General features: G+C 63.3%; 51 protein-coding genes (1 of these 51 running past the window's edge). 15 read left to right on the top strand and 36 right to left on the bottom strand.

Features of this window, described 5'->3' with window-relative positions; translation table 11 throughout:
* Positions 1 to 1,136 precede the first annotated feature (1,136 nt).
* The gene (locus F6S08_RS20480) at positions 1,137 to 1,988 is read left to right on the top strand and encodes a GNAT family N-acetyltransferase (protein WP_065948057.1); all 852 of its coding nucleotides are present in this window, start codon (positions 1,137 to 1,139) and stop codon (positions 1,986 to 1,988) included.
* 22 nt (positions 1,989 to 2,010) lie between these two features.
* A complete protein-coding gene (locus F6S08_RS20485) occupies positions 2,011 to 2,724 on the top strand; it encodes a cupin domain-containing protein (protein WP_315872262.1) in 714 nt (237 codons plus the stop codon).
* 1 nt (position 2,725) lies between these two features.
* On the opposite strand, the gene F6S08_RS20490 is transcribed toward F6S08_RS20485, so the two are convergent.
* A complete protein-coding gene (locus tag F6S08_RS20490; RefSeq protein ID WP_065924334.1) occupies positions 2,726 to 3,610 on the bottom strand; it encodes a LysR family transcriptional regulator in 885 nt (294 codons plus the stop codon).
* 95 nt (positions 3,611 to 3,705) lie between these two features.
* Between F6S08_RS20490 and F6S08_RS20495 the strand changes: the two genes are divergently transcribed.
* The 4 genes from F6S08_RS20495 to F6S08_RS20510 all read left to right on the top strand — a co-directional run bounded on the left by F6S08_RS20495 (position 3,706) and on the right by F6S08_RS20510 (position 8,015).
* Positions 3,706 to 4,842, top strand: coding sequence for a DSD1 family PLP-dependent enzyme (locus tag F6S08_RS20495; RefSeq protein ID WP_315872263.1), 1,137 nt, complete (start codon positions 3,706 to 3,708; stop codon positions 4,840 to 4,842).
* Positions 4,832 to 5,239 (top strand): RidA family protein, encoded by a 408-nt coding sequence (locus F6S08_RS20500; RefSeq protein ID WP_065948053.1) that lies wholly within the window; start codon positions 4,832 to 4,834, stop codon positions 5,237 to 5,239. The genes F6S08_RS20495 and F6S08_RS20500 overlap by 11 nt, the downstream gene beginning before the upstream one ends.
* A complete protein-coding gene (locus F6S08_RS20505) occupies positions 5,236 to 6,408 on the top strand; it encodes an FAD-binding oxidoreductase (protein ID WP_315872264.1) in 1,173 nt (390 codons plus the stop codon). Before F6S08_RS20500 ends, F6S08_RS20505 begins: the two co-directional genes overlap by 4 nt.
* A gap of 143 nt (positions 6,409 to 6,551) precedes the next feature.
* Positions 6,552 to 8,015, top strand: coding sequence for an aldehyde dehydrogenase family protein (locus F6S08_RS20510; protein ID WP_315872265.1), 1,464 nt, complete (start codon positions 6,552 to 6,554; stop codon positions 8,013 to 8,015).
* 208 nt (positions 8,016 to 8,223) lie between these two features.
* Here the strand turns inward: F6S08_RS20510 and F6S08_RS20515 are convergent, their stop codons facing one another.
* Complete coding sequence (locus F6S08_RS20515) at positions 8,224 to 8,712, bottom strand: Hcp family type VI secretion system effector (protein WP_065924329.1); 489 nt, start codon at positions 8,710 to 8,712, stop codon at positions 8,224 to 8,226.
* A gap of 187 nt (positions 8,713 to 8,899) precedes the next feature.
* Between F6S08_RS20515 and F6S08_RS20520 the strand changes: the two genes are divergently transcribed.
* From F6S08_RS20520 to F6S08_RS20535, 3 genes are all read left to right on the top strand, one after another.
* Positions 8,900 to 9,814 carry an NAD synthetase gene (locus F6S08_RS20520; RefSeq protein WP_315872266.1) on the top strand — a complete coding sequence of 305 codons (915 nt, stop codon included), beginning with the start codon at positions 8,900 to 8,902 and terminating at the stop codon, positions 9,812 to 9,814.
* A complete protein-coding gene (locus tag F6S08_RS20525) occupies positions 9,811 to 10,383 on the top strand; it encodes a hypothetical protein (RefSeq protein ID WP_315872267.1) in 573 nt (190 codons plus the stop codon). The genes F6S08_RS20520 and F6S08_RS20525 overlap by 4 nt, the downstream gene beginning before the upstream one ends.
* Before the next feature lie 263 nt (positions 10,384 to 10,646).
* Complete coding sequence (locus tag F6S08_RS20535) at positions 10,647 to 11,375, top strand: class I SAM-dependent methyltransferase (RefSeq protein ID WP_315872268.1); 729 nt, start codon at positions 10,647 to 10,649, stop codon at positions 11,373 to 11,375.
* Between the two features lie 35 nt (positions 11,376 to 11,410).
* On the opposite strand, the gene ribD is transcribed toward F6S08_RS20535, so the two are convergent.
* The 7 genes from ribD to F6S08_RS20570 all read right to left on the bottom strand — a co-directional run bounded on the left by ribD (position 11,411) and on the right by F6S08_RS20570 (position 18,565).
* Entirely contained in the window at positions 11,411 to 12,514 is a 1,104-nt protein-coding gene (gene ribD, locus F6S08_RS20540; protein ID WP_315872269.1) for a bifunctional diaminohydroxyphosphoribosylaminopyrimidine deaminase/5-amino-6-(5-phosphoribosylamino)uracil reductase RibD, read from the bottom strand.
* Complete coding sequence (locus F6S08_RS20545) at positions 12,511 to 13,167, bottom strand: SAM-dependent methyltransferase (RefSeq protein ID WP_065948047.1); 657 nt, start codon at positions 13,165 to 13,167, stop codon at positions 12,511 to 12,513. The genes ribD and F6S08_RS20545 overlap by 4 nt, the downstream gene beginning before the upstream one ends.
* Positions 13,168 to 13,184: 17 nt before the next feature.
* On the bottom strand, positions 13,185 to 14,873 hold the full coding sequence (locus F6S08_RS20550) for a WD40 repeat domain-containing protein (RefSeq protein ID WP_065927310.1): 1,689 nt from the start codon (positions 14,871 to 14,873) through the stop codon (positions 13,185 to 13,187).
* Positions 14,874 to 14,901: 28 nt separating this feature from the next.
* Positions 14,902 to 15,498: a GTP cyclohydrolase II RibA gene (ribA, locus tag F6S08_RS20555; protein WP_027607438.1), complete on the bottom strand. Its 597-nt coding sequence runs from the start codon at positions 15,496 to 15,498 to the stop codon at positions 14,902 to 14,904.
* A 10-nt stretch (positions 15,499 to 15,508) separates the two neighbouring features.
* A complete protein-coding gene (locus F6S08_RS20560; RefSeq protein ID WP_027607437.1) occupies positions 15,509 to 16,540 on the bottom strand; it encodes a formylglycine-generating enzyme family protein in 1,032 nt (343 codons plus the stop codon).
* Between the two features lie 76 nt (positions 16,541 to 16,616).
* On the bottom strand, positions 16,617 to 17,510 hold the full coding sequence (locus F6S08_RS20565) for a VOC family protein (protein WP_065927308.1): 894 nt from the start codon (positions 17,508 to 17,510) through the stop codon (positions 16,617 to 16,619).
* On the bottom strand, positions 17,510 to 18,565 hold the full coding sequence (locus F6S08_RS20570; RefSeq protein ID WP_065927307.1) for a class I SAM-dependent methyltransferase: 1,056 nt from the start codon (positions 18,563 to 18,565) through the stop codon (positions 17,510 to 17,512). Before F6S08_RS20570 ends, F6S08_RS20565 begins: the two co-directional genes overlap by 1 nt.
* A 343-nt stretch (positions 18,566 to 18,908) precedes the next feature.
* On the opposite strand from F6S08_RS20570, the gene F6S08_RS20575 reads away from it, so the two are divergent.
* Together F6S08_RS20575 and F6S08_RS20580 are read left to right on the top strand one after the other, a co-directional pair.
* Positions 18,909 to 19,562 (top strand): metalloregulator ArsR/SmtB family transcription factor, encoded by a 654-nt coding sequence (locus tag F6S08_RS20575; RefSeq protein WP_315872270.1) that lies wholly within the window; start codon positions 18,909 to 18,911, stop codon positions 19,560 to 19,562.
* A 35-nt stretch (positions 19,563 to 19,597) separates the two neighbouring features.
* On the top strand, positions 19,598 to 20,335 hold the full coding sequence (locus F6S08_RS20580) for a nitroreductase family protein (protein WP_065927305.1): 738 nt from the start codon (positions 19,598 to 19,600) through the stop codon (positions 20,333 to 20,335).
* Here the strand turns inward: F6S08_RS20580 and F6S08_RS20585 are convergent.
* The 22 genes from F6S08_RS20585 to F6S08_RS20690 form a co-directional block, all read right to left on the bottom strand.
* Positions 20,302 to 21,744 carry an efflux transporter outer membrane subunit gene (locus F6S08_RS20585; RefSeq protein WP_065948044.1) on the bottom strand — a complete coding sequence of 481 codons (1,443 nt, stop codon included), beginning with the start codon at positions 21,742 to 21,744 and terminating at the stop codon, positions 20,302 to 20,304. The two genes, F6S08_RS20580 and F6S08_RS20585, sit on opposite strands and share 34 nt — an antisense overlap.
* Positions 21,741 to 24,824 (bottom strand): MexW/MexI family multidrug efflux RND transporter permease subunit, encoded by a 3,084-nt coding sequence (locus F6S08_RS20590; protein WP_315872271.1) that lies wholly within the window; start codon positions 24,822 to 24,824, stop codon positions 21,741 to 21,743. Before F6S08_RS20590 ends, F6S08_RS20585 begins: the two co-directional genes overlap by 4 nt.
* Positions 24,825 to 24,845: 21 nt before the next feature.
* A complete protein-coding gene (locus tag F6S08_RS20595; protein WP_065948042.1) occupies positions 24,846 to 25,952 on the bottom strand; it encodes an efflux RND transporter periplasmic adaptor subunit in 1,107 nt (368 codons plus the stop codon).
* Positions 25,953 to 25,988: 36 nt separating this feature from the next.
* Positions 25,989 to 26,489, bottom strand: a complete 501-nt coding sequence (locus F6S08_RS20600; protein WP_065927301.1) for a DUF2165 family protein — start codon at positions 26,487 to 26,489, stop codon at positions 25,989 to 25,991.
* Between the two features lie 225 nt (positions 26,490 to 26,714).
* Entirely contained in the window at positions 26,715 to 27,137 is a 423-nt protein-coding gene (locus F6S08_RS20605; protein ID WP_074847283.1) for a RidA family protein, read from the bottom strand.
* Positions 27,138 to 27,148: 11 nt separating this feature from the next.
* Positions 27,149 to 28,732 carry a flavin monoamine oxidase family protein gene (locus F6S08_RS20610; RefSeq protein ID WP_065948041.1) on the bottom strand — a complete coding sequence of 528 codons (1,584 nt, stop codon included), beginning with the start codon at positions 28,730 to 28,732 and terminating at the stop codon, positions 27,149 to 27,151.
* 12 nt (positions 28,733 to 28,744) lie between these two features.
* Positions 28,745 to 29,671 (bottom strand): ABC transporter substrate-binding protein, encoded by a 927-nt coding sequence (locus F6S08_RS20615; protein ID WP_065927299.1) that lies wholly within the window; start codon positions 29,669 to 29,671, stop codon positions 28,745 to 28,747.
* 18 nt (positions 29,672 to 29,689) lie between these two features.
* The gene (locus F6S08_RS20620) at positions 29,690 to 30,463 is read right to left on the bottom strand and encodes an amino acid ABC transporter ATP-binding protein (RefSeq protein ID WP_090406292.1); all 774 of its coding nucleotides are present in this window, start codon (positions 30,461 to 30,463) and stop codon (positions 29,690 to 29,692) included.
* Positions 30,456 to 31,421 (bottom strand): amino acid ABC transporter permease, encoded by a 966-nt coding sequence (locus tag F6S08_RS20625; RefSeq protein WP_315872272.1) that lies wholly within the window; start codon positions 31,419 to 31,421, stop codon positions 30,456 to 30,458. Before F6S08_RS20625 ends, F6S08_RS20620 begins: the two co-directional genes overlap by 8 nt.
* A gap of 15 nt (positions 31,422 to 31,436) precedes the next feature.
* Complete coding sequence (locus F6S08_RS20630) at positions 31,437 to 33,830, bottom strand: TonB-dependent receptor (protein WP_315872273.1); 2,394 nt, start codon at positions 33,828 to 33,830, stop codon at positions 31,437 to 31,439.
* Positions 33,831 to 34,418: 588 nt separating this feature from the next.
* Positions 34,419 to 36,641: a type II secretion system secretin GspD gene (gene gspD, locus F6S08_RS20635; RefSeq protein ID WP_065948038.1), complete on the bottom strand. Its 2,223-nt coding sequence runs from the start codon at positions 36,639 to 36,641 to the stop codon at positions 34,419 to 34,421.
* On the bottom strand, positions 36,638 to 37,162 hold the full coding sequence (locus F6S08_RS20640) for a DNA utilization family protein (protein ID WP_065927294.1): 525 nt from the start codon (positions 37,160 to 37,162) through the stop codon (positions 36,638 to 36,640). Before F6S08_RS20640 ends, gspD begins: the two co-directional genes overlap by 4 nt.
* Positions 37,159 to 37,770 carry a type II secretion system protein GspM gene (gspM, locus tag F6S08_RS20645; RefSeq protein ID WP_024076406.1) on the bottom strand — a complete coding sequence of 204 codons (612 nt, stop codon included), beginning with the start codon at positions 37,768 to 37,770 and terminating at the stop codon, positions 37,159 to 37,161. Before gspM ends, F6S08_RS20640 begins: the two co-directional genes overlap by 4 nt.
* Positions 37,745 to 38,788 carry a type II secretion system protein GspL gene (locus tag F6S08_RS20650; protein ID WP_315872274.1) on the bottom strand — a complete coding sequence of 348 codons (1,044 nt, stop codon included), beginning with the start codon at positions 38,786 to 38,788 and terminating at the stop codon, positions 37,745 to 37,747. Before F6S08_RS20650 ends, gspM begins: the two co-directional genes overlap by 26 nt.
* Complete coding sequence (locus F6S08_RS20655) at positions 38,785 to 39,510, bottom strand: general secretion pathway protein GspK (protein ID WP_065927292.1); 726 nt, start codon at positions 39,508 to 39,510, stop codon at positions 38,785 to 38,787. Before F6S08_RS20655 ends, F6S08_RS20650 begins: the two co-directional genes overlap by 4 nt.
* On the bottom strand, positions 39,507 to 40,136 hold the full coding sequence (locus F6S08_RS20660) for a prepilin-type N-terminal cleavage/methylation domain-containing protein (protein WP_065927291.1): 630 nt from the start codon (positions 40,134 to 40,136) through the stop codon (positions 39,507 to 39,509). The genes F6S08_RS20655 and F6S08_RS20660 overlap by 4 nt, the downstream gene beginning before the upstream one ends.
* On the bottom strand, positions 40,133 to 40,501 hold the full coding sequence (locus F6S08_RS20665) for a type II secretion system protein (protein WP_065948035.1): 369 nt from the start codon (positions 40,499 to 40,501) through the stop codon (positions 40,133 to 40,135). The genes F6S08_RS20660 and F6S08_RS20665 overlap by 4 nt, the downstream gene beginning before the upstream one ends.
* The gene (locus F6S08_RS20670; RefSeq protein WP_027607416.1) at positions 40,498 to 40,929 is read right to left on the bottom strand and encodes a type II secretion system protein; all 432 of its coding nucleotides are present in this window, start codon (positions 40,927 to 40,929) and stop codon (positions 40,498 to 40,500) included. The genes F6S08_RS20665 and F6S08_RS20670 overlap by 4 nt, the downstream gene beginning before the upstream one ends.
* A 9-nt stretch (positions 40,930 to 40,938) precedes the next feature.
* Positions 40,939 to 41,364, bottom strand: coding sequence for a type II secretion system major pseudopilin GspG (gene gspG / locus F6S08_RS20675; RefSeq protein WP_027607415.1), 426 nt, complete (start codon positions 41,362 to 41,364; stop codon positions 40,939 to 40,941).
* Positions 41,365 to 41,384: 20 nt separating this feature from the next.
* Positions 41,385 to 42,587, bottom strand: a complete 1,203-nt coding sequence (gspF, locus tag F6S08_RS20680; RefSeq protein ID WP_027607414.1) for a type II secretion system inner membrane protein GspF — start codon at positions 42,585 to 42,587, stop codon at positions 41,385 to 41,387.
* Positions 42,584 to 44,314: a type II secretion system ATPase GspE gene (gene gspE / locus F6S08_RS20685; RefSeq protein ID WP_065927289.1), complete on the bottom strand. Its 1,731-nt coding sequence runs from the start codon at positions 44,312 to 44,314 to the stop codon at positions 42,584 to 42,586. Before gspE ends, gspF begins: the two co-directional genes overlap by 4 nt.
* Before the next feature lie 128 nt (positions 44,315 to 44,442).
* A complete protein-coding gene (locus tag F6S08_RS20690; RefSeq protein ID WP_065927288.1) occupies positions 44,443 to 44,670 on the bottom strand; it encodes a hypothetical protein in 228 nt (75 codons plus the stop codon).
* Positions 44,671 to 45,177: 507 nt separating this feature from the next.
* Here F6S08_RS20690 and F6S08_RS20695 point away from each other — a divergent pair.
* Complete coding sequence (locus tag F6S08_RS20695) at positions 45,178 to 47,928, top strand: beta-glucosidase (RefSeq protein ID WP_169899962.1); 2,751 nt, start codon at positions 45,178 to 45,180, stop codon at positions 47,926 to 47,928.
* A 462-nt stretch (positions 47,929 to 48,390) separates the two neighbouring features.
* On the opposite strand, the gene F6S08_RS20700 is transcribed toward F6S08_RS20695, so the two are convergent.
* Positions 48,391 to 49,005 (bottom strand): TetR/AcrR family transcriptional regulator, encoded by a 615-nt coding sequence (locus F6S08_RS20700; protein WP_074847293.1) that lies wholly within the window; start codon positions 49,003 to 49,005, stop codon positions 48,391 to 48,393.
* A 29-nt stretch (positions 49,006 to 49,034) separates the two neighbouring features.
* A complete protein-coding gene (locus tag F6S08_RS20705; protein ID WP_315872275.1) occupies positions 49,035 to 50,057 on the bottom strand; it encodes a LacI family DNA-binding transcriptional regulator in 1,023 nt (340 codons plus the stop codon).
* A gap of 209 nt (positions 50,058 to 50,266) precedes the next feature.
* On the opposite strand from F6S08_RS20705, the gene F6S08_RS20710 reads away from it, so the two are divergent.
* From F6S08_RS20710 to F6S08_RS20720, 3 genes are read left to right on the top strand one after another with little or no spacing between them, the layout of a single operon-like run.
* Positions 50,267 to 52,450 carry a TonB-dependent receptor gene (locus F6S08_RS20710; RefSeq protein ID WP_315872276.1) on the top strand — a complete coding sequence of 728 codons (2,184 nt, stop codon included), beginning with the start codon at positions 50,267 to 50,269 and terminating at the stop codon, positions 52,448 to 52,450.
* On the top strand, positions 52,443 to 53,783 hold the full coding sequence (locus F6S08_RS20715; RefSeq protein WP_315872306.1) for an LLM class flavin-dependent oxidoreductase: 1,341 nt from the start codon (positions 52,443 to 52,445) through the stop codon (positions 53,781 to 53,783). Before F6S08_RS20710 ends, F6S08_RS20715 begins: the two co-directional genes overlap by 8 nt.
* On the top strand, positions 53,780 to 54,712 hold the full coding sequence (locus F6S08_RS20720) for a sulfonate ABC transporter substrate-binding protein (RefSeq protein ID WP_315872277.1): 933 nt from the start codon (positions 53,780 to 53,782) through the stop codon (positions 54,710 to 54,712). The genes F6S08_RS20715 and F6S08_RS20720 overlap by 4 nt, the downstream gene beginning before the upstream one ends.
* A gap of 111 nt (positions 54,713 to 54,823) precedes the next feature.
* On the opposite strand, the gene fecE is transcribed toward F6S08_RS20720, so the two are convergent.
* The 3 genes in view from fecE to fecC are tightly spaced (at most 4 nt apart) and all read right to left on the bottom strand, a layout consistent with a single transcriptional unit that may run on beyond the window.
* On the bottom strand, positions 54,824 to 55,615 hold the full coding sequence (gene fecE / locus F6S08_RS20725; RefSeq protein ID WP_315872278.1) for a Fe(3+) dicitrate ABC transporter ATP-binding protein FecE: 792 nt from the start codon (positions 55,613 to 55,615) through the stop codon (positions 54,824 to 54,826).
* Positions 55,616 to 55,619: 4 nt separating this feature from the next.
* Positions 55,620 to 56,588 carry an iron chelate uptake ABC transporter family permease subunit gene (locus F6S08_RS20730; RefSeq protein ID WP_065948028.1) on the bottom strand — a complete coding sequence of 323 codons (969 nt, stop codon included), beginning with the start codon at positions 56,586 to 56,588 and terminating at the stop codon, positions 55,620 to 55,622.
* Positions 56,585 to 56,696 carry the final stretch of an iron-dicitrate ABC transporter permease FecC gene (fecC, locus tag F6S08_RS20735; protein WP_223015333.1) on the bottom strand. It continues 878 nt past the right edge of the window, so 112 of the gene's 990 nt are visible here — the last part of the coding sequence; its start codon lies beyond the right edge, outside the window; it ends in the stop codon at positions 56,585 to 56,587. The genes F6S08_RS20730 and fecC overlap by 4 nt, the downstream gene beginning before the upstream one ends.

The following is a 56,696-nucleotide window of genomic DNA, read 5'->3' on the forward strand; positions in this document are numbered from 1 at the left end:
TTGGTTCCGTGGCGGCCTTCGGGCCGACCATGTCGTTGGCTTTGAGCGCGTACATATCCGTTGCTGCGGTCACGGCCGCTATGGGTTCCGCCCTTACGGCGGGTCACTTTGGAAAAGCCCCAAAGTAACCAAAGGGCTCTTGCCCCACCACTCGGTACCTCGCCTAGGCTCGGTATGCCCGAACGCAGGCTTGAATCCGTGGGCCGCCGTCATGGGCCATCCTTGGCCCAGGACGGCTAACCCGGCGTCCTGCCGGGTTACCCACGGATTCAAGCCTGCGTTCGGCCAGCGTGGTTAACGGGGCGACTGAGATCAAGATCAAAAGCCAGAGCCAGAGCCAGAGCCAGAGCCAGAGCCAGAGCCAGAGCCAGATCAAAAGATTGCTGACTTCGTCAGCGGTTAAGGAAGTAGAAGCCACACCGCGCACGCTTCAATGATCAGGTCGGCTTTAAGGCCGCCTCGCTTTGGCTTTTGATCTCAAATCGCCCCGTCAAACACGCTGGCCGAACGCAGGCTTTGGAGCGTGGGTAACCCGGCAGGACGCCGGGTTAGCCGCGCTGGGCCATGGATGGCCCATCGCGGCGGCCCACGCTCCAAAGCCGGAGTGAGGGCACACCGAGCCTAGGCGAGGTGCCGAGTGTTGGGGCGAAGACCTTTTGGTTACTTTTGGGTCTTTCCAAAAGTGACCCGCTGTAAGAGCGGAACCATAGGTGGCCGTGACCGCAGCAACGGATATGTACTCCACCCCAAAAAAAGCGGTCGGCCCAAAGGCCGCCACGGAACCAAGCGCCCTCGCCACAGACCGCTGAAAAAAATTGTGCAGATACTTATGCCCCCGATGGCAGCAGCTCAGCTACAGATGCATCCACTGACACTGCCTCATCGGGGGCAAGTCGAACCGTCGCACCGCCCCTCCCACATTTTTAACCGTGTACCCCCGCCCTACTCCAGTTGGCTCCAACGCCAACCCCATGGCATTTGCTGCTGCCCCCCAACCGCAATTAAGTAGTAACTGTGGTCTCGCCCCACACACCACGAGGAATCTACCGAATATTCCCGCCCCCCTTGCCAGCCCTCAACCCAGGTGGGATACAAGCACCCTGACGCCACAATTAACAACGCTCCGGAGGCTCGCCATGTCCGCCCTGCCACACCCCACTTATCTCTACCGCCCAATGACCGCAGCCGACCTCCCGGCCGCCCACGATTTGTCGGTGCAACTCAAATGGCCTCACCGCCTGGAAGACTGGGCAATGTTGCAACGGGTCAGCGACGGCTTCGTGGTCATGGATGGCGAGCGGCTGATCGGCAGCGCGTTCACCTGCCCCCAGGGCGACTACGCCACCATCGGCCTGGTGATCGTCAGCAATGACTACCAGGGCCAGGGCATCGGCCGGCGCTTGATGGAGAAGGCCATTGCCGCCTGCGATACGCGCACGCCGGTCCTCAACGCCACCCTCGCCGGCGCGCCGTTGTATGCCAGCCAGGGGTTCGTCGAGTTCGGCCGGGTGCAGCAGCATCAGGGCCAGGCCTTGGTGCCCGCCCTGCCGACGCTTGCCGACGGCGAAACCTGCCGGGCGCTTAACGCCGATGATCATGCCAGCCTGCTCGCGCTGGCCAAGGCCGCCAGCGGTATGGACCGTCGTGAAGTGCTGCGTGACCTGCAGGTGGAGCACGCCGTGGGTATCGAACGCGACGGCCGGCTACGCGGCTTCGCCCTGCTGCGGCCGTTTGGGCGTGGGCGTTGCATCGGCCCGGTGGTGGCGGAAAATATCGAGCAGGCCAAGTACCTGATCGCCACCTTGCTGGCCCAGGTGCCGGACACCTTTGTGCGCATCGACATTCCCGTCGCCTGTGGCCTCAGCGACTGGCTCGAACAGGCCGGCCTGAAGAACATCGACACAGTCGCGCAAATGGCCCTGGGTACGCCGCCCCAGGCCAGCCAAGGCGTACACCCCTTTGCCCTGATCACCCAGGCGATCGGCTGACTTTTCTCCCGGAGCACTCCCCATGTCATCTCCCCGTATCCTGCTGTTGGCACGCGCCGACGGCAGCCGCGTTGCCACGTCTTTCAACAAGGCCGCCTTGAGCGCGCTGGACCCGTTCGGCGACAGCCGCCAACTTGCCTGGATGGGCGACGATGGCGTGTCCGCAGGCGTGGTGTCCTTCAGTGGCGAAGCGGTGATCGAAGATTTCCCTCACAGCGAAACGCTGGTGGTACATGCAGGCCATGTCGTGCTCAGTGCCGCGGAACAGTCCTTGGAATTGGACGTCGGCGCCAGCGCCGTCATCGGCTTGGGCACACGCCTCACGGTGCAGGCCAGTGCAGGCAGCGAATGGGCGTTCTGCGCGGTCGAGCAGGCCGATGCCCCGGTGTGCCCCGGCCTGACCCTGCTCGATCCGCACACCCTGCTCAACCCCTCCGCCGCGCCGGAACCCCAGATACTGATCGGCCCCACCCCGCAGTGCCGCGCATTCAACCTGTTCGACGATGCCGTGACCGAGCTGCGCGTCGGCATCTGGGACTCGACGCCCTACGCCCGCCACGGCCGCCCGCACAAACTGCACGAACTGATGCACCTGCTCGAAGGCCGCGTCACCCTGCAGGGCAACGAAGGTGGCGAAGTCACGGTGAATACCGGCGATACCGTGTTCGTGGCCAAAGGCGCGCCCTGCGCCTGGACCAGTACGGTGTACGTGCGCAAGGTCTACGCGGTGAAGTGACTCAGGCCTTCAACGCCTCTTCCAGAAACGTCACCAACGCCTGTACGCGCGGGCTGCGCAGTTTGCGCGACGGCACCAGCAGCAGCACCGGTGCGCTGTCAAAGCTCCAGTCCGCCAACACACGTACCAGGCTGCCGCTGGCCACGGCGTCACTCACGTCCCACTGCGAACGCAGCACCAGCCCCAAGCCTTGCTCGGCCCAACGCCGGGCAACGCTGCCATCGTTGCTCAACAACGCAGGTTCCACGCGCAGGGTCTTGCGGCTCTGGCCTTTGCGCAGGTGCCACAGGGTCACGTCCTCATCATTTTCGCGAATGCAGATGCAGCGATGGGACGCCAGCTCATCCGGCGCAGACGGCACGCCGTGGGCGTGCAGGTAGGCCGGGCTGGCGCACAACCAGCGCTCGTTTGGTGTCAGTGGCCGCGCGGTCCACAGGCTGTCATTCAGATGGCCGATGTGAACCACCGCATCACTGTCATGGCGATCGGGCCAGGGCGTCTCGCGCAAATCCAGCTGCAAACACAGCTGCGGGTGCAGTTTGGCAAACCGCGCCAACAGCGGTGCGATGCGCTGGCGGCCATAGCCAAACGGCGCCGCCACCCTCAAGGTGCCCACCAGGGTTTCATCCTTGTGCCGGAACGACTCCGGCAGCGCCTCAAGCTGCTCCAGCAACAGCGCGCTCTCCCGCGAAAACCGCTCGCCATCCGCCGTCAGGCTGAGGCGCCGCGCATCGCGATTGGCCAGGCTCAGCCCGAGCAGCGTCTCCAACTTGCGCAGGCGCATGGACAACGCCGGCGGCGACACATTCAGGGTGCGGGCGGCGGCGCTCAGCGACTCCGAGCGGGCCAGGGTCACGGCAAGGCGAAGGTCTTCGATGGAAATCATTCAATTTTACTTAATGATTGATGAATACCGATTGAACCACAGGTTAACGACAGCTGAGTAGAGTGCAGCCTGTCCCCCGCCACACGAGTTCCGCCATGTCCACGCCGATTGCTTCCCTCGACACGCCCGCCGCGCTCGTCGACATCCCGCAGATGCAGCGCAATATCCAGCGCATGCAAGACCGCATGAACAGCCTGGGCGTGCGCTTGCGCCCGCATATCAAGACCAGCAAGTGCCTGCCGGTGATCCACGCCCAGATCGCCGCCGGGGCCAGCGGTGTGACGGTGTCCACCCTCAAGGAAGCCGAGCATTGTTTCGCCGCCGGTATCCGCGATGTGTTCTACGCCGTGGCGATGGCCCCGGGCAAACTGCCCCAAGCCCTGGCCCTGCGGCGCAAAGGCTGTAACCTCAGCCTGCTCACCGACAGCGTCCCGGGCGCCGAGGCCATCGTCGCTTTCGCACAGCAGCATGACGCACGCTTCGACGTGTGGATCGAAATCGATTGCGATGGCCATCGCTCCGGCCTGGCCGCTCACGACCCGGTACTGATCGACGTCGCCCGCATCCTCAGCGAGGGCGGCCTGCACCTGCGTGGCGTGATGACCCACGCCGGCTCGAGTTACGAGCTGGACAGCCTTGAACCCCTGCAAGCGCTGGCCGAACAGGAACGCGCACTTTGCGTACGCGCCGCAGACATCCTCCGCGCAGCCGGGCTGGCGTGCCCCGAGGTCAGCATCGGCTCCACCCCCACGGCCCTCTCGGCGCTGAACCTGGACGGCGTCACCGAAGTACGCGCAGGTGTGTATGTGTTCTTCGACCTGGTCATGCGCAACATCGGCGTGTGCCAGGCCGATGAGTTGGCGTTGAGCGTACTGACCACCGTGATCGGCCATCAGCCGGACAAAGGCTGGATTATCACCGACGCCGGTTGGATGGCCATGAGCCGCGACCGTGGCACCCAGCGCCAGCGCCAGGACTTCGGTTACGGCCAAGTGTGCAGCGAAGCGGGCGACTGGATCGACGGCGCGCGGGTCACCGCTGCCAACCAGGAACACGGCATCGTCACCCTGGGCGCTGCCCACAGTGACGCGCTTGTCACGCGCTTCCCCATCGGCAGTCGGCTGCGCATCCTGCCCAACCATGCCTGTGCCACCGGCGCGCAGTTCCCGGATTATCACGCCGTGGAGGCCGATGGCAGCGTGCACACCTGGAGTCGCCTGCATGGCTGGTAATCGCATCCACTCGATTCATAGCACCCACGCGGCACCGCCGGGCGGGCACTATTCCCAGGCAGTGGCACACGGCGGCGTGCTGTATGTATCGGGGCAACTGCCGGTACGCGCCAATGGCGAGCACAGCGCCGGGCAACCGTTCGCAGTGCAAGCCTCGATTGCCTTGGATAACCTGGTGGCGATCCTCGGTGAAGCGGGCCTGAGCCCCGGCGACCTGCTCAAAGTGACGGTGTACGTGGTCGGCATAGAACACTGGCCCGCCTTTGATCAAATTTACGCGCGCTACCTGGGTGAACATAAACCGGCCCGCGCCGTGGTGCCCGTGCCGGTGTTGCACCATGGCTACCTGATCGAAATCGACGCAGTGGCCCGTACCGCACAGGAGCAGCCTGCATGAACCCGCAAAAAAGCGCTGTGCTGATCATCGGCGGCGGCATCATGGGCGCCTCGTCGGCGTTTTTCCTGCGCCGCCACGGCTGCTCGGTCACGCTGCTGGAACGCGACCAGATCGGTCAGTACGCCAGCGGTGTGAACTTCGGCAATGTGCGCCGCCAGGGCCGCTACCTGGGGCAACTGGAACTGGCCAACCGTTCGTGGGCGCTGTGGAAACGCCTGCCGGAGTTGATCGACGACGACCTGGAATTCATCCCCAGCGGCCACATGCGCGTGAGCTATCGCGAAGATGAAATCGCTGAACTGGAGGCCTACGCCGCCGCGCCGGAAGCCGCGCAACTGGACCTGAAAATCTATCGCGGCGCCGAGTTGCACCAGCGTTTCGGTTTCCTCGGCCCCGAGGTGAAAGGCGGCTCCTACGCGCCCCACGACGGCCACGCCAATCCTCGCCTGGCGGCACCGGCATTTGCCCGCGCCGCACAGCGCCTCGGGGCGCGAATCGAGGAAAAAACCGAAGTCGCCGACGTGGAAAAGGTCAACGGCCTGTTCCACGTCACCACCACCGACGGTCAGTTGTTTGTTGCCGAGCAACTGTTGATTACCGCCGGCGCCTGGGCCGCGCGCCTGTCCGAGCGCTTCGGCGAGCCGGTGCCGCTGGAGCCCAACGGCCCGCAGATGTCGGTGACGGAACCGGTGCCCTACGCCTTGCCCACCGTGATCGGCGTGTTCACCAAGATCAAGGAAGAGGTGATCTACTTCCGCCAGATCCCGCGCGGCAACATCATCATTGGCGGCGGCGCCCGCTGCACGCCGGACATGCTCAACCGACGCGCGTTTTTCAAGTCCGAGAGCCTGCTCAACCAGATGCGCCAGATGAAACGGCTATTACCAGGCGCCGAGAAACTGAACATCATCCGAGTGTGGAGCGGCATCGAAAGCTACACCCCCGACTCCCTGCCGGTGATGGGCCCTAGCGGTAGCGTGGACGGGCTGTTTTATGCCTTCGGCTTCTGCGGCCACGGCTTCCAGCTCGGCCCGGGCGTGGGGGATGTGATGGCCGAACTGATCAGCACCGGCAGCACCAGCACCTTGATCAGCCCGTTCGATATCCGGCGCTTTACCCAACCTTCGACGGTGCCGGCAAACGCCCCCACCACAGGAAAACTCATATGAGCCTCACCCGCCTGCCGGATTCAGCAGATTATCCCTTGCAGCGTTGAATAACGGCATCTTTGCGCGGGAGCCTTTTGCTAGCTTATCCGGACACCGGGCCGTGCTGTTTGCAGCACCTATTACCGCTCCAGGGAGCCAGTTGGATGACCACTCAATCTTCAAACAGCTACAGCGTTGATGCGCAAACGGCTCACCAGTTTTACATCAACGGTCGTTGGACGTTCCCGGCGATCCCGGCGACGCTGCCGGTGGTCAACCCGGCCAATGAAGCCGTGGTTGCCGAGGTGGCACGCGGGTCTGCCGAGGATGTCGACCGGGCCGTTACGGCGGCACGCGGGGCGTTCGCCGGTTGGTCTGCGACCCCGGCTGCTGCGAGAGCCCAGGTGCTGGGGAAAATCCACGAACTGATCCTTGAGCGCAAAGAGCAGTTGGCACAGGCGCTGTCCCTGGAAATGGGCGCGGCCATTGGCTTCGCGCGGGCCATGCAAGTGCCGCTGGCGGCCGAGCACGTCCGAGTCGCCCGTGACCTGCTGTCCAGCTATCGCTTCCAGACCGTGGAAGGCGGCACCGCAATCGAGCGCGAGCCCATCGGCGTGTGCGGGCTTATCACGCCGTGGAACTGGCCGCTGTATCAAATCACCGCAAAAGTCGCCCCGGCCATCGCCGCCGGCTGCACCGTGGTGTTGAAACCCAGCGAACTGTCGCCATTGAGCGCCCTGCTGTTTGCGCAACTGGTGCATGACGCCGGCCTGCCGCCTGGGGTGTTCAACCTGGTGAACGGCAGCGGTGCCGAAGTCGGCGCGGCCATGGCGGCCCACGTGGACATCGACATGATCTCCATCACCGGCTCCAACCGCGCAGGCGCGTTGGTTGCCCAAGCGGCCGCGCCGACAGTCAAGCGGGTCACCCAGGAACTGGGGGGCAAGTCGCCGAATGTGCTGCTGCCCGACGCCGACTTCGCCAAGGCTGTGCCGCTGGGGGTGATGTCGGCGTTTCGCAACGTCGGCCAGTCGTGCAGCGCGCCGACCCGCATGATCGTGCCAAGAAGCCGCCTGGCCGAAGTCGAAGCCCTGGCGGCGGCTACCGCGAATGCACTGATCGTCGGCGACCCGCAATCGGAACAGACGCAGTTGGGTCCGATCGCCAACGAAGCCCAGTTCCATCGCGTCCAAAGCATGATCCAGGCCGGCCTCGATGAGGGGGCCAAACTGGTGTGCGGTGGGCCGGGACGGGCGGCGGGTTTTGACAAGGGCTTCTATACGCGGCCGACGGTGTTTTCCGAAGTGGACAACGCCATGCGCATTGCCCAGGAGGAAATATTCGGGCCGGTGCTGTGCATCATTGCCTATGAGACGGTGGATGAAGCCGTCGCCATCGCCAACGATACGGTCTATGGGCTGGGCGCCCACGTTCAGGGGCAGGACCTTGATCTTGCGCGGGCGGTGGCGTCGCGTATACGCGCGGGCCAGGTGCACCTGAACCATCCGGCGTGGAATCCGATGGCGCCGTTTGGGGGCTACAAGCGCTCGGGGAATGGGCGGGAGTATGGGGTGCAGGGGTTTGAGGAGTATCTGGAAACCAAGGCGATTATCGGGTTTGGCGAGTGAGTGATGGGCCTTTATCAAGCTTAAAATAACTTATTGATTTTAAAGGGTTAAATTTTCACTCTAAAATCTTGAGTCTTGCATAAACAAATTTCAGGCGACCGCATTCTTGTGGTGAGCGGGCTTGTCGAATCGTCGCACCGCCCGCTCACCACAGAGAGATGTGTCAGGGTTTGAAAGGCTGTGTGGATACCTATGCCCTCTCAGCGCATCACACCTTGACGTTCTGCCGGATATTCCAGCCAAACTTCACCGGCCCACCGTCCTTGGCGCCATCGGCCTTCTGCGGCTGATAGCTGACGTCGACGGTGGCGAAGTTCAAGGCGATGCTGTCGTACAACACATCTTCGGCCGTTTCAGCGCGGGTGCTGTAGGACACCACCATGACCTCCTTCAAGGTGATCACCAGATATTCCACCGGGCTGGCTCCGCCGGCCTTGCGCACCACCAATTTGGCTTCGGGGTAATGCTTGCCGGTGGCGCAGGCCATCATCAGGTTGGGGCTGGATTTATCCAGGGGTTTGGTCAGGTTCAGGTTGGCAAAGTCGGCCTTGCCCGAACCGCCTCCCGTGCCGGAATGCATCGAGCCCGTTTGCGATAAACCCCAGCCCCAGTTGGTAATGTCGATCTCGTCACGATGGGCCTGGTCCCGCGATTCACCCTTGATATCGCCCAGTTTCAAAAACATATCGACTGCCATGTTGGCTCCTTGTCCTGTTGTGCGTCGGGAGTGACATGGGGCGCACTGTTCCCGAATCGAGACGGTGCTCACAAGATGGCAAAGCGGGATCGGGAAGTGCCTGCCTTGAAATGGCGAAACGTCCGACATTAATTTGCGCCACTACGTCTTTACCCTCTCGACTCCCCAAAAACCCAGGAGTTAAGGAATGACGACCGCCTTGTTCAACGATGGATTCCCCTCGGCCCACCGCACCACCCGCCAACGCATTGAAAGCAGCATCGACCTGCATCGACTGTTCTTCGCCATCGACAGCGACCCGGTGCTGATTGGCGCGGGCGTGGTGTATATCGATGAGGACTTCAACGTGGTCACGCTGCGTGAGTTCCAGGCGATTTGCAGTGTGCGGCCGATTAAGGTGGTGTTGCGTGAGGCGCCCCGGTATGTGGGGGCGGTGGAGTTCAAGCGGATGTTGGAGCATGAGCCGCGGGAATCGCGGTTGGTGAGTGAAGCGTTAAATACGGCGGTGACGTGTGCGGGGGCGATACTGAGTTGGATGGTGGTCTGGAGCGGAGTTGCGTTTATGCCGTTCACTGCGGGGGCAAGTGTGGTGATTTCCTTCGTCGGCAAAGCAGCTGCTGTGGCCAGCTCTGCGCAATGTCTTATCGGATTAGGCAGAACCAGTGTTGAAGCATTCAGCCCGCAGACTATTGATCGTCTCGACAGCGAGGATTGGTATCAAGCTGCAGTCGCTGTACTGGACGGTATCGCATTGCTAGGAGTCGCTACATCTGCCTTAACGACAGTAAAAACTATCAATCTAAGTACGAAAGTAACGGGAAAACCCATTCAGCAAGTGTTGAGAGGGCTTACCCGGCAAGAAAGAGTAAAGCTGAATGATGCACTGCTCAGAATCCAGGACCCGCGACTGACAACGAAACTGCTCAAACTAAAAAAAGCCGCAGGAACCACCAGCAAGCGCATCAGTGCGGCACAAATAAAACAAGCCACCATCAATCACATAAGAGATTCATTGGCTGCGACCTCAGGGTTCATGAGCAGCGCGATGTCAGGCAATGTTCGTACGCTCACTGTCGGTCTCTATGAGGAGTTCGATCAATGAAAAAGCAAAGAGCGCTAAAGGCCCTGGAGAAGTTGGGCCATGACACCAGCGTTAGCTTGCCTGACTGGAAAACGATGAGTGGGAAGGATTTTTTCTACTCTATTTTTTATATAGAAGATCCACGACCGTGGCGCAAACGTTACATGCCAGTCATCGGAGGGTGGATGCTTGCCGGGTGTTTTAGCATTGCCCTGACTGGCGTCCTGATAATGGTTACCTATCTTTCAGGAGCCCCAGAAGCTTCTACGTTGCGTAATTGGTTTTTTGGCGGAGTAGCGATAAGCGCGGTGTTTTCCATTGCGCAAATTGAAGTGCTCTACGGCCGCATCCATTGGGTCTGGATAAACGTCGCGGTCTACCTCCTTTGCCTGCTGATATCCCTACCCGCCATCCTCTGGCGCCCCAACACCTATCTCTATGCACTGGCCCTGCTCTGCCCACTTGTCGGCCTGCTCATTCTCAACAGCAACCGCTGTCGCGAACTGCGGCAAAAGTCGGTGGAGTTACGCCACAAACGCCTAGCCATTATCGCGACCCTGAAACAACAGGGCCGCTGGAAATGGTGGTGACCCTCAGGCCGCCTCGCTCCTTGCAGCCGTATGCCGATTCACCGGCACCGGCAAGCCCAGATGCCCACGAAACGTGCTGTGGCTGTACTCACTGCGAAACAACCCGCGCTCGCGCAACAACGGCAGCCCCTGGTCGGTAAACCACCCACTAAGCCGTTTGTTAAATCGAGGCGTTTCGCCTAATATCGCAAGCAACACCTTGCATAAAAACCACCAAGGCTTGCTCATCACCCAGCCCGCATATTCGAAGGAGTGGCATGCAGATGAAAGAATCCAAAGAAGTGTACGAACGCATCAGTGAACAGTTCGAGGATTTCACCGCCAGGGCCTCTCAGCGCAAGGTCGAGGTCGACACCTTCCGTAGCATGGTCGGCAATGTCGAGGGCCTGCGTATCCTGGACCTGGCCTGTGGGCATGGTTTCTTCAGTCGCCAGTTGAAGGACTGGGGGGCGGCCAAGGTGCATGGCGTGGATATTTCCGAAAACATGATTTACCAGGCGCGGCAAGCCAACGACGGTATCGCCTACGAAGTGCGGGATGTGGCGAAGATGGGCCGTATCGGCGCCTACGACATGGTGACGGCGGCCTGGCTGTTCAACTATGCCAGCAGTGTCGACGAACTGAGCAAGATGTTTCAGTCGGCCGCCGACAACCTGAAGCCCGGCGGCCAATTGGTGGCCTACACCGCCAACCCGTCGTTCGAACTGCAAAAAGGCAATTTCACTCGCTATGGGATTGAGGTGTTCGATGAAACCCCGGTCGCCGGCGGGTTTCGCTGCAACGCGCAGTTCATGTCATCGCCCCCCGCACCGTTTACCTACTATCGCTGGGAGCATGGCGTGTACGAAGAAGCCGCACGAGTAGCCGGTTTCAACCAGCTCACCTGGGTCGCCCCGCTGATCAGTGAACACAGCCGCACCTCCATGGGTGCGGGGTACTGGCAACTGTTCGAGCGCAACAGCCTGCAGATCGGTTTGACCTGCCGCAAATAATCGCGCAGTGATCGTTTCCACGCGCGTGGGAACGATCACGCCAGGGCGCCGACCGGCCGCAATCGCACCCGGATGTCCGCCCCCACCAGGCATTGCTCGATGATCGACAACGGTTGCGCCTGCCCCAGATCGGTCAAGCCATCCAACGCCAGCAACGGCCGTGCATCACTGCCCAGGAACAGCGGGGCGATGTAGACCAGCCACTCATCCACCAGGCCTGCCGCCGCAAAGGCGCCACACAATACCGGGCCGGCCTCGACCTGGACCTCGTTGCACCCCTCCTCAGCCAGGACCGTCATGACCTCTCGCAGGTCAAGCCCTTCGCCGTCCACCCCGACCTGCCGGAAACGCACACCCGCAGGTGGTGGGTGCGCCGGCTGGACGCCGGGCCCATGAAACACCAGGGTCGGTGCCGCGCCATCCAGCACATGGGCCTGGGCATCGCCCTTGAGATGCCGGTCGAGCACCACCCGCAGCGGAACGGAAAACGCCGCGTGCGGGTCGGGCAGGCGCACCGTCAGGCGCGGGTTGTCCGCCAGCAGCGTGCCACTGCCGGTGAGCACCGCGCAGGCCCGGGCGCGCCACACTTGCACATCGTCCCGGGCCTCGGGCGAGGTGATCCATTTGGATTGCCCGTTACCCAGGGCCGTGCGACCGTCCAGGCTCATGGCCAGTTTGATCCGCAACCATGGCCGCTTGCGTTCGGTACGTGAAAAAAACCCCTGGTTCAACTCGCGCGCCTCCGGACACGGCAAGTGTTCGACCAGCACACCCGCCGCCTCAAGCCGCTCAATGCCATGATGCTCATGCTGGGAGCGGTCGACACTGGCAATCACCACCCGCGCCACCCCGGCCCTGATCAACGCGTCGGCACAGGGCGGCGTGCGCCCATGCCCGCCGCACGGTTCCAGGGTGACGTAGGCGGTGGCGCCCCGCGCATCGGCGCCCGCCTCGCGCAGGGCATTGACTTCGGCGTGTGCCTGCCCCGCCCACTCGTGCCAGCCCTGGCCAAGCAGCAAGTCGCCCTTGGCGATCACGCAACCGACCCGGGGGTTGGGTGCCGTGGTAAAGGCGCCCCGGTCGGCCAGTTTCAGGGCGAGCCGCATGAAGTGCATGTCACGCGCCAGCGCCAGGCTCATGTGCGAACCAGCGCCAACAGGTACACCGCCTCACCATGCTGGCGCTCGATCACCACCAGGTCCTGCCAGGTGAAACCAAACGCTTCCAGGGTGTCGCGCACACCCTGTTCGGTGAAGAAATAACCTTGACGCTGGTTATCCATCTCGCGCCAGCCCGGCTCCGGGTTGCTCGCGTCGACGCCGAAGACGTTGAGCCCGATCAACGCGCCAGGGCGCGCGTACTGGCGGATATTGGCCAGGTAACGGTCCCATTCATCCGGATGCTGGTGATGGAAGCAGCCATTGTCGAGTACGCCGTCAAACACCTCCCCTGCCGGTGGCTGCCAATCCTGCAGGGCGCTGCACACCAGGCTGAGACGCTCGCCCCAGCGTTTGCGCAGCAGCGGCCAGCTGGAATTCTCGACGATGTCCAGGCCGGTCACCCGGTGCCCTGCCAGGATGAACTCCGAGGCATCCCGCGCACGGCCGACTCCCACGTCGAGGATATGCTGGTCCGGCGTCGGCCCCAGTGCCTCGAGGAAAACCCGGGCGGCCTTGGCCATGCCAATGTCCCAGGACCACTCATCTTCACCATGGCTGTAGCGGTGGACAAATGAGGTGTCGAGCGCCCGGCGGTACGTCGATACGTCCATGAATTGCGCTTGCTTGCTCATATCAGGCAGTCCTTGGGTCAAGAGGCGCGACGGGTGGCGATCCCGTAGATCTGGCCATCGTAGGAACTGGCCAGGAAATCATCGCTGGCCGTGCTGTGGGTGATGCAGGAGATACCACTGGCGGTGGGACGCTGTACTTGCTGCCAGGAACGGCTGGGCAAGTCGAACAGCGCGATGGTGCCGCTGTAGTTCGCGGTGGCAATCACTTCGCCGTCGGCGGAGGCACAAATGCACTTGATGGAATTGCGGTGCGGCGTGTCATAGACCTCGTCACCGGACTCCAGCCATAGGCGCAATTTCAGGTCGCGACCAATGCTGGCGAAACCGCCGTCGACCCGGCAGCAACCGTTGGAGATACGCGTGTGGGCATTTTCGATATGCCGCGCGCAACTGAAGTCGCTGATAGTGTGCAGGGCGGCGGCGGCCGAGGCGCATACGCTGAACAGGTGATGCTCGTTGGCCGCCACGCCTTTGATCGCGTTGTCGTGCATCGGGATCGACGCCACCAGCTCCAGGCTGTTATCGCCGGCGATGACAAACACCAGGCCTTCGCCGGTGTAGGTTCCGATCAATGCATGAAGCTGGCCATTGCGCTGGAACGTGGTGCCGCAATTGAGCGGCGAGCGATGTTGATACAACAGGCGCCCGCTGAGGGCGTCGAACACCTGGCCCATCTGCCCACCGGTCAGCAGCAGTGGACCGAACGGCAGCAGGAAGTTGCACAGGCTGCCGACGCCGCTCACGGGCTGGTTATCGCGAAACAGCAGGCCCGCGTCACCGATGCTGTATTGCCCGCCCTCGGTGGTCACCACGGCGTTGATGCTCACCGCCGGCTGAATGCCGTCCACGGTCCACTGATCGTGTTCATAATCCCAGGTGGCGTAGCGCGAGCCGAAGGTGGCGAACACCAAGGCGTCACTGCCGACGAACGCACAGCTGCGCGGCCAGACGATGCTCGGCAAATTGGTGCTGCGCAGGCGCTCCAGCTGCGTGCCATCGAAGCGCCAGAGGATCGCCAGGCGGTCATAACTCAAGGTCACCAGCAGCTGTTTTTCATCATTCCAGACAATGCGCTTGATCCCGGCATCGTGGGCAGGAACGGAGCGGATCTCGCCTCCATGGATGATCGAGATACGCCCTTCGTCGTCACCGGCAAACACTACGCCGGCGCGGGTAATGGCGACGGTATCGGTCTCGACGCCACCGATGTCGACTTCATCGCATTGCTCGAAGGTGCTGGTGTCCCACTGGCGCACCGTGCCGTCGTCGCTGCTGGAAATCAGGCGTTTGCCATCCGGCGACCAGACCACGGAAATCACATCGGCCTGATGCCCGCGGCAGGTGCCCTTGAGGTTGCCGTCGAGGTCGAAGAGGCGCAGTTGATGATCGCGCGAGCAGGTCGCGATTGACGCACCGTCCGGCGAGAACACCGCCATTTCCACGTCGTCGTCATGCCCCGACAGCACGGCCTTGAGGCGCATGCTCGGCACTTCCCAGACGCGGGCGGTGTAGTCGCTGCTGGCGCTCACCAGGTACTTGCCATCGGCACTGAACGCGCACTGGTTGGCCAGGTGGTCATGGCTGACGCGGTGGATCGAATGCCCGGTCTGGGCGTTCCACAGAATGACTTGGTTGTCGTAGCCGGCGGTGGCGATGAACTCACCAGCATGGGCGGCGACGCCGCTGATAGGGCCTATGTGTCTCATCGAAAAGTCCTTTTCCTGGAGAATGAAATCAAAGCTTGATGGTGTGGCTCGACTTGCTGACTTTTGATCGCAGGTAGTTGTGGTTGTGCTTGGTCAGGAACACCCCGGTCGGCACTGAGCTGACCACGTCGATCCCGCCATCGCGCAACTGCTTGACCTTGTCCGGGTTGTTGGTCAGGAGCCGGCAGCGATGCACATCCAGGGCCCGCAGCATGGCGACCGCCGGGGCGAAACTGCGCGAGTCTTCCGGGTGATTGAGCTTCACGTTGGCCTCGTAGGTGTCCATGCCGGCGTCTTGCAGCAGGTAGGTTTCGAACTTCGAATACAGGCCGATACCGCGACCTTCCTGGCGCAGGTAGATCAGGTAGCCGCCTTCGGCATCGAGCGCCTTCAGGGCTTCCTGCAGCTGCGGGCCGCAATCGCAGCGCTGGGAACCGAACACATCACCGGTGATGCATTCGGAATGCACGCGCACCAGGGGCACATCGGCATCGGGCTCACCGGCTCTGACGGCAAAGTGTTCATTGTTCTTGTCAAAGCCCTTGAACCCGTAGAAGTGGGCGTTGACCTCACCGCCAAGAATGGAGATGGGAACTTGCGTATGAAGCGTTACTGGAGTGTCCATGGCATAGCCTCTATGGAAGTGTCGCGTTCTGGCCAGAGTGGTTTTCTACCAAACGGAATCCCATGACATAGATGGGTCTTGGATAACGTCCATGTCGGCGCTGATTGCGCGCAAGATCCCTGAAGCGGGTGAAACTGCCGCCACGGGCTACCCGGTGCCTACCAACATCCAGCACCAGGTCATCGTTGATCTCAGGCCCGCCCGGATAGGCCCGATAATCGTCGGCAACGTACTCTTCCACGTTGCCGGCCATGTCCAGCGCGCCAAACATCGAGGCGCCCTCGAGGAACACCCCGACGGGTGTCGACGTGAGCAACCCCAACTCGATGGTGTTGGCGTACTCGACATTGAAGGTTTCGCCCCAGGGAAACTGAGAGCGCTGCGGCCCTGCCGCGGCGTATTCCCACTGTGCTTCGCTGGGCAGCGCAAACGCGCGCCCGGTGCGTCGGCTCAGCCATTGGGCGTAGGCGTCGGCATCCACGTCGCTGACGCTGTAGACCGGGTGGTTGGCCTGGTGCTGGGGAAAGCGGCCAAAGGCCCAGCCGGTCGGCAGGAACGGATAACCGGTATCCAGCAGGAAGGCGCGATATTCGCTGTTGGTGACCGGGTAGCGACCGATGCGAAAGCTCGCCAGGTCGACCCGATGGTTGGGGGTTTCTTTCTCGATCCAACTGCGGTCCAGGCCCAGCCCGGCGTAGGCGGTCATGACCGCGTCGACGCGCTGCGGCTCCAGGCCGATCTCGACCTGGGCGGCAGGAACGTCGCACATGGCGGGGCTGAACACGTCGATGCGCGGGTCGCCCTTGTAGCCCAGCACTTCACCGGCGGCGATACGCCGCACCAGGGGTTCGGCAACCGACTCGACCACCCGTAGCAGTTGCTCGATGGGCGCACTCATCAGCTGTCCGGTGGCGTCGGCGATTTGCCGGGTCAGTTCATATTCGACGTAAGCCTGCGGGTAGCCCATCAATACCCGATCAGACACGTTCTTTGGCAAAGGGCTCGGCAGCGTCGGCCAATGCCAACCGTATTGATTCGTCATAGGTACACCTTTATTCCGAGCGAACACATCCACGACCGAGCGCGAAACCGCTCGGCGTGTGGGGATCAGTCAGGTATCAGAGTCGGTCGAGCAGCAACCTTCGATTGGTCTCGATCATCTCGATTTCGGTGGAGTACACCTCAACCACCAGGCCATCGGGGTCTTCGAAGTACACGGCCGTGCGGACGTTGTCCGGACCGTGGTGATAACCCGGCGCGGGGCCATTGCCCTTGACCAGGGTGATGTTGTCGTCGGCAGCCACCTTGTCGGCGATGCGTTTGACATCCTCCGGCAGCGCACGAATGCCGATGTGGTAGCCCGGCGGGTAGACAAAGTCGGGATTGTGTTCGATGAAGAAGTCGAAACCATTCAACTCCATCACTACTTTGCGCGGCCCCAGGTTGTAGCAATAGTGGGCGCCGAAGATGTCGCGATAGAACGCCTGGGAGGCTTCCAGGTCGCGGGTGAGGATGTTGATATGGGTCAGTTGCGGGCGCTGGGACTCCAACGCGGCAGCCTCGATGGATACACCTTCCAGGGACCGCCACATTTTGATCGCGGCGGCGAATTTGGAGAAACCGGCCAACCAGTTTTTCACCGTGTCCGGGGATACGCCCGCGTCAGTGATCGCCAGGCCATGGGGGTAAATGAAACAGGCCGTGCGTTGCAGCAATGCCGCGTTAAGCGGATCGCCGGCAGGTTGCCCGGCGCTGCCTTCGGCAAGGCGCACGATGCTGACGGCCTTGTTGTGGTAACCATCGGCCAATGCCGCGAGCCGGGTAGTGAGGGTGTCGAGGCTGTCTGCCGCCGACACCAACAGGATAAACCCGTCGGCCTGGGGTAACTGCGCGCCCTCAACGGCCGCGCACAGTTCAAAACCGGCGGCTTTCGCGCAGGTGTTCAACGGCTCGAGAAAGCCGTTCAGACGTGCGGCCGTGTCGGAGCTGTACAAGGTAATAAAGCGCAGCATCAGGCAACCCTCCCCTCGGTACGGCGACCGATCAACAGGCTGTAGCGCCCGATAGGTTCCTGCACCACCTCAAAGCCCTGGGCAACCATCTGTTCGGCAATCCAACGGGTGGGATGCAGTTCGCCGTGCACCGTGTTGACCATCATGTGCAGGGAGAAATCCGCCGACAGCGCCGGGTGAATTTCATCGTCTTCCAGGGTCATGCTCAGCACCAGCAACGAACCGCCGTCGTTGACCAACTGGGCAGCCGAGCGGATCAGCGTGCTGGTTTCTTCGCGGGTGAAGTAGTGCAGGCAGTCATTGACCATGATCACGTCGGCGCTTTCACCTTCGTAACGGGCCAGGTCCAGCAGGTTACGTTCCTTGAACGTCAGGCGCCCCGCCAACTGGTACTTCTCGACGGTGCTTTCGGCGGACTGGCGCGTGGCGGCCAGGTCCCAGATTTCGCCCTGGACCTGAGGGTGCCGCCGAGCGATTTCGGCGATATAGGTGCCGTGTCCACCGGCCAGGTCGATGACCTTGCTGGCGGTATCGAACACTGGCAATTCCTTGAGCACATCGACCATGGGTTGACTGAAGCGCACCATCGCATCGTTGAAGGCATCACGTGCGGCAATGTCGTGTTTGAAGCGGTTCTCCTGCTGGAAATCCATGGACTCGGCGCTGCTCAGGATCTCCCCCAGGCGTGGCCAGTTCTGCCACTGCAAGCGCTGGTGGGCAATGATCGGGCCGATGAACTCGGCGCTGCGGCTGACCAGGAAACGCTCGGCCAGGGGCTGGTTGGTATAGGTGTCGGCGGACTTTTTCAACAGACCCAGGGCAACCAGGCCATTGAGAAAGATCTTGGCCTTGTTGGGCACCCAGCCCAATTGCTGGCTGATTGCGTCGGCGGTAGCCGGGCGGGTGGTTTGATCGAAGAGGTGCTGCGCTACAGCGAAGTGAAGGATGGCGGATTGTCGATACTGGTCGGAGAGTTTCACCAGGTCGACCACGCTGGACAGAGCAGTTACTTCATCAGCGTGCTCATAGATGGTCGTCGGCTTTTGCGCATTCATACAGATTCTCTTCCTTGAATGTTTTTGTCTTCGCTGACGTCGGCAAGCAATCAGTGTTTGAGACGTAGCGTGTTTTCTAACGGTCCGGAGTCGTGTGCAAATGAATGTTCAGGAGCAGCTTCCAAAAAAGCTAGCTACGATCCTAGCCCTAAGTCCTACAAAAGCAAGTCAAACCTTTTATAATTATTCGCTATTTATAATTAATTATTAATTCCTTTTATTTATTATTTTCCTGAGCGGCAAAAATGACTATGCTCATGCCCACTACCCCTTACGCAATGGATGGCGCCAAAGGTCGACGAACTCCAGTGATGCCCTCACTCCCCATGGTTACACGCGATTTATGACCTCCACACCTGCCGACGATACCCAGTCATCCACCGCCGAACGCATCCTGTTTTTGCTCAAGACCCGTGGCCCGTTGAAAACCACCGAACTGGCTTCGCTGCTGGAACTCACGTTTGAGGCGACCCGGCAACAAATCCAGAAATTGCAGGCATCGGAGTTGATCGTCGGCGTTTCGGCACCCACTTCCGGGGCCGGCCGCCCTTCGTTGAAGTGGGCGCTGACGGACACCGCACACAACAAATTCCCCGATTCCCACAGCGTGCTGACCCTGCACCTGATCGAATCCATCGAGGGGGTTTTCGGCAGTGATGGCATCGAGAAAATCATCACCAGCATGGAAGCGACCAATCGCCAGGAATACGTCCAGGCGTGTTCGCAAGCCTCGTCCCTGGAAGAAAAAGTCGCCATCCTGGTGCGCATCCGCGAACTCGCCGGCTATATGGCGCACATGGAACCCGCGGGTGAAGGTTGGCTGCTGATCGAAAACCATTGCCCGATCTGCGCTGCCGCGCGCAAATGCCAGGGTTTCTGCCGCTCGGAGTTGCAGATATTTCGTGCAGCCATGGGCGACGACACCCTTGTCGAACGTTGCGAACACCTGATCTCCGGCGACCGACGTTGCGTCTATAACATTCAACCGCGCACCTGACCGCCCCACACCAACCGCCCTAAAGGAATAAGGCCATGACACCGACTATCGACTTGCTCGCCAACCACCGCAGCGAGCGCAGCTTCCAATCCACGCCCGTCAGCGACGAACACCTCGATGCCATCTTGCGTGCCGGTCACCTGGCGCCGACGTCCTTCAATGCCCAGCATATTTCCGTGGTGGTCGTGCGCGACGCAGGCACCCGCCAACGCATTGCGGCAATAGCTGGCGGCCAGCCCTGGATCGCGTCGGCACCGGTGTTTATCACCCTGGTGGTGGACTTTCACAAGACCGCCGTCGGTGCCGCGCTCAATGGCCAGCAACAGCAGATCCAGCGGCACTTGGAAGGGCTGATCGCCGCCAGCACCGACGGCGGCATTATCCTCAGCACCCTGATGATCGCCGCACGCTCATTGGGGTTGGGCGTGGTGCCGGTGGGTGGCATTCGTGCCAACGCTGAAGCGATGATCGAGCTGCTCGGGCTGCCCGAGCAGACCTTCGCCCTGTGCGGACTGGCCCTGGGTCATGTGCACGAGCCGGCGGCACAGAAACCGCGCATGGGCATCGAAGCCTTCCGTCACGACGAGCGCTACAACCGTGCCGCGCTGGCACCGGCGATCAGTGCCTATGACCAGCACCTGATGCGCCATTGGCAGATCATTGGCCGTGCGGACGGCCAATCCTGGTCAAGCACCGTGGGCCGCACGTATGCACGCAACTACCGGCCCGATCTCAAGGCTCAGTTGCTGGCCAATGGCTTGTCCGCTGATTGAGCCTGCTGCGCACCGCCACTGCCCCAGCCCAGCGCCTTGTATAGCGCGATGGCGTTGAGGTAGGACGCCGTCTCGGCATCGGCCACGTCCTTCTTGATCAGGAAAAACGCGCGCTGGTTTTCGAGCACCGCCATGTAGGTGCCCGAACCGCTGCGGTAGCGTTTGCTGGCGATGTCGATCGCCTGCTCGGCATGGGTGGCGGAAGCCAGCAACGCGCCCAGGCGGGTCTGGTCCTGCGCCAGGCGCATCAGTGCATTTTCCACATCTTCCTGGGCCTTGAGCAGCGACTGTTGATAGCGCGCCAGGGCACCTTCGGCCTGGGCCTGGGAACCGCGCAGGCGCGCGCGCACGTTGCCCAGGCGAAACGCCGGCCAGTCCACCGACGGCGCCAGCTCATACGCACGGGATGCGCTGCCCAGGTCGCCGCCGCGCAGGGCGAAGAAGCCAATGAAACCGCCCAGGTTCAGGCGTGGGTACAAGTCCGCCGTGGCGGCGCCGACGTCTTCGGTGCTGGCGGCCAGCAGGCGTTCGGCGCTGACCACATCCGGACGATTGCGGATCAACTGGTCGACATCGCCCAAGGGCAGTTGCCGGGCCAGGGGCGCGAGGAAATGCGCCTTGGCCAACGCCTGCTGTTGACGCGGGGGTTGGCCGGTCAATACGTCCAGGCGATAACCGGTTTCCTGGATCCGCGTCAGCAACGGTGGAATCGCCGCCTCACTGAGCAGCAGGTTGGCGTGGGCGTTTTGCTGATCCTCGAATTGGCCGCTGCCGGCGCGCACCTGAGCGCTGGTCAGCGTGAGCGTTTCGCGCCAGGCACTGACCTGGGCCTGGGCCACCTCCAGGCTGCGGCTCAAGCCCTGCTGCTCGTAGTAATAACGCGCCACGTCGGCAGCGATGCTCAACTGCATCAGCGCCAGGTCCGCCTGCGCCGCCTGCGAGCGTGCCAGGGCCGAGGCCGTCAAGCGTTGCAAACGCCCGAACACGTCGATCTCCCACTGCACATCAAAGCCGGCGCGATAGGTCTGCGACAGCATCCGCTCGGGAGGCCCACCGTCGAACGGCAACTGCTGCTCCAGACTGCGGCCATAGGCGGTACGGGCGGTGACGCCGGGATACTGGTCGAGCCGGCGGTCATCAAACACCGCACGGGAGGCCAACAGGTTGGCCTGGGCCTGGCGAATGTCATGGTTATGCGCCAGCGCCGTGTCGATCAGGCGATCGAGCTCGGCGTCGTCAAAAAACGACCACCACTGGGCCTGCACCGGCGCCTGTTGGGCGAACAAGGCCTTTTGTGCAGTGACCAGGCTGATCGGCGGGGTTATGGGCTTTTCGTAATGCGGCCCGACCATGCAGCCGTTGAGCAGAATCAGCGCCAGCACGGTGGTGACAGTTTTGCCGGGCTTCATGGTTCACTCCTCAGGGTTTGCGCCAGGGACTGGGCCCGCGGGGTCGCGGCCGCCACTGAATGCTTGCGGGCCAGCAGGGTGTAGACCGTCGGCAGCACGAACAGGGTGAAGCAGGTACCGATCAGCATGCCCGATACAATTACCACCCCCAGGCCATAGCGGCTGTTGGCCCCGGCCCCCGAGGCGAACAGCAGCGGCACCAGGCCGACCACCATGGCCGCCGTCGTCATCAGGATCGGCCGCAAGCGAATCTGCGCGGCCTTGCGTATCGCCTCGGAACGGTCGAGGTGTTCCTGGGCCTGCAGGGCGTTGGCGAACTCGACCATCAGGATGCCGTGCTTGCTGATCAGCCCGATCAGGGTCACCAGGCCGATCTGGGTGTAGATATTGATCGTGGCGTAGCCCAGCGCCAGGGGAATCAGCGCGCCGCTGATGGACAGCGGCACGGTGATCAGGATGATCAGCGGGTCCATCAGGCTTTCGTACTGCGCCGCGAGTACCAGGTAGATCACGATCACCGCCGCCAGGAACGCCAGCAGCAGCGCATTGCCTTCCTGGGTGTACTGCCGCGCATCGGATTGCCAGTCGTAGCTGAACCCCACGGGCAACTCGGCGGTGACGCCTTCCAGGAACGCCACGGCGTCGCCCAGGGTGACCCCGGCAGCCGGCACCCCCTGGAAGGTCGCGGCGTTCTGCTGGTTGAACTGGGTCAGCTTGTTGGGTTCGACGTGCTCGGACACCTGGATCACCGTCGACAGCGGAATCAGTGTGCCGTCTTCCGTGCGCACATACTGGCGGGTCAGGGCTTCGGGCGTCAGTCGCTCACTGCCCGGGCTCTGGGCAATCACATCATAGGAGCGGCCCTCCAGGCCAAAGCGGTTGAGGTAGTTTTCCCCCACCAGCACCGCCAGCGATTCGCCGATGTCCTGCATGCGGATCCCCAGGCTGTTGGCCTTGGCCCGGTCCACTCGCACCTGTACCACCGGGTTGTTGTAGTCCAGGTCACTGTCGACCACGGCGAACAACCCACTGTCGCGGGCCTTCTGCTTGATCTGCTCCATGGTTTCGTACAGCACGCGGTAATCCTGGGAGCTGCGCAGCACCAGTTGCACCGGCAGGCCACCGGTGGAGCCCGGCAAGGCAGGCAGTTGGAAGGCAAAGATGCTGGTGCCTTCCACGTCGTTGGTGGCCGCTTGCAGGTCGACCTGGATCTGCGCGGCGGTGCGCTCGCGCTCGCCCCACAACGTCAGGTTGATGCCGCCAATGCTCGAGGCGATGCCGTCGCTGCCATTGATGATCCAGGTGCTGACGGTTTCCGGCAGGCGCCCGTAGACCTCATTCAGCTTGGCGGAAAAGCGCTCGACGTACTCCAAATTGGCATGTTGCGGCGCCTTGATGGCGGTGAGCAGCCCGGCCTGGTCCTCGGTGGGCGCCAGCTCCCGCTGCGGCAACTGGTACAACCACGGCAGGCTGATCATCACCAGCAAGGCAAACAGCCCGCTGAGCCAGCGATGCCGCAGCGACAGGTCCAGCACCTTGGCATAACGCAGTGCCAGGCCGTCAAAGACGCGGTTGGCCAGGTGTGCCATGCGCCCTTCCGATTGCTTGGACTGCAGCAGGAACGAGCTCATGACCGGCGACAACGTCAGCGCCACCACGCCGGACACGATCACCGCACCGGCCAGGGTCAAGGCAAACTCACGAAACAACGCGCCCGTGAGGCCGCCCATCATGCCGATAGGCGCATACACCGCCGCCAGGGTAATGGTCATGGCGATCACCGGGCCCGCCACTTCCCGCGCCCCGACCAGGGCGGCCGCCACCGGGGTCTTGCCTTCCTCGATATGCCGGTGCACGTTCTCCACCACCACAATCGCATCGTCCACCACCAGACCCACAGCCAGCACCATCGCCAACAGCGTCAACAGGTTGAGGCTGAAACCGAACGCCAGCATCAGCGCCGCGGCCCCCAGCATCGACAAGGGGATGGTCACCACCGGAATCAGTACCGTGCGCAACGACCCCAGGCACAGGTAGATGACGATCACCACGATCAGCAAGGCCTCGAGCAGGGTCTTCATCACCTCGTCGATGGAGGTCTGGATAAAGCGCGCGGTTTCAAACGCCAGCTCGGCCTTGACGTCCGGCGGCAGGGTCTTGCGCACGTCCGGCAGGAGTTTCTTGATACCGTCGACAATCACCAGCGGGTTGCCGCCGGGCGTCGGGAACAACCCCAGGTGCACGGCCGAAACGCCGTCCATGGTGGCACTGGTTTCGCTGGACGCCGCGCCCAGCTCCACGGTGCCGACATCCTTCAGGCGCACCAGGCCGTTGCCATCGTTGCGCAGCACCAAATCGCGAAATTCATTGACGTTGGTCAGGTCGGTATTGACCCGCAGGTTGGCGACCACGAACAGGCCTTTGACCTTGCCCGGCGCTGCCTGGTAGTTGTTGCGGCGCACCGCGTCGGCCACATCGGCGGCGGTCAGGCCGCGCGCGGCCAGCCGTGCGGGGTCGATCCACAGGCGCATCGCCAGGGTTTGCCCGCCGAACACCTGGACCTTGGCCACGCCCTCGATGGTGCTCATCACCGGCTCCACCACCCGTGCCAGGTAATCGGTCAAGGCCGGGGTCGACAGGGTCGGGCTGGAGAACCCGATATAGGCCACCGCCGTCGACTCGCCGGACGAGCGCTCGATCACCGGGTCATAGGCCTGCTCCGGCAGCCGGAAACGCACCTGGTTGACCTTGGCCATGACTTCCGTGAGCGCCTGGGTCGAGTCACGGTTGAGCTCCATGCGCACCATGACCACGCTGCGCCCCTGCACCGACGAACTCGACAGGTAATCCACGCCTTCCACCGATGACACCGCCTGGGCAATCGGTTGCGTGATGAAGCCCTGCATCAGGTCTGACGAAGCGCCGGGGTATTCGGTGGTCACGGTGATGGTGGAGCTTTCCAGCATCGGGTACTGGCGGATCGGCAGCTGCAACAAGGACATGATCCCCAGCAGCAGGATCAGAATACTGACGACAAGCGCGAGCACCGGCCGCCGAACGAAAATATCGGTGAAAGTCATGAGCGTTCTCTGGGCGAAGAATCAGATGCCCGTCACAGGCGGTTTGGACGCAGGCAGGGCCAGGGTGTCATCGGTCGCCTGCACCGCCATGCCGTCACTGAGCTTGAGTTGCCCGGAGGTCACCACCTGGTCACCCTCGTGCAAGCCTTCCTGGATCTGGACCCAACCGTCCTGGCGCTGGCCGATTTTCACCGCCACCCGCTTGACCACCAGCGTGGCGCCCTGGTCCGGGCGGGCAAGGAAAACGGTATCGCCATAGGCGGTGTAGGCCACCGCCGTTTCCGGCACGGTGAGCACATCGGCCACCTCGGTATCGGCCACTTTGACGCTGGCGTACATGCCCGGCTTGAGGGGGGCGTCCGGGCTCTCCAGCGTGGCCTGCACCTGCACCGTGCGTGAGCGGCCGATCATCGGGTCGACGGCACTGATCCGCGCCTTGAACACCCGGTCAGGGTAGGCGTCGATCAGCACGCCCACGGTTTGCCCGACGACCAGGCGGCGACTGAGCTGCTCATCCAGGGAAAAATTGACATAGAGCACCTGGGTGTTGACCAGGCTGACGATGCGGTCGCCGACATTGAGGTACTGCCCTTCGTTGACCTGGCGAATGCCGAGCACTCCGGCGAAGGGCGCGCGGATGGTCTTCTGGGCAATCAGTGCCTGGACTTTTTTCAACTCGCCCAGGGCCATGTCATGGGCGGCCCGGGCGTTGTCGAGCTGTTCCTGGGTCGCAGCGTTTTCCCTGACCAGCCCGGTCACGCGCTTGCGGATGATCTCGGCATTGCGCACCTGGGCCTGCAGCCGCAACTGCTCGGCCTGTTCCGGGGCATCGTTAAGCTTGACCAGCACTTCGCCAGCCTTGACCTGGCGGCCCGACTCAAAGTTGATCAACGTGACCCGCCCGCCGACCTCGGCGGAAACCTGCACCTGGGAGGCCGCTTCCAGCTCACCGACGCCGGCGAAATACACATTGGCCGGGCGCACTTGCACCGCCCCCAGGGCCACCTTGGTCAACGCGCTGGCGGGGGCATCGGCGGATTGGGCCTGGGACGGCGCGCGCGACATCATCACCACTGCGATGACCGCCACCGGAATCAACACCAGGCTGGTTATCTTCTTCTTGTTCATGGACGTCCTTATCACGATGAGTGCATTACACGCGGTTCACAGCCAGCTGTGGTTGAACAGGAAGAAGGCCAGTACCGCCCAGATCGTCAGCACCAGGTGCGTCAGTTGCAACCCCTCCTGGCGAATCCAGTAGCCGAACCACAAGCCCCCCAGCAGCATCGCGAAGACAAACGCCGAAAACGCACTCAGGGCCAGGTTGAGCCAGGGCCGTGCCGACAGCAGGCCGTCGCCGAGGATCAACTGATAGCTGCCGGTCCAGGCCGCGAGCGCGGCGACCACTTGCAGGGCCAGCACCACCAGCAGGGCCAGTTGGTGCAGACGGGGTGAACGCACGGCCCGCACCAGCAAGGGAATGTCGATGGCAGGACTCTGGCGCAACGGCTCCATGGCCATGGTCGCGCCTACCGCGCCTACCGAGCTGCGAAACGCTTGCCAGTTGTTAAGCACCGCAATGCTCAGCCACAGGCTCAGGCCGACGGCCTGTACGCCCAGGAACACCGACAACGAGTGACCCAGTAACCCTGCCTCCACAGTCATTCAAACCTCCGTATTTGCCGAAAGGGAAATCCAGCCTCAGGTATATACACAAGACATTGCTTGGATAATACGTCGCAGGCGTTTAAATACAAGATTTATCTTTGTGCGGGAGGGGCTTCAGGAAGGTTGGAAACGCTGTCTGACAGGCGCCCGCCGGGGCGTTCGGCGCAGTCACGCCGAAGCCCGGAAGCGGTTGTGAGGGGGGGGGTTACTTGCGAGGGATTATCACGCCGTCCTGGCGGCGATGGCTTCGATTTCCACCAGTGCACCGGGCAATGGCAACGCCACGACCTGCAACGCGGTGCGTGCCGGCTTGTTCGGCTGCTCGGGGGTGCCGAAGAACTGCGTATACCCACGCTGCAACCCAGCGAAATCCAGCTTGCCGCCCGTTTCCTCGGCGCCGACCAGGAATACCCGTAACTGCACGATATCGCCCAGGTCCAGGTCTTGCTGGCGCAGGATCTGGCGCAGCTTGTTGAACACCGAAACTGTCTGCACTTCGGTGTTGCCAAACACCCCGGGAACCGTTGGATCAACCAGATCCGGCAAGGTGCCGCTGACGAAGACCAGGCTGGCGGAGGCCGGCACGGTGACGGTCTGCGAGATCGGAAAATCGCCGACGCTGGTGCGTTGAATGCTGTCGCTCATGGGTGTGTTCCTTAGGAGGCGGCCACTGCCGCAAGGTGTGTTTGTCGGGTCACGCGTTCAGCCAGTTGCGCGACCACATGCCGCGCCGAGTTGGCCGCCGATTCCTGCCAGATGCCCACGCCGCTTTGCACCAGGCCGTCGCCGGCGAAGTACACGCGGCCGTGGCCTTCTTCGAGCAAGGCGCTGGCATCGGCCGGGAAGTGTTCGCGTTGCAGCCACGGGCCTTCGCTGAAGGGGATCTGTTCCCAGGACACCGCCAGCGGGTGACGCAGGTGCCTGGAGTAGCCCGGATGCAGCAGTTCCACCGCTTCCTTGGAAGTGGCGTACTGCTGGTCGAACGGTCGCGCGCCAAACGCATCGGCGCCCTCCCCGGTCACGTAACCGGCCACCAGCAGGCCCTCGCGGGTGTTGAGGTCGTTGCTCGGGTACCAGAGCAGGCGCGCCGGGTGTTCGATCCACGACAGGCCGCCGTAGGTGCGGTAGTCGGTTTCCCAGAAGCGTGGGGACTGCCACGCCACTTTGGTGGCCTGGTCGCTGCGGGTGCTGAGCAAGGCGGCCTTGATCGGGTCGCTGAAGTCGGTGTCGAGCTTGGCCAGCAGCGGCAGCGGCAAGGTCGAGACCAGATAGTCGGCGCGTACCACCTGCTCGCGACCGCTGCGTTGGTCGTGGTAGGTCACGGCTACGCCGTTTTCCAACTGACGGATCTGGCGGACCTGGGCACCCAGTTGCACGTGATCGCTGACGCGCCGGTAGAAGGCGTCGGTGATGCGGTCCATGCCACCCACCGGCTGGAACATGGTCGCCGAGAATTCCGGGAATTCGGTGTGCAGCAAGGCGCCCCACAGTTCGGGGTGCAGCAGTTGGTCCAGCGCCAACGGGCTGCGGCTGGCGGGCAAGGCGCCGGGATGTGCCGGGGACTCCAGGTGCCCTGAACGGATCGTGCCCTCAAAGGCCAGCTCCTGGGACAGGTCGCCATACACGTGCAAAAACGCCAGCAAGCGCGTGCGTTCCTCGGCGCTCAGCACATCGTCGAGGGCATCACGCTGCACCGCTTTGGCCAGCAACCCGGACAAATGCCCGCGCGCATCGTTGATCGCCTGGCCGACGGTGAAAGCCGGCTGGTTCACATCCGGCCGCACCTGGGCGCCATGGCTGCTGTTGACCAGCACTTCCAGCGGCACCCCCAGCTCACTGCAATAGTCGAGGATCGTGCGGTGCTGGCTGGGAATCCGTGCAGGCCCGGCGTTGAAGTAATGCCCCGGCTCGAACGCGGCGGTCTGCGTACGGCCATCCTTATAGTCCACGCGGTCGCCATGACGGATTGTCCAGGTGCGGCCGCCGACTCGCTCACGGGCTTCCAGCACCTGCACGCTGAACCCGGCGCGGGTCAGTTCCAGGGCGGTGACCAGCCCGGCAATCCCGGCACCCAGCACCAGCACGCGGGTGCCCTGCCCCAGACCGTCCTTGAGTTTCAACGGTTGCGGTCGGCGGTGCGATGACGGCCCGAGGCCGAGTACCGCGAGTGCATCCTTGACGGCTTTTTCGCCGCCTACCGCAGCGATGCTCGACAACGCTTCACGTCGTGTCAGTCCCATGTCGATTGCTCCTTAATCCGGCAGGCCCGGTGGGTTGATCAGCGACTTGTCGACGCGCTCCACATCCAGGCCCCAGCGTTGCAGCACCTGCTCGTACTGGCCGCCGGCAATCGCGCCTTCCAGGGCGGTGTGGATCGGCTTGACGAGGCCGTTGTCCTTGCGGGTGGTCACGGCAATGTCCGCCTGCAATGGCCAGCCACCGTTCACCGTGCCGACGCGCTTGATGCCGCCGGTGATTGCCGCCGAATAGGCATACACCGAGTTGGGCCCGAACAGCGCATCGCTGCGCCCCGACTGCACCGCCAGCTGCGCGGCGGCCTGGTCGTCGAAGTACTGCAACAGCGCGGGCTTGAGACCGGCCTTTTCGTTGGCCTCGTTCCAGGCCAGCAGGACTTTTTCCTGGTTGGTGCCGGAGCCGACGATGATCTTCAGCCCGGCAATATCGGCTGCCTGCTTGATCTCGCTGATCTTGCTGGTGGTCTTGACGTAGAAGCCGAGCACATCCTGGCGATAGGTGGCGAAGTCAAAGCGCTTCTTGCGCGCCTCGGTCACGGTGACGTTGCTGATCACCGCGTCGTACTTGCCCGAGCTGACGCCCAGGGGCCAATCCTCCCAACTGGTAGGCACCACGTTCAATTCCAGGCCCAGACTGTCAGCAACCAACTGCGCGGTATCGGCCTCGCTGCCGATGGTGGTCTTGTCGTCATTGGCCAGCATCGCCAGGGGAGGCGCTGCGCCTTTTACGGTTACTGCCACGGTGAACGTGCCCGGCTGGGCGAACTTGAAGCCCGGCGGGATCTGCGCAATGGCCGCTTCGTTACGCGGCACATGGATGCGCGGACGGTCGGGGCTGAGGTCGACCTGTTGCACGGCGAATGCGCTTTGCGCAGCACTGACGGCCAGCGCCAGCAGGGCCACGCGGGTGGTGTTGATGAACATGGGCAGTCACTCCTTGAACTAAAGCACCTTGCCGAGAAAGGCTTTGGCGCGGGGATGTCGGGGTTGGCGGAAAATCTGTTCGGGCGGGCCCTCTTCGATCAACTCGCCGTCGCAGAGAAACACCACGTGGTCGGCCACTTCGCGGGCAAAACCGATTTCGTGGGTGACGATCACCAGGGTCACGCCCAGCTGGGTCAGGCCCTTGATCACGTCGAGTACTTCGCCCACCAGTTCCGGGTCGAGGGCCGAGGTGGGTTCATCGAACAGCAGCACCTTGGGGTCCAGCGCCAGTGCGCGGGCAATCGCCACGCGCTGTTGCTGGCCGCCGGAAAGCTGGCGTGGGTAGGCATCGACCTTGTCCGCCAGGCCAACCTTGGCCAACAGTGCGGTGGCCTTGGCCTGGGCGTCGGCCTTGCTCCAGCGCTTGTGCGCCAGCGGCGCCTCGGCGACGTTTTCCCAGGCGGTGAGGTGCGGGAACAGGTTGAAGTTCTGGAACACAAAACCGACGTCGATACGGCGCTTGAGAATCTCGCGTTCCTTGAGCTCGTAAAGCAGGTCGCCCTTGCGTCGATAGCCGACGTATTCACCGTCGATGGTGATGTGCCCGCTGTCGATCTTTTCCAGGTGGTTGATGGTGCGCAGCAAGGTGGACTTGCCCGAGCCGGACGGCCCGAGAATCACCGTGACCTTGCCCGGATCGATGGTCAGGTCGATGTCTTTCAACACCTGTTGATTGCCAAAGCGCTTGCCCACGCCCTGGATCTGGATACGGCCGGCGCGGGCTTCACTCATGGGTGTTCTCCTTCAGCCAGCGGCGCACGCGTTGCAATGGCGTGGGCGGCAGCACCCTGGCCGTACCCCGGGCGAAATGACGCTCGACGTAGTACTGGGCGCTGGTGAGCACGGTGGTGATGATCAGGTACCAGACGGTGGCGACGATCAGCAGCGGGATCACCGCCTGGGTGCGGTTGTAGATGACCTGCACGGTGTAGAACAGCTCCGGCAAGGCCAACACGTAGACGATGGAGGTGCCCTTGACCAGGCCAATGATTTCATTGAACCCCGACGGCAGGATCGAGCGCAGCGCCTGGGGCAGGATGATCCGGAAGATGCGCCGCGAGGCCGGCAAGCCCAGGGCTGCCGCCGCTTCATGCTGGCCGGCATCCACACCGATCAGGCCGCCGCGAATGATCTCCGCCGCGTACGCCGCCTGCATCAGGCTCAGGCCCAGTACGGCCACGGTGAATTGGCTGAGCACGTCCACCGTCGACCACTCGGCGAACACCAGGTCGGTAAACGGCACACCGAGGACAATGTGGTCGTACAGGTAGGCGAAGTTGTAGAGGATGATCAGCACCAGCAGCGCCGGCATCGAGCGGAAAAACCAGATGTAGCCCCAGGCCAGGGCCGCCAGCAGCGGCGAGCCCGACAGCCGCGCCAACGCCAGCGCAGTGCCGAGGATGGTGCTGAACACCGTGCTCAGCAGCGTCAGCAACAGGGTCTGGCCGAGGCCACGCAGCACCGACGGCGAGAAGAACCACTGGCCGAACACGCCCCACTCCCAGCGCGGGTTGGTGGCCAGGGAATGCCCGATGGCGAGCAGCACCAGCGCGGCAAAGATCGACCCGGCCCAGCGCCAGGGGTGCCGCGCGGGCACCACCTGCAGGGCTTTGATCGGTGTGGACACTCGCGCCTGGCGCAGCGCGCCGGGCGAGTCAATCAGGTCATAGGATTTGGCAACGATGGGCATGGTGTATTCCTCGGCCTAGAAGGCATAGGTCAAGCGGGTGTAGTAGTACCCGCCGGTAAAACCGTAGGGCGAATAGGTGCCGTAGCTGCTGACCATGGTGCTGCTCGGTACACCTTGTTTTTTCGGGTAGACGTCGAACAGGTTCTTGGCGCCGATGGCCACGTTGAGGTCTTTGGTGAGGGTGTAGCCAAGGTCGAGGTCGGTGATCCACTTGGCGCTGTAGACCCGGTCGAGGCTGCGGTCGGCAGAGACGTTGACCTCTTTGTAAGAGCCGTAGCGGGTCAGGGCCAGGTTGAGGTTGAAGCGCTCGATGCTCCAGTCGCCACCGAGGATCAGCTTGGTGCTGGGCTGCACGCCGGTGATCAGGTTGCGTGCCTCGCGGTCCATCAGGTCATAGGCCGTGCCCAGGATCGTGGTGGATTCCTTGTAGTTGAGGATTCTGGTCTGGTTCCAGTTGAACGCGGCGGTCCATTTCAGCGCGCCATAGGGGCCGAGGTCCTGGCTGTAGTTGCTGACCAGGTCCAGGCCTTTGGTGCGGGTGTCGGCGCCGTTGATGAAGTACTGGCCGCCGGAGGTGGAGGTGATGCCATTGCCTTGCAGCACCTGGGTGATTTCCGGGCCGAGCAAGGTGCCCGTGAGGGTGATGCGATCGCGCAGGTTGATCACGTAGGCGTCGGCGGTAAAGCTCAGGCGATCGGTGGGGGTGAGGGTGAAACCCAGGCTGAAGTTGGTGGAACGCTCGGGTTTCAGTTCCTGCGCCCCCAAGGCCTGGGCAGCGGCCGAACCTACCGGCAGCACGCCGTAGTTGATCGACTGGTACACGCCGTCGACCACGCCATAGGTGGTGGACCGCGCACTGAACAGGCTGTTGGCCAGGGACGGCGCACGGAAGCCATTGCTCACGGTGGCGCGCACGGCGAATTGCGGGGTGAAGTCGTAGCGGGTGGTCAGCTTGCCGCTGCGGGTAGCGCCCACGCCCTGGTTGTAATGCTCGTAGCGAAACGCGGTGCCCACGTACCAGTCCGGCACCGGGTTGAAGCCCACGTCGACGTAACTGGCGAGGCTGTTGCGCGAGGCGCTGCTTTCTTCATCCGGCGAGATGCCGTTGGTGACCTGGGCCCCGGACGACGCACAGTTACCCGGTGCCACGCAGTAGCCGCCGTTGGCGTAGGACTCATAGTCACCGGCCTGCACCTCGTAGGTGTCGCGGCGATGTTCGAAACCGTAGCTCAGGTCCAGCGGCTTTTGCAGGCCGATATCGAAGCCGCGCTTGAAATCGAGGTTGGTGGTCAGCTCGGTGGAAATCCAGGTGCCGGAGGTGAAGCTGTTCGGCGTGGCCTCGCCCAGGGAGGGGTTCTGGTTATGGGTGGTGCCCTGCTCCGCCGCGTTGCGTCCGTAGGTGGTGGACAGGTCCCAGTCCCACTCGCCGACGGTGCCTTTACCGCCGAATGCGGCCTGGAAGTCGTCCTCGTCGATATACCAGGTCGGCGTGTAGCCGCCGGGGTAACCGTTAGGCCCGGTGGTAATGGTGTTGGTGATGGTCGGCAGGCGGAAGTTCTGGCCCTGCTCGGCCTTGCGCCGCGAATAGGTGGTGAAGGAATACAGGCTGAAACTGTCGTCGATCGGCAATTCGGCGTTGTAGCCCAGGGTCAGCAGGTTGGTCTTCGGTGTGCCGTAGCCGCCGTAGGTGGAGCGGCCGGCCTGCTCAAAGGCCTGGGCGTAGGTGTAGCCGTTGGCGCTGGCCTTGTTGTCGTCGTTCTGACTGCGCGCGTCCAGGGCCAACTGCACGATGCCGCCGTTGCCGATCTCGAAGCCCTTGTTGAGGCTTTGCTGCACGGTCTGTTTCTTGCCGTCGTAACCCTGGCCGACATGGGTCACCGAGGTGCCGCTGGTGTCGGCCTTGAGGATCACGTTGATGACCCCGGCGATGGCATCGGAGCCGTACTGGGCGGCGGCCCCGTCGCGCAGGACTTCGACGTGGTCGATGGCGCTGATGGGGATCAAATCCAGGTCTGCCGGCGCGGCGCCGGTGTTGATGCCGTTGATGTTCAGGGTGGCCGCGGTGTGGCGGCGCTTGCCATTGACCAGCACCAGCACCTCGGCGGCACTCATGCCGCGCAGGTTCGGCGCACGGGCGATGCCGCTGGCGTCCCAACCGGTTTTTTCCGGCAGGGTCAGCGACGGGATCACCGCGCTCAACGCCTCCATCAAACCGGGCTTGCCGGTGCTTTGCAGTTGCTTGGCGCTGACCACATCGATCGGCACCGGGCTGCTGGTGACCGTGCGTTGTTCGGCGCCACGGTTACCCGTGACCACCACGGTGGACAGGGTGCTGTCGTCCTGGGCCTGGGCGGTGTTGGCCAGGATCGCCAGCGCCAGGATGGCGGTCGGTTGTAAGACTTGCTTCATAGCCACTCCAGACATTCCAAATCGCGAAGTCGGGCAGTCACGCGGGCGGGCGCGGTGCTCGATTTTTTTCAGTGGGGTTGCGGCGATTGGGGACTAGGTGTGGCGCTGGGTTTGAATTGGCAACATACGTTGAACTCCCTTCCAACGATTCTGCTGCGGGGATGATCACCCGGTTATGGCGCGCAGAATCTTGATTACGCTGGGTACCATCCGAGGTCAGGGGTAGGCTGTTGCGATCAAACATAACGGAATGGGTTTTGAAAATATAATGCTGTTTTGATATAAGCTAATATTCTCTAATTTTATTATTTTTTAGTTTTTTTATTCATATAAATAATGTCTTTTGAGATTGGCCTTTAGCTCAGGCCGAGGTCTACCTGATATCGGGATATCAAACTGTGGGAGGGGGCTCGCGTACATCGCCTCCTGTAGGAGCGAGCTTGCTCGCGAAAAACGTCAACGATACCGCGTGCCTCCTGAATGAACGTGGCGCCTGTGAGTTTTTCGCGAGCAAGCTCGCTCCTACAAAAAGCCTTAGCTGACTGGCATTAGGGCTTGCCCCCTCCCACAGTTTTTCCCGGTGTACGTTCAGTTAGCCGGCTTCAACAACTGCATCTGCTGGCGATAGTCATCCGTCACCTGCCGCGCCTGGCTGCTGCTGGTAATCACCCTCGGGGTAATCAGTACAATCAATTCCGTGCGGTCCTTGGACTTGCTGGTATTGCCAAACAACCAGCGCAACCCCGGAATCTTCCCAAGGTAAGGCACCGCACTGACACTCTCCGCGTTGTCCTGCTTGATCAACCCGCCCAGTAGCACTGTCTGCCCACTCTGCACCGCGACCTGGGTGGATACCGAGCGCGTGGAGATACGTGGGTTGGCCTGGGTGTCGTTGCTGGACGCCTGCGGGTCCTGGGCATCGCTGACCTGCTGCTGAATGTCCATGTACACCAAGCCACCCGGATTGATGCGTGGCACGACGTCGAGGATCACCCCGGTCTGCACGTATTCAACACTGCTCAAGGTGGTGTCGGAGGTGCCGGTGTTGACCGTGGTCTGGCTGATCGGGATGTTGTCGCCCACCTGGATCTGCGCCGGTTGGTTGTTCATCACCACCAGCGACGGCGCCGACAGCACCTGGGTGCGACCGTTGGTTTCGAGGGCGTGCAGGGCCACTTGCAGGTTGGAGCTGACGAAGGAGTAGAACAACGAATCCGTCGCGCCCAACCCTGCCCCGCCGCCGCCCAACGCGCCTTGGCTGCCGGCGGTGTTACCCACGGTGGTGCTGGTGGAATTGCCTGCCAGGCGGCCGAGGTACCACTGCACGCCCAGGTCCAGTTCGCCGGTGAGCTTGACCTCGAGGATGCGCGTTTCGATCTGCACTTGCAGCGGTGGGTTGTCGAGGCGTTTGATCGCCGATTCGATCTCTTTCCACTGCACCGGGCGGGTGCGGACCAGCAGTTGGTTACTGCTTTTTTGCGCGGTGATGCGGGTGCCGGCGTCGAGGCTTTTGGCCGGGGCGTCTTCGCTCGCGCCCTGCTCGGCGGTGTCCTGCTCGGCGTCGGGCTCCTGCTCCTCATCCTCTGCGGCGGGTGGGTTGCCATTGAGGTTGTTGCTCAGGCCACCGGGCGTGCTGCCGGAGGTGCTGTTGGTGCCCGGCGAGGACAAGGTCGCGGTGCGCAAACCGGGGGCGACCTTGGCCGGGGTGTCGTCCTTGATCGCACCCGTGCCGTAGATCTGGCGCAGGTACTTGGCGAGGTCGGTGGCCTTCATGTTGCGCACGTCGTAGACGTACATCTGCGGCTCGTTGCCGCCGCCTTCGTCGATGGTGTGGATCCAGTCGCCGACTTCACTGAGGTACTGCGGCTGCGACGAGATCGCCACCACCGAGTTGGTCCGCTCGATGGGCAAGAAGCGCACCATGCCCGCCAGGGGCATGCCGCTGTCGGGGCCGAACATTTTTTGCAGTTCGGGCATCAGCTCGGCCACCGACGCCCGTTGCAGGCCGAACACGCCCACCGACATGCCCTTGAGCCAGTCCACGTCGAAGGTGTCGATGGTGTCCTGATAATTGGCCAGTTCTTCGGGGGTGCCGGCCAGGCTCAACACATTGCGCGCGGGGTCCACCAGCAGGAACGCATTCTCGCGGGCGAACGGCTTGAGCAATTTCTGCATCTCGGTGGCCGAGATATAACGCAACGGAAACAGGCGTGCCGACAAACCGCTGGAGGGCTGCGACACGCGCATCTCCGGCACCAGCTTGCCCGCCACCGCCTGGTTGGCCGGCAGGATCACATAGCGGTTGCCCTGTTTGATCATGGCGTTGTCGGTCCACGACAACAGGGTCTCCAGAATCGACAAGGCCTGCTGTTTGTTCACCGGCTTGGACGTGGAAAAGCTGACATTGCCCTTCACGCCCTGGGCGATGCTGTAGTTCTCGTGCAGCAGGTCGCCCATCACGCTGTTGATCACCGCTTCGATCGGCTGGTCGGCGAAGTTGAACACGATGTCGCCGCTGCCCTCCTCCTTGGCGGCCGAGACCGCTGCCGGTTGGCGCACGAACTGCTGGTTGCCGCGTATCAACTGGCGCTGGGGCGGTGTCTTCGCCTGGGGTTGGCCGCTGTCGACCGGCGCCTGTTCGCTGGCCGGGTCCACGGGTGGGCGTTGCGAACCGGTGCCCTGCATCGCCTCATGCAGCAGGGCCTCGTCCGGGTCGAGATGCTCGGGGAAGGTGCCGCAGCCACCGAGGGAAACGGCGGTGGCCAGGCACAACACGGTGGTGCGCAAGGCGCCAGGGAAGGTATCGATCAAGGGGTGGACTCGTGAGGAAGGGTAATCGGGGGTGTGGTGGACGGCGGCGGCAAACGCAGGGCCCGCAGGCTCAGGGTTTGCGTGCGGCCGTCGAGTACAAAGCGGGCATCGCGGGGCGTCAGCTGTTCCAGGCGCCAGCCATTGGGCAGGGTCTGGCCCTGCTGGACTTTGAGCGGCGGGCCATCGGCACGCTTGAGCAGCGCCACGCGCAGGTCGCCGTCGAGGACGATACCGGTCAGCACCAGGCTCGACAGGCTGGAAACGGCGGCCTGGCCCACCGCACGGTCGGGGCTGCGGTCGGGGCTGAACAGCGGCGCTTGCCAGGTGCCGGCCAGGCTTTCGAGGGTCGCGCTCGGCGCCACCAGCACCTTGGCGGCGGTAGTGGCGCGCGCATCGGGGTCCGGTGCCGGCAGCCACTGCGGCGCATCGCCGATGCTGCTGAGGATGCCGACCATCAGCAGGCCCAACAGCCCGGCCACGCCGAGCAACAGCCATTCCAGGGGACGCAGTGCATGGATCATCGTTGCACCTGCCGGGCGGCGGCCGGTTGCAGGTAACCGCGCACCAACAGGTGCACCACCAGTTGCCCGGCGCCGCCACTGGCCGGTGCGTTCGGTGGGCGGCGAATGCTCATCTCATCGACAAACAGAAACGGCCGCTGGTACTCCAGCTCATGCAGGATCGCGGTCAAGGGTTCGATGGCGCAGTTGAGGGTCAGGCTGACCTTGACCTGGCGATAGGGCTCGGCGTCGTCCTGCTCCGGGGTGATGGGCATGCGCTGGGTCAGGCTGCAACCGCCACCAAGGCCGGCGCGGCTGTTGATCAGGTCGGCGATGCGTTGCATCAGGTCCGCCGCCACCGCACTCGGGTCGTCGCCGGGCAACAGGCTGGTGCTGCTGGCCGGGTCCTGCCGCGCCTGTTCCAACTGTTGGCGCAGGCTGTCGCCCTGGCGCAACACGCCGGCGTAGCGTTGCTGCTGTTCACGCAGTTGCTCGGCCTGCTCGCCCATGCTGCGCAAGGGGCCGGCGAACCAGCTGTCGATCAACAGCCAGTAACCGGCGCCGAGCACCAGGGCCAGGGCGATCAGGGCCGCGCCACGGCGTTCACGGGGTGTCAGTGGTCGGCGCATCAGCGGCCTCCTGGTGCAGGTGGGCGCGCAAGGAAAATTGATCCTTGCCGGTTTGCGCATCGGGTTGGATCACCCCTTCGAACTGGGCGTTTTCCAGGCTGTGGCAGCCCTTGATCCGGGTGATCAGGGCACTGGCCTTGGCGCTCTGCCCGGAGAAGGACACGTCGGCGCCGTCGTTGACTTCCAACTGGTCGAGCCAGGTGTCCGAGGGCAGGCACGCGGTCAGCTCGTTGAGCAGCGCCGCCAACGGCGGTTGGGCGGCCTTGCGGCGAATCAGGTACTGGGCGGCGCCACGGGTATTGAGCAATTGCTGGCGCAGGGCCTGGATCTCGGCGACCTGGGCTTTCTGCTCGCGCACACTGTGTTGCATGGCATCGAGCACGCGCTGGCGGTCGTTGAGCCACAGCAGCATCGCCGCAATCAGCAAGGCCCCGCACAACCACGGCAGGCTGCGTTGCAGGCCCTTGCCCTGGGGGCGCTGACGGGGACGCAACGGCGCCGGCAGCAAGTCGATGCCCATGGGTTTGCCTGCGCTCTCGGCGACATCCACGGCATGGGGCTGCAAGCCGAGGGCCGCGCAGTCATTGAGGATCTGGTCGAGGCGCTCACGCAGGATCGCCACCAGCGTGACGTGCAGGTGCGTGGGGGTGCGGCGCTCCTGGCGCGCGACAAAGTACAACTGGGCGGCGTCGAACGGCGTGAAGCGGTCCAGTTCATAGCCGACCACCGTCGTCAGGTTACGCGCCGCCGCCGGGGGCAATTGCAGGGTTTGCACCAACACCGTTTCAGGCGGCAGCAGCAGCACCTGACGCGCTTCGCCAGGCAGCTTTTCGACCGGCGCGGTCAGCGGCCAGGCGTAGACATGCTCGGGGATCTCGGCAAACGACAACCATGCCGGCAGGCAGCCACGCAGCTCCTTGAGCCACAGGCGCCAGCCCAGTTGCAGCAGGCTGCCGCGCCAGCGCTGGGTGATGGGCTGCGCCAGCGCCTGAAGCCGTGCGGTTAACTGTTCGTTCATTCTTGCCAACGTAAGACTCGATAAGGTTGTGCGCTGCCTTGCGCGGGGCTCAATAACACGGTGGCCTGCACCTGGGCGTGGTAACCGCCGGGGCGTTGGGCGCGGCTGCTGACCACCAGCACGTCGCCGGGATCGGCCCCCACCGCGTTCTGGTGCGGCAGGTTCAGTGCGCGGCGCATCAAGGCACTGGCGAATGCCGGATCGGGCCGGTCCAGGCCGCTCCACAGGCTGATCTCGGGCACCAGTTCGCTGTACAACGCCTGAGTCATGCCCGGCAGTTGGCGCACCTCTTCCACCACCCGAAACGGCGCCAGGCCCTGGTTGCGCCGCACTTCCAGGGCCCTGGCGAGTTGGTTGGCCTGGGCCTGGGTCGCACCGCAGGCCAGGGCCAGGCGGGCAAAATCACCCACCTCGGCACTGTTCAAATACAACTTGCCGCGCTCGCTGTGCAGGCTGACGCGCAGCTGCGCATCGTCGAACACCAGCGGGATTTCACGCCCGTCGGCAATCCACTGCTTGCGCTGCAACGGGTCCGCCACGGCCTGCATCGCCAGCGCCACCCCGGCCTCGGCCGCCAGCACCGCCTGGGTATGCTGGCGGTGCCAGGCGGCCTGGCGTGTTTCCAGTTGCACCCAGCCGGCCAAACCGCCGAGCAACAGGCTGAGCAAGGCCAGCACCCACAGCACCAGCAGCAGGGCCACACCGCGTTGATGCCGGATCATTCGGGCGCCCCGCCGGACAGGTTCAGGCGCAAGGCAACCACCTGGGTCACCCAAGGCACCGGCCCGTTCACCCGTGCGTCAATCCGTACTGCATAAGGCAGGCGTTTGGTCCACGGCCACTCACTGATCCAGCCAGTGGCCTGGCCCTTGGGCGACACGCCGCGATAGCTGAATTGCAGGTCCTCGATACCCTTCAACAACACCTGCGGCTCACTGCGCGCCGCCGGAACACTCACCTGTGCCTCAGACTCAAACCGCGCGAACGCCACCTGCAAGTCGCGCTGCGATTCAGGGCCCACCAACTGCAAGGTGAAGCGCTGGATACCGCCGCCGAGCACACCCGGCAAGGTCGCGACAAACTGCATACGCTGGGGCCCACCGGCGAAAAAGCCATCGGTCTGGCTGTCGTCCTCGGTCACATCCAGCGGCAACGCCTCGCTGATGGCGGTGCGCAAAAACTGCTGCGCGGCACGCATTTCATCCAGGCTGACCGTGTAGCGCTGGGCCTTGAGCACGGCACGATTGGCGCCCAGCAATGCACCGCCGACCAGGGTGAGCAACACCCCAAGCAGGCTCAGTACGATCATGATCTCAAGCAAGGTAAAGCCCTGCTGACGCGCCTTCACAAGCCGGCCCCGACGCCGGCAGCACGCAGTTTCAAGGTGCTGAAACTGGCCTGGCGCGGGCCTTCGCTGACGGTGAGGTCCAGGCGAAACAGATGGGCCTGGCCGACGCGGCTGGGTTGCTGGGCTATGCGCAGTTGCCAGGCGACGCCGTCCAACTCGCCCTGGCGTGTGCCGCTGGCCAACGGCCCGGTGCCTTCCTGATCCATCACGCTCATGGCGGCATGGGTCAAGCGGTCGCTGTGGGCCACCTGCAACAACGAGCGCGCGCTCTGGCCGAAGGCAACCAGCAGCACCGTGCTACAGATCGCCATCAGCGTCAGCGCGGCGAGCATTTCCAGCAGGGTGAAACCCGCCTGGCGCTTCATGGCAGGGCCTTGGATTCGACGCTGCCGGTCAGCCAGCCGATGTCGATGCGCCAACGCCGACTGCCGTTGGCCAGCAACACGTGGCCGCCGGTGGAGCTGCCATCGGGGTAGAAATCCACCGCCGCGCCGGCTTGCTCGGCAGTGTGCAGGGTCACTTGCAGCCCGGCCGGCCAATACTTTTTCGGACGGCCCGGCGCCTGCACGCTGAGGTTGCGCAAATCGAACACGGTGCTTTCGGTGGTGCCACTGACAATCGCCCGCGCCCGCGTGCTGCGCAATGCCTCGACCACCTGCCCGACGGCCTGGCGCTCTTTGGCGGCGCGCAGGCCTTGTTGCAGGCCAAACCCTACCAACCCGGCCGCGATGCTGATCAAGACGATCACCACCAGCATCTCCAGCAGGGTAAAGCCGCGTTGGGCGTTGGCCATGGTCGTGGGTTATTCCCAGTTGCCCAGGTCGGCGCTGTAGCCTTCGCCGCCGGGCTGGCCGTCCTGACCGTAGAAAATCAGGTCGAACGCACCGTGCTCACCGGGGAAGCGATAGCCGAAGGCATGGCCGAACGGGTCCTTGAGGTCCGACGGCTTGGCATACGGGCCGGCCCAACCGGCGCTGTTGCCCGGCTTGTCGACCAGTTGCTGCAGGCTCTTGGGCGGCGAGCCGACGTCCAGGCCGTAGCTTTCGATCTTCATGCTCAGGCTGGCCAACTGGGCCTTGCCCGCGCCGTATTTGCCCTTGTCCACATTGCCGCCGACCTGGCGTACCACGATGGTCGCGACAATGCCCAGCAGCACGATCACGGCGAGCATTTCCAGCAAGGTAAAACCGCCCTGGCGGCGGGCGGGCTTGAATCGGGTATGGCGCATCAGCGTGTTTCCTTAAGGGTTCATATATTGCTGGTCAGGCTCATCAGCGGCAGCATGATCGCCAGCATGATCACCGCCACCAGCACCGCCATGACCACGGTCAGGGACGGCACCAGCGCGGCGAGCAGGCGGTCGATGCCGCGTTTGGCCTCGACGTCGAACACCTCGGCGACTTTGAGCAGCATGCTGTCGAGTTCGCCGGCCTGTTCGCCGACTTCAATCATTTGCAACGCCAGGTCGGGCAGCAGCGGCTCGCTGCCGAAGGCGCTGGCCAGGGTGCCACCGCCCTTGACCGACTCGGCGGCCTGGGCGACCTGGGCTTGCAGGGCGCGGTTGGTGCAGACCTGGCGGGCAATCACCAGCGCTTGCAGCAGCGCCACACCGTTGCTCAGCAGGGTGCCGAGGGTGCGGGCCAAACGGGCGGCTTCGACCCGTTGCAGCAACGGGCCGATGATGCGGATGCCCAGCACGCGGCGGTCATAGCGTTCGCGGCGCTGGGGATCGCGCAGGCGCGCAGCCAGAGCCCATGCGCCGACAATCAACCCGGCCAGCACCGCCAGGCCGTAGGCCCCGAGGAATTGGCCGAGGCCCAGGATCACCTCGGTGATCAGCGGAATCGGCACGCCCAGGTCCTTGAAGATCGGCACGAACTGCGGCACCACATAGGCCAGCAGCAACGCCAGCGAACCGAGCACGCCGACCACCAGAAACGCCGGGTAGATCAGCGCGTTGATCACTTCGCCCCGGAGTAACTGGCTGCGCTCCAGGTAATCGCTGAGCTGGCGCAGGGTGTCTTCGAGGGCGCCGCCCGCCTCGCCGGCGCGGACCATGCTCAGGTACAGCGGCGAAAACTGGCTGCCCTCCGCCTCCAGCGCCTTGGATAACGGCTGGCCGGCCTTGACCTGTTCGCGGATGCGCTCGATCAGCGCGCGGGTCTGGGGCTGGCCGGGCTGCTTGAGCAGGATGCCCAGGGAGCGTTCCAGCGGCTGGCCGGCGCCCAATAGCGTGGCCAATTGTTGAGTGAAACTGACCAGCGCCGCGCCGTTCAACTGGCCCCGGCCAAAGGCCTTGCGCAAGCCCTGGGCGCCCGCCACCTCGATCTGCAACAGCAGCAAACCGCGCTTGTGCAGCGCGGCGACGGCGGCATCCTGGTCCTTGGCTTCGAGGGTGCCGTTCTGCGCCTGGCCCTGGCTGTCGAGGGCGCGGTATTTGAACAGGCTCATGCGCCCTCTCCCCGGGTGACGCGCAGCACTTCTTCAAGTGAGGTGACACCGGCCACGGCCTGGCGCAGGCCTTCTTCATGCAAGGTGCGCAGGCCGCCACGGCGGGCGGCCTGTTCGAGGGTGGCGGCGTCGGCCTGGCGCATCAACAGGCTGCGCAGTTCGTCGTTCATCACCAGCAGTTCGGTGATCGCACTGCGGCCGTGGTAGCCACCGCCCGGCGCATCGGCGTGGGGGCGATAAAGCATGATCGGGCGCTGCTCGGTAAACCGGTCGAGGCCGTGTTCGGCGATCAATTCCGCCGGTGCTTCGAAGGCTTCGCGGGTGGCCGGGTCCAGGCGCCGCACCAGGCGCTGGGCAAGGATGCCGTTGACGGTCGAGGCAATCAGGTAGCTTTCGACACCCATGTCCAGCAAGCGCGTGATACTCGCCGCCGCGCTGTTGGTGTGCAGGGTCGAGAGCACCAGGTGGCCGGTGAGGGACGACTGGATGGCGATACGGCAGGTTTCCAGGTCGCGGATTTCACCGATCATGATCACGTCCGGATCCTGGCGCACGATGGAGCGCAGCGCACCGGCGAAGTCCAGGCCGATGGCCGGTTTCACCTGGATCTGGTTGATGCCCTCAAGCTGGTATTCCACCGGGTCTTCGACGGTGATGATCTTGCGCTCGGCGGTATTGAGCCGCGACAGCGCGGTGTACAGCGTGGTGGTCTTGCCCGAGCCGGTGGGCCCGGTGACGAGCAGGATGCCGTGGGGCCGCTCGAGCACTTCGAGGAAGGTTTCCAGGCGCTGGCCATCAAAGCCCAGGCTCTGGAAATCGAACTGCACGGTCTGGCGGTCGAGCAACCGCATGACCACCGACTCGCCAAAACTGGTGGGCACCGTGGACACCCGCAAGTCCAGCTCCTTGCCCTGGATGCGCAGCATGATGCGCCCGTCCTGGGGCAGGCGCCGCTCGGCAATGTCCAGGCGCGCCATGATCTTCACCCGCGAAATGACCGCCGCTGAAGAGCTGGACGGCGGCGCCTCGGCGTCGTGCAGCACGCCATCGATGCGGTAGCGCACCTTGAGCTGGTTTTCGAAGGGTTCGATATGAATGTCCGAGGCGCGATGTTCTACCGCGCGCTGCAGGATCAGGTTGACCAGGCGAATCACCGGCGCTTCGGAGGCCATGTCCTTGAGGTGCTCGATGTCTTCCAGGGCACCGCCCTGCTCGTCGAGGTTTTCGATCAGGGTGCCCATCGCCGAACGACCCTGGCCGTAGTAGCGCTCGATCAGGGTTTCGACTTCGTTGCGCGGCCCCACGGCCAGCCACACCGGCACGCCACAGGCATAGGCCATGGCCTGGAACGGGTAGACCAGCGACGGGTTGGCCGCCAGCACCCGCAGGCCGCCCTGGCTCCAGCCCACGGGCACCACCTGGTAGTGGCGCATGAAACGCTCGGTCAATACCGGCAATGGGTCCAACAGCGGCGGCGCAGCATCGGCCAGCAGCAGCGGTGCGCCGAGCAGGTCGGCCCAGGCACGGGCCAGCTCCACTTCCGAGACCAGCCCCAAGCGCGTGAGCAGGCCGAGCAACTCGGTGTCGCCGCCCTCCTGAGAGAGGCGCCGGGCACGCTCCAGGTCAACGGTTTTCAACCCGGCGTGCTGCATCAGCCACGCGCAGACCTGTTCGGTGTGCGGGATGTGCAGTTGGCAGGCATCGATGGGCGTTGAGGGGCTGGGCATGGGTAAAAATCTGAGGGGCTATATGAGCCCCCTGTAGGAGCGAGCTTGCTCGCGAAAAAGGTACATCCGACGCCGCGATGCGCTTGGAATACTTTCGCGAGCTAGCTCGCTCCTACAGGGGGTCAGGCTTACTTGGTTGGCGCTGTTTTAGAGGTAGCAGATTGGCTCAGCGGCCGCCCACCCTTGGTGGTTTCAGCCTTCTGTTTTTTGACGGCCTTGGCATCGTGGGCCTGGGTCAACACCGTGGAATCGGCGGCGCCGGATTTCGCATCGGCGTCCGTGGACTCCGCCGCCATCGCCGCGCCACTTAGCGCAACGCCCAATACAACACCGGCACCCAACAGGGAAATCTTCATCAACTTTCTCCAGATCAAAAACAGCAGATAGCCCAAGTGGCGCCTTGAACTCGATCAAGACCCTACACCAAAGCGTTGTGTATGACAGCTTGTGTAAACATGGCACTTTGAAACTACCGAGCTATGCCACTAGTTAGCCACGACTCGATAAATTTTCTTAAACCAATCGACTGGTAGGTTTAGCCTTAGTTCCGAAAGGTAAGAAAATATTTCTTATTTCACGCAAAAATTAGCTTTCGTTTGACTTATAACCGCAAGAATTGCCTTAATTATGCGGTTTTTGCGGTTCAAAATGCCATCTCGTGATATCGCTTAGACACTATCCACAACAATAACCAATACAATTATTACACTTATAAAACTGCGAAATTCGCCAAATAGTTGCAATTAGCCATCGGTTAAAAATTGCGATCACGGGCAACTATTGCCCAGAAAAAAGTGACGAGGTGCAGTGCAACACGCACTTCTCGGCGCGCCCTGTTTACTGAACTGTTGTCGGAGAGACCCATGAATAAACGCAAAATGATCGGTGCACAGTCGGCTTTCGCCCTGCTGGCACTGGCCGTGTCCCAGGTGCATGCGGCCACCAGTCCTGCCCTGGATGAAGGTCGGGTAAGCCGCGCGGAAAAAGCCGCGGACAAGACCCTGGCAAAGATGACCCTGGAAGAAAAACTCGCCTACATCGGCGGCACCGGCGGCTGGGACGTCAAGCCACTGACCCAGTACGGTATCCCGCAGATCCACGGCGCCGATGGCGGTGTGGGCGTGCGCTACACCAGCGAAGGCAACGCCCAGGGCGTGGTCTACCCGTCGGGGCCGAACCTGGCCGCCAGCTGGAACCCGCGTCGCGCCATCGACCTGGGCCGTGCCCTGGGCTATGACACCGCCAGCGGCGGCTATCAGTTCGTCACCGGCCCTGGTGTGAATCTGTACCGCATGCCGTACAGCGGCCGGGCGTTCGAGTACCTGTCCGGTGAAGACCCGTTCCTCGGCGCCAGCCTGGCGCCGGCCGTGATCAACGGCATTCAGTCCCGTGGCGTGTGGGCCAATGCCAAGCATTTCGCCGCCAACGACCAGGAAAGCAACCGCTTCCACCTCAATGAAATCATCAGCGAACGCGTGCTGCGCGAGATGACCCTGCCGCCGTTCGAGTCCGCCTCGAAGAACAGCAAGGTCGCGATGATGATGTGTGCGTTCCAGAAGGTGAACGGCGAGTTCGCGTGCCAGAACAAGCACCTGATGCGTGACATCCTCAAGACCGAATGGGGCTACCCGGGCTTCGTGCAGAGCGACTACAACGCGGTGGTCGACGGTTTGCCGGCGGCACAGGCGGGTACCGACCTGGACATGATGGGCTACCAGATGAACAGCACCATCCTCAAGCCGTACCTGGACAGCGGCGAGCTGAGCAGCGCGACCATCGATGACAAGGTGCGCCGCATCCTCAAGCAGATCTACCTGTACAAGTTCGACAGCAAGGCGCCGCTGACCAGCCACAACATGAACAGCGCCACCAGCAACCGCGTGGCCCTGAACGCCGCCCGCGAAGGCATCGTGCTGCTGAAAAACCAGAACAGCCTGCTGCCGCTGGACGCCAGGAAGGTCAAGCGCATCGCCGTGGTCGGCACCCTGGCCAAGTACGCGCCGCCTACCGGTTTCGGCAGCGCCAACGTCATGGCCGCCAACTACATCAGTGAGCTGAGCGGCTTGCAGCAACTGGCGCCAGGCGCCAAGGTCGAGTTTATCGACGGGCTGTCCCTGGACCCGGCCACCTCGACCTGGACCCATGCCGACGGCAATGGCAACAGTGTCAAAGGCTTGAAGACCGAGTTCTTCAGCAACACCAACTGGTCCGGTGACCCGGCCGCCAGCCGCACCGACACCCATGTCGATCTGGACTGGTCCACCGACAGCCTGCCGGTGAACGGCGATACCGCCGCCACCTCGATTCGCTACAGCGGCCAGATCACCCCGACGGTCAGCGGCGAGCAGGTGTTCAAGGTGCGTGCCGACGGCGCCGTGCGCCTCTACGTCAACGGCAAGAAAGTCCTCGACAACGGCGACGGCAAGCCGCTGCCGAACAACAGCATTCCGCCGACCATCCCGGTGTTTGCCAAGGTCAACCTGGAAGCTGGCAAACCGGTCGACATCAAGCTGGAATACTCACGCCGCAACGGCTACCTGTCGACCATGGGCGGCCTCGTCGGTGTGCAGATGAGCTGGGCGTCGCTGGTGGCACCGCAGGACCTGGCCAAGTACGACGCGGTACTGGTCGCGGCCGGTAACAGCAATGAGTACGAAGGCGAAGGCTTCGACCACAGCTTCGACCTGCCCGAGTACCAGAACCTGCTGATCCAGAGCATCGCCAAGGTCAACCCGAATACCGTGGTCACCCTGCACGGCGGTACCGGCCTGAAGATGAGCGACTGGATCGACCAGGTACCGGCCGCGCTGCATGCGTTCTACCCTGGGCAGAACGGCGGCCAGGCCTTGGCGGAGATCCTGCTGGGCAAGGTCAACCCGTCGGCCAAGCTGCCGATCAGCATCGAGCGCAACATCGAAGACAACCCGATCTACGCGACCTTCCCCAAGTTCGACAACCAGGAAACCCTGGCCGAGATGAGCTACAAGGACGACCTGTTCCTGGGCTATCGCGGCTACGAGAAAAAGGGCATCAAGCCGCTCTACCCGTTCGGCTATGGCTTGTCGTACACCACCTTCGGCTACAGCAACATCAGCGTGACCCCTGGGGTGGCGGTGGCCGGTGCGCCGATCAAGGTGTCGTTCGACCTGGCCAACACCGGCAAGGTCGCGGGCGCCGAAGTGGCCGAGTTGTACGTGGGCCAGAACAACCCGAAAGTCGAACGCGCGATCAAGGAACTCAAGGGCTACAAGAAGGTGTTCCTCAAGCCGGGCGAGAGCAAGCGCGTGACCATCGAGCTCAACGATCGCTCGCTGGCCTACTACGACGTAGCGAGCAAGCAATGGGTGGTGGATGCCGACAGTTTCAACCTGTCGGTGGGCGCGTCGTCCCAGGATATTCGCCTGAACGCCAAGCTGGTCAACCCGTTCCGCCAGGAACTGTCGACCACCACCAGCAACCCGCTGCCACGCTCGGCGCTCAACTCGACGCTACGTGAATCGACGGTGAAGACCGGCGGTGTGCTGCATCAAAATGAAGGTGACAGCGGCACCAGCGACGGTGATGGCTATGACATGAGCGATGACAGCAGCCAGGGCAGTGCTACCGGCAACTGATCCCTGTGGGAGGGGGCTTGCCCCCGATGAGCATGGGTATCTACACAACTGTGTAGCAGCCAACGCTAACCACGATGCGAAGCGAGCCGCCCTTGATCTTGATCTTGATCTTGATCTCAGGCGCCCCGTTAACCACGCTGGCCGGAATTCGATAGTGATTTGGGGGGTAAACCGGCAGGGATGCCGGTTTAGCCGCCCCGCGCCATGGATGGCGCGTGGCGGCGGCCCCCCACATCACTGTCGGATTACGGGCACACCGAGCCTGGGCGAGGTGCCGAGTGGTGGGGCGAAGCGTTTTTGGTTACTTTTGGCGCTCTTCCAAAAGTGACCCGCTGTAAGAGCGGAACCCTAAGTAGCCGTTACCGCAGCAACGGATATGTACTCATTCCAACCCCAGCACATGGCCGGCCCAGAGACCGCCATCGGGGGCAAGCCCCCTCCCACATGTTGACTGTGTTCAACTCAGGTTCTGATGGCTGCCTCGACCCGCGCGATGTAGCTGTCAAACCGCGCCACCAGGTCCACCTGCTCCGGAAAGCGCAGCCACTGGATCTGCAGGCCATCCATCATGGCCAGGATTTCTTCCACCAGCCCGGCGATATCCACATCGCTGCGCACCTCCCCCGCTGCGACCAGGTCGGCAAACTGCCCCTGCATGCGCTGGTGAATCGCCGCATAGCGCGCCTGGAACCAGGCCCAGGCCGGATGGGTGTCCAGCAGGCTTTCGGCATTCAAGATGGTAAACGCGCGCACCACGCCCGGTGCCGTGGCATTCGAACGATTGATCGCACGCAGGCTGCCGAGCAAACCATTGAGGGTTTTCTCCGCACGTACCTCATCGGCAATCCGTTGATTGACCTCATCGCGACGCTGCAACACCCCCATCAACAGCGAGATCTTGCTGGGAAAATGATGCAGCAGCCCGGCCACCGAAATACCCACGATCGCCGCCACCTGGGCCATCGAGGCGCCGCTGTAGCCTTCCAGGGAGAACACCTGCAAAGCAGCGTCCAGCAGCTCTTCGCGGCGTCTTTCACCTTTGGGGGCGCGGCGGGTCTTGGGGGCGGGTTCGGTCATGGGCAGGTCCTAGTGGGCGGTAAAAAAGCTCAGGCGCTTTCCCGTTCGATCAAGCGGCAATCCAACAGGTTCAAACGCTGTACGGCATCCGGCAACACGCCGAGGCTTTCCAGCACGCGGGTTGCCGCCAGTACGCCGATCTCCAAGGCCGGCGGTTTGATCGTACTCAGGCTGGGCAACAACATTTCGGCAAACGGGTAGTCACCGAATCCAAGCACCGCGCACTTTAACCCGGAACGCTGCCCCGCCAGCAAACCACCGGCGGCGAGGTTGTCATTGGCGAAGAAGATCGCGTCAGGTGGGGTGGCGTGGTTCATCAGGGCTTGCATCGCCTGCTTGCCGGCTTCGAAGGGCGCGCTGTCGGCGTCCGGGACGAAGACCCGGGGCTGTACACCCAGTTCGATCAGGGTTGCGGCAAACCCATCACCCCGTTCCAGCGCGCTGAAGTCGCCCGTGGCGCTGTTCTGCACGAAGGCGATTCGCCGATAGCCCTTGCCATACAGGTAGCGCGCGGCCGTGACGCCGACTGCGTAGTGGGAAAAACCGATCTGCACCGGCGCGCGTTCGGGCACGTAGTCCCAGGTTTCCACCACCGGGATATCGGTGTCGGCGATCATCTTGTCGGTGCCCGCGCTGTGGAAGCGACTGGTCAGCACCAGCGCTGCCGGCGACCAGCCGAGGAACGCGCGCACCGCGCTTTCTTCCTGCTCGGCGCTGAAGTAACTGGACGCCAGCAACAGCTGATACCCATGGCGACTGAGGGTGTCGCTGAAGCCCTGGATCGTGTTGGCAAAGATCGGCCCCGAGATGTTCGGGATCACCATCGCCACGATCCGCCCCCGCGCCGACGCCAGCCCGCCGGCCACCAGGTTGGGCACATAACCCAGCTCGGCCACCACCTCGGCAATGCGCTCGCGACGCTCGGGCGAGACCTGCTCCGGCTGGTTGAAATAGCGCGACACGGTGATCGCCGACACCCCGGCCTGCCGGGCCACGGTGTTCAAGGTGACGCGCCCGGCGCCACGGCGCTTGCGCGGTTTGTCTTCGTTCACGGGATCATCCTGCTAACAACCAAAAAGAATATAGGGATAATTTTTAAGTCTTTGACGCTCTAAACCCGAGCTACCAATAATGCCGATGTTAGCGCTAACAAAGCGCACTGTCTGCTACTCGCTCAAGCGAATGCCCAAGGCAGTTTCCACAGGCGCTGACGGTCGCAAGAACCGCAGCGGTTCAGGGCATTTTTTCGAGCGAACACACCATGCACAGGCACACGCACTTATTCCTTCTCGCCGGTCTGACCGCCCTCCCCGTGCCCGGCGCCTTTGCTGCCGACGAGCAGGAACCCACGCTCAAAGCGGTGACGGTCACCGCCACCCGGCGTGAAGAGTCACTGCAAAAAGTCCCGGTGGCGGTATCGGTGCTGGACGGCGAACAACTGGAGCGCGACAACCGCAACGGCGTGGCCAGCATCGCCCAGCAAGTGCCGTCGCTGAACTTCCGCACCGGCGCCTCGAACAAGGACACCTCGCTGTTCGTGCGCGGCGTGGGCACTATTTCCACCTCTCCTGGCGTGGAGCCGACGGTGGCCACGGTGATCGACGGCGTGGTCTACGCGCGCCCCGGCCAGGCCACCCTCGACCTGCTGGACCTGGAGCGCATCGAAGTGCTGCGCGGCCCGCAAGGCACCTTGTTCGGCAAGAACGCCTCGGCCGGCGTGCTCAACATCACCAGCAAGGCGCCCAGCGCCGAGACCCATGGCTATATCGACCAGGCGTACTACAGCGGCAACGAAAGCCGCACCCGTTTCGGCATCGGCGGCAGCCTGGTGCCGGATGTGCTCAAAGGCTCGATCAGCACGCTGTTCGGCAGCTACGACGGTAACGTCGATAATCAGCACAACGGCCAGGAGGTCAACGGCTACAACCACAAGGGCATCCGCGGCAAGCTGGAATTCACCCCCAACGATGACGTGAAACTGACCCTGATAGCCGACTACATGCAGTCCCACGACGACGCGCCGAATGGCGTGGTCAGCAAGTCCCTGAGCCCGGCCTTCAGCAATGCCTTGAGCCCGGTGCGCGCCTCCAGCGACAACCGCGACATCAACACCGATACGCGCAGCCATGTCGAAGACACCAACAAAGGCTTGTCCGCTCAGTTGGACTGGAACCTCGGCGACTACACCCTGACCTCGATCACCGCCTGGCGCGGCTGGGACAACACCCAGTACCAGGACGGCGACCGCCTCGGCACGGTGACTGCCGCCTTCCCCGGCACCGCCGACAAGGGCGAGCTGGCTTTCGACCAATACTCCCAGGAACTGCGCCTGGCCTCGCCCAAGGGTGAGTTCCTGGAATACGTCGGCGGCCTGTTCTACATGCACGGCAAGGACGAGGAAACCTATCAGCGCACGCTCACGACCACCACGCGCACCGACCGTGGCATCGCCGACTACAGCACCACCAGCGACAGCTACGCGGTGTTCGGCGAGACCACGCTGAACTTCACCTCGCGCTTTCGTGGCATCGCCGGCCTGCGCTACACCCACGATGAGCTGAAATACGATCACCGCCGCGTCTCCACCTCGGCCACCACGGTCAGCGGGATTCAACCGGCCACCTCCAGCTCCGGCTCGGTGGACGAAGACGGCTGGTCCGGTCGCCTCGGGGTGCAGTACGACCTCAGCGACAGCGTCACCAGCTACCTGACCTACTCGCGCGGCTACAAGGGCCCGGCCTACAACGTGTTCTTCAATATGCAGCCGCGCGACACCGACGCGCTCAAGCCGGAAACCTCCAACACCTGGGAAGCCGGGATCAAGGCCACCGCCTGGAACAACCGCCTGACCACCAACCTGGCGGTATTCCACAGCGACTACGACAACTACCAGGCGAACTTTTTCGACACCGTCGCCGGCCAGGTCGTGACTCGCCTGATCAACGCCGGCAGCGTCAGCACCGAAGGCGTCGAGCTGGATTACGCCCTGCAGGCCACCCAGCAACTCAAGCTCTCCGGCGCCCTGGCCTACACCCGTGCGCGCATCGATGAGTTCGCCTGCCCGGCGGGCGCAGCAGCGACGTGCAACGTGAACGGCAAGCCACTGCCCTTCAGCCCGGACTGGAAAAGCTACGTGCGCGCCGACTACACGATCCCGCTGGATAACGGCCTGGACATCGAACTGGGCACCGACTACAGCTGGCAGAGCGACGTGCAGTACGACATCAGTCAGAACGTCGACACCAAGCAAGGCGCCTACGGCATCTGGAACGCCAGCGTGGCCCTGGCCGACTACAGCAATGGCTGGCGCGTGGCGTTGCTGGCCAAGAACCTCGCCGACAAGTCCTACTCACCGCTGCTGGCCAGCGGCGGCAACTACATCTACCGCGCCGTACCCCGTGACGATGAGCGTTACTTCGGCGTGCAACTGCGCAAGGATTTCTAGCATGAGCCGTCAACTGAAACTCGGCGCCTTTCTCATGGCCACCGGGCACCATGTCGCCGCCTGGCGCCACCCGGACGTGCCGGCGGATGCCGGGCTGGATTTCGCCCAGTACAAACACCTGGCGCGGGTGGCCGAAGCGGCGAAGTTCGATGCGCTGTTCGTGGCCGACAGCATCGCCGCCGCCACCGGCACGATCGCCAGCCATATGGCGCGCTCGGACCATTTCGAGCCGCTCACCCTGCTCTCGGCGCTGAGTGCGGTGACCGATAACATCGGCCTGATCGCCACGGCGACCACCAGCTACAACGAGCCCTACCATGTGGCGCGCAAGTTCGCTTCGCTGGATCACCTGTCCGGCGGGCGCGCGGGCTGGAACCTGGTGACCTCGGACAACGCCGCCGAAGCGCAGAATTTTGGCCGCGACGAACACCTTGGCCATGGCGAACGCTATAGCCGCGCCAAGGAGTTTCATCAGGTGGTGACCGGGCTGTGGGACAGCTGGGAAGACGATGCCTTTGTGCGCGACAAGGCCAGCGGCAACTATTACGACCCGGCGAAGCTGCATGTGCTGGACCATGTGGGCGAACACTTCCGAGTCAAGGGTCCGCTGAATGTGGCGCGCTCGCCCCAGGGCCAGCCGGTGATCGTGCAGGCCGGCTCGTCCGAAGCCGGCCGTGAGCTGGCCGCGCAGACCGCCGAGGTGGTGTTTACCGCACAGACCTCGCTGGCCAATGCCCAGGCGTTTTATGCCGACCTCAAGGGCCGCTTGAGCCGGTACGGGCGCGGGCCGGACTCGCTGAAAATCATGCCCGGTGTGTTTGTGGTGGTCGGGGCGACCGAGGCCGAGGCCCAGGCCAAATTCGAGGCATTCCAGGATCTCGTCGAACCTGAGGTGGGCGTCGCGTTGCTGGGGCGCATGCTGGGCAATTTCGACCTGTCCGGCTACCCGCTGGACGGGCCGTTGCCGGCGCTGCCGTTGACCGACAGCGGACAACGCAGTCGTCAGCAACTGCTGAGCGACTTGGCCAACCGTGAGCAACTGACCCTCGCGCAATTGGGTCGGCGAATTGCCGGTGGCCGCGGGCATTACAGCCTGATCGGCACGCCTGCGCAGATTGCCGATGAGCTGCAGAACTGGTTCGAAAACGGCGCGGCCGATGGCTTCAATATCCTGGTGCCGCACTTGCCGGGTGGGTTGGAAGACGTCGCGCAATGGGTGGTACCCGAGCTGCAGCAGCGCGGCCTGTTTCGCACTGAATACAGCGGTTCCACCTTGCGCGAAAACCTCGGCCTGGCGCGCCCGGCCCATCGATTTACAGAGGGTAAAGCATGAAGTTTCCAGCACTGCTCCTGGCCTTGCTGGCGGTGACGCAAACCGCCCTGGCCGCCGACCCCGCCACCTTGCGTATCGGCTACCAAAAAGGCTCCATCGCGCTGGTCCTCGCCAAGCAACATGACCTGCTGGAAAAGCGTTTCCCGAAGACGGAGGTGAAGTGGATCGAGTTCCCCGCCGGCCCGCAGATGCTTGAAGCGCTGAACGTGGGGGCACTGGATGTGGGTTCCACCGGCGACATCCCGCCGCTGTTCGCCCAAGCCGCCGGGGCCGACCTGGTCTACATCGGCGCCGAACCGCCCAAGCCCAGCGCCGAGACGATCCTGGTGCGCAACGATAGCCCGCTGCATTCGGTGGCGGACCTCAAGGGCAAGAAAGTGGCGTTCCAGAAGGGTTCCAGCTCCCACAACCTGATCCTGCGCGCGCTGAACAACGCCGGCCTGAGCTACAAGGACATCCAACCGGTGTACCTCCCGCCGGCCGATGCGCGAGCGGCGTTCGAACAAGGCAGCGTCGATGCCTGGGCGATCTGGGAACCCTACTCGTCACTCGCCTTGAGCCAGAGCCCCAGCCATGTGCTGGCCAATGGCGAAGGCTTGGGCCTGTCTGGACCGGTGTACAGCGCCCGGCGCGCGTATGCGCGGGACAATGGGGCCTTTATCCATGACCTGCTCGACGAGCTCACCGCCGCCGAAGCCCTTACCCGCAGCCAGCGCGAAGACAGTTTGAAAGTACTGACCGAGTTCATGGGCCTGCCCGCCGACGTGGTTGCACGCTACATGGACAACCGCCCGCCTTCGCCGATTTTGCCGATTGATGAAGGGATCATTCAGGCGCAGCAGGCGACGGCGGATCTGTTTTTCCAGAATAGGTTGTTGCCCAAGGCCATCGAAGTGAAGAAGGCCGTGTGGAATTCCAAAGCCGACTGAGATCCTAATGTGGGAGGGGGCTTGCTCCCGATGGCGGTGGGTCAGTCAATGCATGAGGTGACTGACCCACCGCCATCGGGAGCAAGCCCCCTCCCACATTTTTTGACCGAGTCAGGTTTGGGCTCGGGTGCTTTTTTCTATCAGGCACATGGGGGTGCCGGCCACCGGTTCGCTCATGATCTGCACCTGCACCTCAAACACCTGGCGCATCAACTCGGCACTGATCACCTGTGCCGGCGCGCCATCGGCCACCAGCTTGCCGGCGTGCATCACCGCCAGGTGGTCGGCGTAGCGGCAGGCCTGGTTGATGTCGTGGAGCACGGTGATCACGGTCTTGCCTTCGGCGGCGAGTTCGCCCATCAGGTCGAGCAGTTCGACTTGGTGGCTGATGTCGAGGTAGGTGGTGGGTTCGTCGAGCAGCACTACGGGGGCGTTCTGTGCCAGGACCATGGCCAGCCAGGCGCGTTGACGCTGGCCGCCGGACAGGTCCGCCAGGGCGCGGTCGGCCAGGTTGTCGAGCTCCAGGCGTTGCATGGCTTGGGTCACATGGGCCCGGTCACTGCCGCTCAGGCGTCCCCACAGCGAGTTGTGCGGGCTGCGGCCGTAGGCGACCAACTGGCGCACGCTGACGCCTTCGGGCACCGGCAGCACTTGGGGCAGGAATGCAATGTGCCGGGCCAGTTGGCGGGCGGACAGGCTGGCGTAGGCCTGGCCATCCAGGCTCAGCTCACCTTGCGTGGGCTTGAGGATGCGCGCAAACGCCTTGAGCAAGGTGGACTTGCCGCAGCCATTGGGGCCGATTAACGCGGTGACTTTTCCCGTCGGCGGCGTAAACGACAGCCCCTGCACGATGGGTGTGGCGCCGTAGCCGATATCCAGCGCGCGTGCTTGAAGAATACTCATGTCATCAGCCCTTGAACCGTGCCAGCAACCAAAGAAAATACGGTGCGCCAATCACCGCCGTAAGCACCCCGGCGGGGATTTCGCTGGGCGCGATCAGCGTGCGCCCGAGGGTGTCGGCCAGCACCAGTAACAGCGCGCCGATCAGCATCGCCGCCGGCAGCAGGTACTGGTGATGCCCACCGACCAGGCGCCGTGCCATATGCGGTGCGACCAGGCCGATAAAGCCGATCGGCCCGATCACGCCCACGCCCAGGCTGGTGAGCAGCACCGCGCAGGCCATCGCCAGCCAGCGTGTGCGGTTCAGTGCGGTGCCCAGGCTGTGGGCCGCCTCATCGCCGAGGGCGATCAGGTTAAGCGGTTTGGCCAGGCACAGCCCCAGCGGGATCAACACCAGGAACGGCAGCACCAGCGCTACATGGTGCCAGTTGCGGCTCCACAGGCTGCCAGTGAGCGCGAGCAAGGCGGTGTTGATGTCCAGCGGGTGGGACAGGATCAGAAACTCGGTGACGCTGGACAAGGTCACCGCAATCGCCACCCCGGACAGCGCAAAACGCACGCCGGAAAAACTCACGCCGGTGTTGTACAGCGCCAGCAACAAGGCGCCACCGGCGCCGCCCAGGCACGCCACCAGGGGCAGCCAGGCAATCGGCAAATGCGGCCAACTGATGATTGCCACCGTCAGCGCGAGCCCCGCACCTTGGGTGACACCGAGGATTTCCGGCGAGGCCAGCGGGTTGCGAATCACGCCCTGCACAATCGCCCCGGCCAGGCCGAATGCGCAGCCGGCGAGGATCGCGATCAGGCTGCGTGGCAGGCGGTGGTTCCAGACTTCAAAGTCGAGGGCGTCATGGGCCAGCAGGCGCTCCAGCACGGTTTCGGGCGTGAGCCACAGGGTGCCGGCGCTGAGGCTGACGAAGGTCGCCAGCAGCAACAAAACGAGCAGCAGCCAAAGGCGCAATCGTGGCTGGGTCATAGGGCACGCCTGGCGAGAAAGAGGAAGAATGGTGCACCAATCAGTGCCGTGACCACCCCGGCAGGGGTTTCCACCGGGAACGCCACGGCGCGGCTGAGCAGGTCGGCA

This window comes from Pseudomonas sp. JV449, from assembly GCF_032424295.1.
Classification (GTDB): Bacteria; Pseudomonadota; Gammaproteobacteria; order Pseudomonadales; family Pseudomonadaceae; genus Aquipseudomonas; species Aquipseudomonas marginalis.

Excerpts from the sequence above, each read along its gene's own strand:
- F6S08_RS20550 (WP_065927310.1), bottom strand. The coding sequence starts at position 14,873 with ATGAGACACATAGGCCCTATCAGCGGCGTCGCCGCCCATGCTGGTGAG.
- F6S08_RS20580 (WP_065927305.1), top strand. The coding sequence starts at position 19,598 with ATGACACCGACTATCGACTTGCTCGCCAACCACCGCAGCGAGCGCAGC.
- F6S08_RS20525 (WP_315872267.1), top strand. The coding sequence starts at position 9,811 with ATGAAAAAGCAAAGAGCGCTAAAGGCCCTGGAGAAGTTGGGCCATGAC.
- F6S08_RS20595 (WP_065948042.1), bottom strand. The coding sequence starts at position 25,952 with ATGAACAAGAAGAAGATAACCAGCCTGGTGTTGATTCCGGTGGCGGTC.
- F6S08_RS20510 (WP_315872265.1), top strand. The coding sequence starts at position 6,552 with ATGACCACTCAATCTTCAAACAGCTACAGCGTTGATGCGCAAACGGCT.
- F6S08_RS20490 (WP_065924334.1), bottom strand. The coding sequence starts at position 3,610 with ATGATTTCCATCGAAGACCTTCGCCTTGCCGTGACCCTGGCCCGCTCG.
- F6S08_RS20545 (WP_065948047.1), bottom strand. The coding sequence starts at position 13,167 with ATGAGCAAGCAAGCGCAATTCATGGACGTATCGACGTACCGCCGGGCG.
- gspE (WP_065927289.1), bottom strand. The coding sequence starts at position 44,314 with ATGCCCAGCCCCTCAACGCCCATCGATGCCTGCCAACTGCACATCCCG.
- ribD (WP_315872269.1), bottom strand. The coding sequence starts at position 12,514 with ATGAGCCTGGCGCTGGCGCGTGACATGCACTTCATGCGGCTCGCCCTG.
- F6S08_RS20630 (WP_315872273.1), bottom strand. The coding sequence starts at position 33,830 with ATGAAGCAAGTCTTACAACCGACCGCCATCCTGGCGCTGGCGATCCTG.
- F6S08_RS20620 (WP_090406292.1), bottom strand. The coding sequence starts at position 30,463 with ATGAGTGAAGCCCGCGCCGGCCGTATCCAGATCCAGGGCGTGGGCAAG.
- F6S08_RS20695 (WP_169899962.1), top strand. The coding sequence starts at position 45,178 with ATGAATAAACGCAAAATGATCGGTGCACAGTCGGCTTTCGCCCTGCTG.
- F6S08_RS20500 (WP_065948053.1), top strand. The coding sequence starts at position 4,832 with ATGGCTGGTAATCGCATCCACTCGATTCATAGCACCCACGCGGCACCG.
- F6S08_RS20480 (WP_065948057.1), top strand. The coding sequence starts at position 1,137 with ATGTCCGCCCTGCCACACCCCACTTATCTCTACCGCCCAATGACCGCA.
- F6S08_RS20710 (WP_315872276.1), top strand. The coding sequence starts at position 50,267 with ATGCACAGGCACACGCACTTATTCCTTCTCGCCGGTCTGACCGCCCTC.
- F6S08_RS20615 (WP_065927299.1), bottom strand. The coding sequence starts at position 29,671 with ATGTTCATCAACACCACCCGCGTGGCCCTGCTGGCGCTGGCCGTCAGT.
- F6S08_RS20575 (WP_315872270.1), top strand. The coding sequence starts at position 18,909 with ATGACCTCCACACCTGCCGACGATACCCAGTCATCCACCGCCGAACGC.
- F6S08_RS20505 (WP_315872264.1), top strand. The coding sequence starts at position 5,236 with ATGAACCCGCAAAAAAGCGCTGTGCTGATCATCGGCGGCGGCATCATG.
- F6S08_RS20700 (WP_074847293.1), bottom strand. The coding sequence starts at position 49,005 with ATGACCGAACCCGCCCCCAAGACCCGCCGCGCCCCCAAAGGTGAAAGA.
- F6S08_RS20515 (WP_065924329.1), bottom strand. The coding sequence starts at position 8,712 with ATGGCAGTCGATATGTTTTTGAAACTGGGCGATATCAAGGGTGAATCG.
- F6S08_RS20670 (WP_027607416.1), bottom strand. The coding sequence starts at position 40,929 with ATGGCCAACGCCCAACGCGGCTTTACCCTGCTGGAGATGCTGGTGGTG.
- F6S08_RS20535 (WP_315872268.1), top strand. The coding sequence starts at position 10,647 with ATGAAAGAATCCAAAGAAGTGTACGAACGCATCAGTGAACAGTTCGAG.
- F6S08_RS20590 (WP_315872271.1), bottom strand. The coding sequence starts at position 24,824 with ATGACTTTCACCGATATTTTCGTTCGGCGGCCGGTGCTCGCGCTTGTC.
- F6S08_RS20600 (WP_065927301.1), bottom strand. The coding sequence starts at position 26,489 with ATGACTGTGGAGGCAGGGTTACTGGGTCACTCGTTGTCGGTGTTCCTG.
- ribA (WP_027607438.1), bottom strand. The coding sequence starts at position 15,498 with ATGGACACTCCAGTAACGCTTCATACGCAAGTTCCCATCTCCATTCTT.
- F6S08_RS20650 (WP_315872274.1), bottom strand. The coding sequence starts at position 38,788 with ATGAACGAACAGTTAACCGCACGGCTTCAGGCGCTGGCGCAGCCCATC.
- F6S08_RS20585 (WP_065948044.1), bottom strand. The coding sequence starts at position 21,744 with ATGAAGCCCGGCAAAACTGTCACCACCGTGCTGGCGCTGATTCTGCTC.
- F6S08_RS20570 (WP_065927307.1), bottom strand. The coding sequence starts at position 18,565 with ATGAATGCGCAAAAGCCGACGACCATCTATGAGCACGCTGATGAAGTA.
- F6S08_RS20625 (WP_315872272.1), bottom strand. The coding sequence starts at position 31,421 with ATGCCCATCGTTGCCAAATCCTATGACCTGATTGACTCGCCCGGCGCG.
- F6S08_RS20720 (WP_315872277.1), top strand. The coding sequence starts at position 53,780 with ATGAAGTTTCCAGCACTGCTCCTGGCCTTGCTGGCGGTGACGCAAACC.
- F6S08_RS20485 (WP_315872262.1), top strand. The coding sequence starts at position 2,011 with ATGTCATCTCCCCGTATCCTGCTGTTGGCACGCGCCGACGGCAGCCGC.
- gspF (WP_027607414.1), bottom strand. The coding sequence starts at position 42,587 with ATGAGCCTGTTCAAATACCGCGCCCTCGACAGCCAGGGCCAGGCGCAG.
- F6S08_RS20565 (WP_065927308.1), bottom strand. The coding sequence starts at position 17,510 with ATGCTGCGCTTTATTACCTTGTACAGCTCCGACACGGCCGCACGTCTG.
- F6S08_RS20605 (WP_074847283.1), bottom strand. The coding sequence starts at position 27,137 with ATGAGCGACAGCATTCAACGCACCAGCGTCGGCGATTTTCCGATCTCG.
- F6S08_RS20690 (WP_065927288.1), bottom strand. The coding sequence starts at position 44,670 with ATGAAGATTTCCCTGTTGGGTGCCGGTGTTGTATTGGGCGTTGCGCTA.
- F6S08_RS20640 (WP_065927294.1), bottom strand. The coding sequence starts at position 37,162 with ATGATCCATGCACTGCGTCCCCTGGAATGGCTGTTGCTCGGCGTGGCC.
- gspM (WP_024076406.1), bottom strand. The coding sequence starts at position 37,770 with ATGCGCCGACCACTGACACCCCGTGAACGCCGTGGCGCGGCCCTGATC.
- F6S08_RS20560 (WP_027607437.1), bottom strand. The coding sequence starts at position 16,540 with ATGACGAATCAATACGGTTGGCATTGGCCGACGCTGCCGAGCCCTTTG.
- fecE (WP_315872278.1), bottom strand. The coding sequence starts at position 55,615 with ATGAGTATTCTTCAAGCACGCGCGCTGGATATCGGCTACGGCGCCACA.
- F6S08_RS20655 (WP_065927292.1), bottom strand. The coding sequence starts at position 39,510 with ATGATCCGGCATCAACGCGGTGTGGCCCTGCTGCTGGTGCTGTGGGTG.
- F6S08_RS20495 (WP_315872263.1), top strand. The coding sequence starts at position 3,706 with ATGTCCACGCCGATTGCTTCCCTCGACACGCCCGCCGCGCTCGTCGAC.
- F6S08_RS20665 (WP_065948035.1), bottom strand. The coding sequence starts at position 40,501 with ATGAAGCGCCAGGCGGGTTTCACCCTGCTGGAAATGCTCGCCGCGCTG.
- F6S08_RS20610 (WP_065948041.1), bottom strand. The coding sequence starts at position 28,732 with ATGGGACTGACACGACGTGAAGCGTTGTCGAGCATCGCTGCGGTAGGC.
- F6S08_RS20730 (WP_065948028.1), bottom strand. The coding sequence starts at position 56,588 with ATGACCCAGCCACGATTGCGCCTTTGGCTGCTGCTCGTTTTGTTGCTG.
- gspG (WP_027607415.1), bottom strand. The coding sequence starts at position 41,364 with ATGCGCCATACCCGATTCAAGCCCGCCCGCCGCCAGGGCGGTTTTACC.
- F6S08_RS20520 (WP_315872266.1), top strand. The coding sequence starts at position 8,900 with ATGACGACCGCCTTGTTCAACGATGGATTCCCCTCGGCCCACCGCACC.